Source organism: Dactylosporangium sp. NPDC051541 (assembly GCF_044454505.1).
Lineage (GTDB): Bacteria > Actinomycetota > Actinomycetes > Mycobacteriales > Micromonosporaceae > Dactylosporangium.
In genome coordinates, this window is sequence record NZ_JBITDU010000008.1 from 295,116 (window position 1) to 352,786 (window position 57,671).

Sequence of the window (57,671 nt, forward strand, 5' to 3'; positions counted from 1 at the left end):
TAAGGCGGGCCAGTCGCGCGGGCGGCTGGTCGCGGTGGCGGTGGCAACGCCAGCCCAGCCACGCGGGCGCGGGCAGGCCGGGCCAGCCGCGCGGGCGGTGGCCCCAAGCGGTGTGTCAGGTCATGGCGCTCCCTCCACGACGAAGTCGGCCATCATCGCCATGTCCTCGTGTTCCAGGTTGTGGCAGTGCAACATGAACGTGCCCGTGTAGTCGGTGAAGCGGACGGCGATTTCTACTGCTTCCGACGCGCGCAGGTCGACGGTGTCCTTCCAGCCGTGGTCGTACGGGCCCGGTTCGTTCGCGTTTCTCGAGATCACTTGGAAGTGGTTGAGGTGCAGGTGGATGGGGTGGTGGAAGTCGGTCACGAAGCGCCAGTGCTCGACCTCGCCCAGGCGCGGGCGGGCCAGGGCGCGTCCTGGGCGGTAGTCCAGGTCGTTGATCCGCCAGGTGCCGTCGCGGCCCTGGCCGAAGCGGAACGTGCGGCTGCGCTTCGGCGGTGGTAGGGGTTCTGCGGTGGTACTGAGCACTGGAGGTACCACCGACGGATCCTTGCTCTTGGGCCCTTTGACGTCGAATCGCATGACGTTGCCGTTGTCCCGGTCGATGAGGCGGACCTCGGCGCCGGGTTTGTAGCGCGCGAAGTCGACCACGACGTCGAACCGCTCGGCCGGAGCCAGCTCGAGGGTGTCGTGGACGATCGGCCTGGCGAGGAGGCCGCCGTCGCTGCCGATCTGGATGAAGGCGTTGCCGCCGGGTGGCTGCGGGTCGAGTTCGAGGCGGTATCGCCGCGCGTTGGACGCGTTGAGCAGCCGAAGCCGGTAGCGGGCCGGGTCGACCTCGTGCACCGGCCACGGTAGACCGTTGACGAGGATCACGTCGCCGAGGATGCCGTTCATGTACTCGGAGTCACCGCTCGGATACCGGAAGGAGCCGTCGGCCTCGAACGCGCGGTCGGTGATCATCAGTGGGAGCTCGCGGTCGCCGGTCGGCAGCGGGAGCGCGTCCTCCTCGTCGTCGCGCACGAGGTGGAAGCCGGCCAGCCCGCGGTACACCGCCGGACCGGTGAAGCCCATCCGATGGTCGTGGTACCAGAGGGTCGCGGCCCGCTGCTGCATCGGATATCGGTATGTGCGCGAGCCCACGGTCATGTCGCCGGTCATGGTGGCCATGTCGTGGTGCATCGCCCCGCCCGCGGCCCCGGCCTCGGGCATGATCAGGTCGATCGGGTAGCCGTCGCTGCCGGCCGGGGTGTGGCCGCCGTGCAGGTGCACGACGACGGGCTCGGGGAGCTGGTTGCGGTGTGTGACGGTGGCCGCCCGACCCGATCGCGTGACGACGGTCGGGCCTGGGAAGCTTCCGTTGTACGTCCACGCGCGCGTCGTCAGCCCGGGCAGGATGGAGAGCTCGGCCTCCCGCTGTGTGATCTCCTCGCCGGAGAGCACGGGGGGGATGGTGAGGCGCGCCTCGAACGGTCGCGGCAGCGGTGCCCGGCTGTGCAGGAGCTTGCCCGGCCGTTTCGGGGTGAGCAGCGACCAGCCGAGACCGGCCGCCCCGAGCGCCGCGGCACCGGCCCCGAGGACCGCGCGCCGCTTCACGCCGTCACCTCGATCGCCTCAGTGCCGCGCGGGATCGGCGTCTTCCACGCCCAGGTGGCCGCGTGGACGGTGCCGACGGCCATCAGCACGCCGATGGGCACGTGCAGCTCGAGCACCCGGAACACGCCGAGGATGCCCTGCGCGGCCAGGAGGAGCGGGACCAGCAGGCCCATGCGTGGCAGCGACGGCTCCCGTTCTCGGCGGCCGGGCAGGAAGATCACCACCGTCTGCACGAGAGCGATGACGACCATCGAGAAGCCGGTGATCATGTGCCAGCGCAGCACCGGGTAGTGGCCGCTGAGGAAGCTGCCGGCGAGGAGGACCTGAACGGCGGCAAGGAAGGCCAGTGCCGTCATGGTTCCCCGCAGCGCCATGTGGACCGTTCGTGGGTTCATGGTCGGCAATGGTGGTCGGCCGGGGAGATCAAGTCGTCAGACCTGGGTATAGATCTTGTACCACGCTGGGATGAAGGATCTGATACCACGCTGGGCCGACGCGCTCGGCGCCGCGAGGGAATACCGTCTTGGGCATGCGAGAGCGATGGCAGGATCTGGGGCTGGCGGCGGGGGCCGCGGTCGTGGCGGTGGGCGGGGCGCTCACTGCTCCGGACGGGCGCACCGGCCTCGACGCCCTCGGCATCGCGCTGCTGGTCGTGGCCGGTCTGGTGCTGGCCGGGCGGCGGCGGTTCCCGCGGCCGGTGCTGGCCGTCGCGGCCCTGAGCCTACTGGTGTATCTCGTGCTCGGTTACCCGGGCGTCGGGCCGGCGCTGCCCGTCCTCGTCGCGCTCTATACGACGGTCAGGCAGGGACACCAGCGGATGGCGAAGGCCACGATCGCCGCGATCCTGCTCATCGGCATCGTCGGCGACGCGATCAGCTCCGGCGCGCGGCCGGGCGACGTGTTTCAGCGCTGGTTCCTCATCATCGGCTGGATGGTCGCCTCGAGCGTGATGGCCGAGGTGACCCGGCAGCATCGGGCCTACCTGGAGCAGGTGGAGCGCCGGGCCGAGGACGCCGAACGGACCCGGGAGGAGACCGCGCGGCGCCGGGCGGCCGAGGAGCGGCTGCGCATCGCGCGGGAGCTGCACGACTCACTGACGCACAGCATCTCCATCATCAAGATTCAGGCCGGGGTGGCGGTACACCTCGCACGCAAACGAGACGAGCCCGTGCCCGACGCGCTGGTGGCGATCGAGCACGCGAGCGCCGACGCGATGCGGGAGCTGCGCAACACCCTCGAGGTCCTGCGAGCCGACGATCCGCTCGCCGAGGGCAACGGGCTGTGCCACCTCGACCGGCTGGCGGAGGGCGCACGGCGGGCCGGCCTGCCGGTGACCGTGCAGGTCGCGGGAGCGGAGCGGGAGCTGCCGGCCGAGGTCGACAGCACCGCGTACAGGATCGTGCAGGAGGCGCTGACCAACGCGGCCCGGCATGCGGGGGCGGCGACGGCGACGGTGTGCATCGAGTACGGGGCTGACGGCGTCACCGTGCGGATCGAGGACAACGGGAAGGGCGTCGGCGGCGATGCGGACGGCGGAGACAGCGGTGGGGCGGGGTCGGCGGTGCCGGTGCCCGGGGTGGGGCTGACCGGGATGCGGGAGCGAGTTGTGGCGCTGGGCGGGACGTTGCGTGCCGGGGCGCGTAGCGGTGGGGGGTTCGTCGTGGAGGCGCGGCTGCCGCTGGCCGGGGCTTCGGTGGTGGCGGCATGATCCGGGTGCTGCTCGTCGATGACCAGGCGTTGATCCGGGCCGGGTTCCGGGCGCTGCTGTCCGCTGAGGATGACATCGCGGTCGTGGCCGAGGGGGTGGACGGCGAGCAGGCGGTGGCGTTGGCTCGGGAGCATCTGCCGGACGTTGCGCTCGTCGATATTCAGATGCCCGGGGTGGACGGGATCGAGGCGGCCCGGCGGATCGCGGCGGATCCGGCGCTCGACGGGGTGCACGTGGTGATGCTGACGAACTATGGGCTGGACGAGTACGTGTATGCGGCGCTGCGGGCGGGGGCGGCCGGGTTCATGGTCAAGGACACCGAGCCGGCCGATCTGCTGCACGGGGTCCGGGTCGCGGCGCGGGGGGATGCGCTGCTGTCACCGGCGATCACTCGGCGGCTGATCGGCGAGTATGTGGCCCGGCCGCCGCGGGGGCCGCTGCACGGGGCCGTGAACAACCTGACGAACCGGGAACGGGAGGTCGTCGCTCTGGCCGCGCGGGGGCTGTCCAACGACGAGATCGCCGAGCGGATGGTGATCAGCCTGGCCACCGCGAAGACCCACATCAGCCGGGCGATGACGAAGCTGCACGCCCGGGACCGGGCCCAGCTGGTGGTGTTCGCGTACGAGTCGGGGCTCGTCACGGTGTGAGATCGGAGGGGCGAATGGAGTTCGTCGCTGTGGATGCCGCGGAGCTTGAGTACCGGGCTCGGACGATGCGTGGATGCGTTCCTCCTCAGCTGGTGTCTCGGCTGGTTGAGCTGGGGCATGTCGGGGTGGTGGAGGAGTTGGCGGGGCGGGGGGAGTGGTTTTGTGCGGTTGAGTGGGTGCGGGTGCTTGTCGGGCGGGGGCGGCGGGACGTGGCGGTGGAGGTGCTTGGGCCGTACGTCGGGGCTGGGTGGTGGACGGCTGTCGAGGAGCTGGCTCGGCTGCTTGAGGAGTGGGGGCTTGGTACTGACGCTGTTGCGTTGGTTCGGCCGCATGCGGAGGGTGGTGGGCGGCTGGCGTTGGCGTTCTTCGCCCGGTTGTTGGGGCGGTACGGGCAGGGGGCCGAAGCGTTCGAACTGTTGCGGCCGCACGTGTCGGACTGGTTCTTCGCGGATGCGTTGGTTGATGTCAGTTGGGGCGCTGGGCTGGAGGAAGAAGCTGCGTTGTTGTTGAGCGGCTGCATCGATGCGGTGGTGGGCCATGGGTCCTCATGCGGGTCCCGTCGTATCTTGCCGTCCAACGCTGTTCGGCTGTTGGCGGCCATCCGGGAGCGGCAAGGGCGGGTCGACGAGGCGGTTGAGCTGTTGCGGACCTGGGGCGGGGCGTCCGTCAACGGGCGGGATCAGCTGGCCGAGCTGCTGGTTCGGCAGGAGCGGATCGCGGAGCTGCACGAGTACGCGGCTACGGAGCATCACGGGCAGGCGGCGGAGTGTCTCGCGGAGTACCTCGAGCGGCTCGGGGACGTGGAGGGGGCCATCGCTGTGTACCGGCGGCCCGGGGACTCGAGTAGCCGGCGCGTCAACGGGCTCATGCGGCTGGCGCAGCTGCTGACGCGGCATGGGCGTGACGATGAAGCCGCGGAGGTGCTGCTCTCGCTGGCCGAGTCCGCTGGTGGGGAGCTGGACTGGAAGGTGGAGCTGTTGTGCCGCCACTACCTGGACCAAGGGCGGGCCCTGGACGGGCTGGCCTACCTCGACGACCTCAGAGGGCGCCGCGGTGGCGAGGAGTGGGACATCTTCCGGATGCGGCTGCCGCTCATGGTCGGGTGTGGGCGGCGCGAGGAGGCGATCGAGCTGGTGCGGGGGCATCCCGAACGTGATACCTCGTATGGGGCCGGTGCACTTGCGGAGCTGCTCGCCGGGGCTGGGCGCACCGACGAGGCCGTGGCCGTTCTCCAGCGGCAGGAGTCCGGGGTCGCGAGCACGCTGGCCGGGTATCTCATCGACCTCGGTCGCGTCGAGGACGCGATTGCCGTCCTGCGTGGCGAGGATCGGGCCGCCGGCTCGGTGGCTCCGGGGGTGCGATGAGCTTCGACGGGCAGGGCCGATCGGCCTCGGTTGTAGCGGCCGCCGGGGCGGGTCACGAAGTGGTCGAAGGCGGTCAGGCCGGGGGCGGTCAGGCGCATCACCCGGTTCGATGAGCTGCAACCCCACGGCCCTGAGACATGGCTGCACCCCCACGGCCCTGAGACGTGGCTGCAACCCCACGGCCCTGAGACGTGGCTGCAACCCCACGGCCCTGGGACTCGGCCGCGATCCCGCGGTGCTGTGCCTGGCGGCGATCCCGCGGTCCTGTGACCTGGCCGGAAACCTCGCGGCCCTGGGGCATGGCCGCAAGCGAGGGTCCTTGTGACCTGGCTGGAACCGCAAGAGGGCTGCGGCCTGGCTGCGGGGGCTGGTGGTGGCGGCGCGGGCGGGGTAGGGGTGCGGTGCGGGAGTTGGTGGGGGGCGGGGAGGACAATCGGGTTCGTGTGGATCGGGCTGTTGGGGGCGCTGGAGGTGCGGGCCGGGGACGGGTCGGCTGTTGAGGTCGGCGGGGCTCGGCTGCGGGTGTTGGTCACGTTGTTGGCGTTGGAGCCCGGGCGGGTGGTCAGCGCGGCTCGGCTGGTTGACGGGGTTTGGGGGGACAATCCGCCCGGTGGGGCCGGCAACGCGCTGCAGTCGCTCGTGTCGCGGCTTCGGCGGGTGCTACCCGACGGGGTGGTGCAGGGGCGGGCCGGTGGATACCTGCTCGATATCGGTCGGGAGTCGGTTGATCACCTGCGGTTCGAGGATCTTGTCACGCTCGGGCGGGCGGCCGGGGACGCGACGGCGGCGGCGGCGCTGTTTCGGGAGGCTGAGGGGTTGTGGCGGGGGGCGGCGCTCGCTGACGCCGGGGACGCCCTGTTCGCGCGGCCCTGGCGGGCCCGGCTCGACGAGCTGCGGCTCGCCGCCACCGAGGATCGGCTCGAGGCGGAGCTGCGCATCGGGGAGCGGGTCGTGGCCGAGCTCGAGGCCCTCGTCGCCGCGCATCCGTTGCGGGAGCGGCTCGTCGGGCTGCTCATGCGGGCCCTCGCCGACGGTGGGCGGGCGGCGGAGGCGCTCGCGGCGTTCGAGCGGTGCCGGGTCCGGCTCGCCGAGGAGCTCGGAGCTGATCCGTCCGCCGGTCTGATCGCTGTACACCTGCAGATTTTGCGTGGGGAGGCCGAGGTCGGACGGCCGGAACCGGCGGCGGGGAATTTGCGGGCCGCGCTGACCAGCTTCGTCGGGCGGGACGCCGACGTGGGGGCGGTGCGGCGGCTGGTCGGCTCGAATCGGCTGGTCACGCTGGTCGGGACCGGGGGTGCGGGGAAGACCCGGCTGTCGGTCGAGACCGGGCGGGCCGGGCTGGCCGAGCATCCCGACGGGGTCTGGCTGGTCGAGCTCGCGCCCGTCACCGGACCCGCCGATGTGATTCAGGCCGTGTGGGGGGCGCTCGGGCTGCGGGACCCGGCCGGGAAGCCGGGGCCGGGGCGGCGCTTCGACGCCGAGGACTCGCCGCGGCGGCTGGCGGCGGCGCTCGCGCAGCGGCGGATGCTGCTCATCCTCGACAACTGTGAGCATGTCATCGCGGCCGCGGCGGCGCTCGCCGAGCGGCTCCTCGGGGACTCGCCGCACCTGCGTGTGCTCGCCACCAGCCGGGAGCCGCTCGGGATCACCGGGGAGGTGCTGTTCCCGGTCGAGCCGCTCGGGGCCGGGGCGGCCGAGCAGCTGTTCCGGGACCGGGCGGCGGCGGTCCGGCCGGGGCTGGCCGTCGACGGGGACGCGGTCGCGCGGATCTGCCGGGCCCTCGACGGGCTGCCCCTCGCGATCGAGCTCGCCGCGGCCCGCTGCCGGTCGCTGCCCCCGGCGCACATCGCGGACCGGCTCGACGACCGGTTCCGGCTGCTGACCCGGGGCAGCCGCACCGCCCTGCCGCGGCACCAGACGCTGCGGGCCGTCGTCGACTGGAGCTGGGACCTGCTCGGCGAGGACGAACGGGTCATGCTGCGGCGGCTGGCGACGTTCCCCGGCGGGGCGACGGTGACCGCGGCGGCCGCCGTCTGCGACCCCGACGGGCGGCTCGGCGACACCGACGAGCTGCTCACCACCCTGGCCGAGAAGTCGCTGCTGATCGCCGGGGACGACCTGCGGTACCGGATGCTGGAGACGATCCGCGCCTACGGCCGTGAGCGGCTCGCCGAGCACGGCGAGGCCGACGAGCTGCGGCGGCGGCACGGGGCGTGGTTCCTGGCCCTGGCCCAGCGGCTCGAACCGGCCCTGCGCGGCCACGACCAGCTGGCGGCCCTGGCCGAGCTGGCCGCCGAGCACGACAACCTGCACGGTGCGTTGCGGCGGGCGATCACGGCCGGGGACAGTGACCTGGCGGTGCGGCTGGTGGCGGTCGTGGGCTGGTACTGGTGGCTCGGCGGGCACCGGGTCGAGGGCGCGGCGCTGGCCTCGGCCGCGCTGACCATGCCGGGGCCGGCCGACCCCGACGCCCGGGCGATGGCCTGTGGTGTCGCCGCGGTCAACGGGTTCGACGGGCTCGGTGACACCGAGATGCTCGACGGCTGGTTCGCGGAGGCCATGCAGTACCAAGGCGACCATCCGTTGTTCCGTCTTTTCCAGGCCGTCGCCGGGCTGTATCGCCAAGGTCCGGTCGGGGTGGTGCTGGACCGGATCACCGCATTGTCCGACGACCCGGACCCGTGGATCGCCGGGCTGGGCCGGCTGCTCGTCGGGCACGCGCTGCTCAACACCGGCGCCCACGCCGCCGAGTCACGGGCCGCGTTCGAGGCGTCGCTGGCCGCGTTCCAGAGCATCGGTGAGCGGTGGGGCATGTCGTTCGCGCTGGCCGCGCTGGCCGAGGCGAAGGCGCAGGACGGGCTGCACCGGGAGGCGATCGCACACTACGAGGAGGCGCTGACCTACCTGCGGGCGCTCGGGTCGACCGAGGACCGGCCGGTGACGGAGGTGCGCCTGGCGGTGCAGTACGACATCGTCGGCGACCCGGCCCGGGCCGACGCCACCTACGCCGAGGCCCGCCGGACCGCGCTGCGCTCGGGGGTGCCGGACAGCATCGCGTTCGTCGAGTACTCGTTCGCCTACCGGGCCCTGCGCTGCGGCCGCCTGGACGAGGCCCGCACCCGTTTCGCGCACGCCCTGGACATCGTCGGGCGCAACCGGGTCTCGCCGCAGATGCGCGGGCTGCTGCACAGCGGCCGCGCGGTCGTGCTCGCCTACGACGGTGAGCACGCCGCCGCCCGGGCCGCGATCCGCGAGGCCGTCAGCATGGGCCGCAGCGCGTTCGACGCGCCGATGATCGCGACCGTGGTGGTCGACGCGGCCGAGACGGCGCTCATCGCCGGTGACCCCGGGCGGGCGGCGGTGCTGCTGGCCGCGGCCGAGCAGCTGCGCGGCGGCGTCGACCGGACGTGGCCGTGGACCGCGAAGGTGTATGCGGCGACCCGGGCCGCGCTGACGCCGGGCGAGGTCGCGGCCGCCGTCGAGGAGGGCGGCCGCGCGACGATCGAGAACGTCCTGGACTATTTCCCCGCGGATCAGTGGTGAAAGAGCCGCACGCCGGTGCGGACGAGGGCGATGCCGTGCTCCCGGCAGGCCTGCTCCACCTCTGCGGAGCGGATGGAGCCGCCCGGTTCGGCGATGGAGCCGACCCCGTGCTCGGCGGCGCGGTCGACGTTGTCTCGGAACGGCAGGGCGCCGTCGGAGGCGAACGCCACCCCGGACAGCCGGCCCAGCCACCGGCGGCGCTCGTCGTCGCCCAGCTCGTTGTCGATGTATGCGAGCTGCCGGGCGATGCGGTCCTGCGGGCGCGTGCCCGCCGCGAACGGCAGCGACCGTACCGCCGGATGCCGCCGCAGCCACCACGTGCCGGCCTTGGCCCCGGCGAGCCGGGTGCAGTCCACCCGGGACTGCTGACCCGCGCCGATGCCGAGCGTCTGACCGTCCCGCACATAACAGACGGAGTTCGATTGGGTGTACCGCAGCACAGCCAGCCCCAGCAGCAGGTCATCGCGGGCCGCGGCCGGCAGGGCCACGCCGTCCACCGCCCGCAGGACCGCGGCGCTCAGCTCGACCGGGTCGCGCTCCTGGGTCAGCCGCAGGCCGAAGACCTCGCGGGTCTCCCACCGCGGCGGGACGAACGCCGCGTCGGCCTCCAGGACCAGGAACCGGCCCTGCTGCTTGCCGCTCAGGACGCCCACGGTGCCCGCCTCGTAGCCCGGCGCGACGATCCCGTCGCAGACCAGGCCGGTCAGCGCGGCCGCGAGCTCGGCGTCGACCGGCCGGGACACGGCCACGAAGTCGCCGTAGGAGGACTTCGGGTCGGCGTCCCGGGCTCGCAGGTACGCGCTGGTCAACGGGCCGACGTCGGACCCCCGCAGCCCGTACGGCCCGGCGGTGACGTCGTCCAGGCGCCCGCTGAGCGCCACCCCGGCCGGTGACACGTGCTTGAAGGACGCCGCCGCCGGGCGTCCGAGGAGCCGGTCGGCTTCCTGGACGAGCTGCCAGCCGTGCAGCGCGTCCAGCATGTTGATGTAGGACGGGCGGCCGTTGAGCACGGCGACCGGGGCCGGGCCGGTGATCGCCTCCGCCCGCGCCGCCTGCTGCGGGTTCATGCCGTAGCGCAGATCCACTCCGCGGTCTCCTCAACCTGATCGGGTGAATGCGGGCGCCCAGGCGGTCGACGCTGACACAGGAGTGTTCGCCGCTCCCCGGTGGTGACCCACCCGCGCCAGTCGCGACGGCCCGCATTCTATCGAACCCGTAAATGCGTTGAGCGCGGCCCGCGACTCGATGCACGCTGGCAAGCATGCGCCTGCTCCGGGACCTCTGGGCCACCTCGCCCCGCCGCACCGCGGTGGTGGGGCTGCTCATCGTGCTCGGCGCGGCCGGGCAGGCCCTCGCGTCCGCGGTCGGCGGGGCGGTCCTGATTCATCGATCATGGGTGATGTTCGCGGTGCTCGTGGCCGCGCTGGCCGCGTCGGTGCTCACGGACCTCGGGGTGTCGCTGATCATGGCCCGGCTCACCGCGGACTGGTGTGCCGACGTGCGGCGGCGGCTGTGCCGGGTCGCGTTCGGGCAGGACCTGCCGACGCTGGAGACGACGCCCGTCGGTGAGCTGCTGGACCGGATCGACTCGGACGTCTACCAGGTCGCCTCGGAGATGCGCAACGCCGGCGTCCGGATCATCCAGTCCGCGTCCTACACGGTGCTGTCGGTGGCGGCGACCCTGTTCGTCTGGTGGCCGGCCGGCGTCGCGATGATCGTCATCGCCGTCGCGCTGACCCTGGGCCTGCGCAAGCCGACCGCGAAGATCGCCGTCAGCCGGATGGCCGAGGAGGAGGCCTGGAGCGACGTCGCCGCGGTCATGGAGGAGAGCATCCACGGCCAGGACGACGTGCGCACGACCCTCGCCCGGCCCTACGTGCTGCGCCTCTACGCCCGCCGCGCCGCCGCCGTCCTCGAGCGCGGCCGCCGGGTCTGGCACCGCTCCGCCGCCGTCACCTCGATCGCGTCGGCGTTCGTGCGGCTCACCATCGCCGTCATCGTCCTCGGCGGCGTCTGGGCCCTCGCCACCGACCGCATCGACGTCGCCCGGCTCAGCGCCGTCTGGCTCCTCGCGCTCGGGTTCGGTGCGACCGTCGAGCACACCAGCCGGATGGTCCCGGACCTGCAGTACGCGCTCGGCGCCTGGGCCCGGGTCCAGCAGCTGCGCTCGGCCCAGCAGGAACCGCACGGCGGCGCGACGCCCACCCCCGGAGACCTCGAGGTCAGCCATTTGACGTTCCGGTACTCCGAGCAAGCGCGAAAACCGGCCCTGAGCGACGTGACCCTCACGTTCGCACGGGGCCGTTCCTATGCGCTCATCGGCCGGACCGGCTCCGGCAAATCCACCCTCGCGAAGGTCCTCACCAGGGCCGTGGACATCCCGCGCGGCACCGTGTCGCTCGGCGGCGTCGACCTGCTCGACCTCGACCTGGAGCACCTGCGCCGGTGGATCGCCGTGGTGCCGCAGCGGACCGAGATCCTGGCCGGCACCCTCGCCGAGAACATCGCGCTGTTCGACCCCAGCCTTATCCACGGCGTTGGAGCCGCAGTCGAGGAGCTGGGCCTGACCGCGTGGGTGGCGGACCTGCCCGACGGGCTCGAGACCCGCCTCGGCGACGGCGGGCACGTCCTGTCGGCCGGCCAGGAGCAGCTGGTCGCGTTCGCCCGGATCGTGGTCCGCGACCCGCAGGTCGTCATCCTCGACGAGGCCACCGCCCGGCTCGACCCGGTCACCGAGGCCCAGGTGCAGCGGGCCACCGACCGCATTCTCGCCGGCCGCATCGGCATCATCGTCGCCCACCGCCTGTCGTCGGTGCGGCAGTGCGACGAGGTCGTCGTCCTCGCCGACGGCGAGGTTGTGGAGGCGGGCCCGCTGGCGTCCTCGGCCCGGTTCGCCACGCTGCTGGCCGCGTCGACCTACGAGAAGGCCGCGGCGCCGCAGCTGACCGCGGCCCCGGTGAAGGCCCTGGTGACCAGCGCCGGGCTGAAGTCGGACCCGCCGCCGCTGCCGAGCGCCCCGAAGACCCGCACGCTGTGGAACATCTTCAAGCTCGCCACCAACGACTGGCGCTTCGGCCTGACCTCGGTCGTCATGTTCGGGGTGATGGTCCTGTTCGGCCTGGACGGTTCGGTCCTGCCGTGGCTGTGGGCCGACCTCGTCGACGGCGCCGGTGACCCGCTGGGGCCGGGCGTGTGGATCGCGGCCGCGCTGCTGCTCCCGGTGATGCTGCCGTACCTCACCGGCCGCTGGTATCCGGAGTGGTGGGTCCGCCAGCTCCTGCGGATCAGCCTGCGACTCGTGCACGGCCAGACCGGCGCCCGGCGGGTCAGCAAGCACACCCCGGCCGAGGTCGTCGCCCAGGGCGGCGACACCGAACGGGTCATCGTGCTCGCCGACAACCTGATCGACCAGTGGATCTGCCTGTGGGTCCTGGCCACGATGACGGTCGTGGCCGGTTCGTTCGTGCCGGCCGCCTTCATGGCCGCCACGATCGTGTTCTCGGGCCTGGCCGCGACGCTGTTCGGCCCGGTCCTGAAGCGCTCGGCGCAGCAGACGGTCGCGGCCCGGGCCGCGTTCGCCACCGCCCTGGTGTCGTCGCTGTCCGCCGCCCGGACCGTGAAGCTCGCCGGTGCCACCACCCCGGTCCTCGATCACCTGGCGGGGCTGGACCGGACCCGCAGCGACCGGGTCCGGCGGGAGATCGCGGTGCAGGTGTGGGCCCGCTCCACCCCGGCGCTCGCCAGCGGCCTGCTGCCGATCGGGGCGTGGGCCCTGCTGCTGACCGGCGACCTGTCCCCGGGCGCGACCCTCGTCGCCGTGTCGACGCTCGGCTCGGCCCGCTGGTTCGCCTGGACGACGGCGTCGCTGATCTCGCAGCTGCCCTCGGCCCGGGTGTGGACGCGGCGGACGATCGAGATGACGGGCAGCGCCGAGTACGCGGCGGCCGTCGCCGGTGTCGACCTCTCCGCCGGCACCGCCCCGGCCCCGGCCGCGGCGCCCCGCCATCCGCTGCGCCGCCTGGACCTCGACGGCTTCGCGGCAGTACACGAGGACGGCACGGTCGCGGTCCGGGACCTGGACCTGTCGGTCGAGCGCGGGCAGCTCGTGCTGGTCGTCGGCCCCGTCGGGTCGGGCAAGTCGTCGCTGCTGCGCGCCCTGGCCGGGATCGTGCACCACACCGGGAAGCTGCGGTGGAACGGCGAGCCGGTCACGGAGCCGGAGATGTTCCTGCGCCCGAACCAGATCGGCTACGTGGCCCAGCTGCCGCGGGTGCTGTCCGGGACGGTCGCCGACAACATCGCCCTCGGCCACGAGGTCGACGCCGACCACGCCGTGTCGACCGCGCAGCTGGAGCACGACCTGACCGCCGCCGGCGCCGGCCTGGGCCTGCTCATCGGGCACAAGGGCACCCGCCTGTCGGGCGGGCAGCTGCAGCGCCTGGCCCTGGCCCGGGCCCTGGCCCCGCGCACGGAACTGCTGATCGCCGACGACGTGTCCTCGGCGCTGGACGTGACGACGGAGCTGGCGCTGTGGCGGGCCCTGCGCGAACATGGCGTCACGGTCATCGGCTCCACCTCGAAGCGCGCCGCCCTGACCCAGGCCGACCGCGTGATCGTCCTGCAGGACGGCACCGCGGCCGCCCAGGGCACCTGGCGCGAGCTCGAACCCGATTGGGGGCACCTCGCCGGTTGACTCGCCCGACGGCTAATCCACCGGAATGCTGAACGTGCTCAAGAAGTGCTGCTCGCCGCGGTTCCAGGCGTCGAGTGCGTGGTCGGCGAAGGTCTGCATCGTGTCGCAGACCTCGTCGATGGGATCGAGCAGAGCCAGAGCCTCGGGCGCTTCCTTGCCCGCCAACACCCTAGTGTGCAAACCGTTCCGAGACAGGCGCAGCAGTTCGCGGGCGACGTCCTGCACAAGGTAGGGGCCGATCATTGCACTGAGGCCCTTGACAGCCACGTCGACGCAGGCGCGGTCGATCTCGGCCGCGGACAGACCGGACAGCAGGTCGTTGGCCGTCTTGCGGGCGTCGGGGTCGTAGGCAAGGCCAGCCCATAACGCCGCTCCAGCACCGAAGGACGGCCAAGGCGGTGCATCGGCTAGGCGCGTCTCGAGCGTGTGCCGAACACGGACGTGCGGCCAGACCTGGCTGAGGTGCAGTGCCCAGTCCGCGGACGTCGGGGACGTGCCGTCGCCGAAACCGCGCTCGACCGCGTGCCGGAACGAGACGGGCGGCGCAGCGACGTGGTCGCCCGCAACGACTCGATAGATCATCGGTAGGCTGGCCGCCCAATCGATCAAGTCTTCAACCCCGGCCCCTGGGTCGAGGGCGAAACCAAGAACGCCGCACCGGCTCGGATCGAAGCAGCGCCAGTACTGCATGCGCCGAGAAAGGGCGCCCGTCTGCTGCCTAGCCGCGATGGGCGAGTTGACGAATAGCGCCGCGACGACCGGGGACGCCCGGACCAGCAGACGCAGCTTCGTCATCAGGTCGTCGGTGTCGGTGTAGTCGAGGGAGGTTTGAGCGGACAGGATCAGACCCATGACCTCATCGGCATGAGCACCGTCACGGCCCAGTCCGCGAAAATATTCACGCATGATCCGGACCCGCGGCTTCGGGTTCCAGGCTATGCCGGCGGCCGAAACGAACGGTGTGATGCCTCCGGTGAACAACACCAGTCCGTGACTGGCCCCTACACATGCTGCCATCTCAAGACGGCGGTGAGCATTCGAGACCGCTGCCGCAACAGTCGGAAACGGTGGCGACGAATACTCGAGTGCCCCGCCTGTTTCCAACGTGAACGCGCCGCCGTCCCCCAGGCCGACCCCGACAAGATTGGCGCCATCCAGCAAGGGCTCGCCGTCGAAGTGACGAACGATATCCACGAGGAACGCGAGAGCCTGCGGGTAGGAGGCATTGTTTCGGGAGCCGCTGTGGATGAGGCCGACCTCAACCTCGAGCCCGACCGCTTCGTCGCGGCCGGGCGGCGCCTCGAAGGCCTGCCGCAGGTCGGGGCCAGGCGCCCCGGTATTGCCGCTCACTCGCAGGCCCGTTCGCCGATCTGCACGCTACCCCAGTCTCCGGAACGAGAGAATCCTTTGCAATATGCGTATCCTGCTGGCAATGCTACGCCCACCATAGGATCGCTCGACGAAAGACCTGAAATCTCGTCCGGGGGAACCACTGCAACTATCCGCGGAAACGGGGAACCGGCCGTGACATCTGATCTAGAGGGCGTCCGGCGGCAACTCGTCGAAGGGGACGCCCGCGCGCCGGAGCTCAGAGAGCAACTGCGTCATTTCGTTCTTGATCGCCCCTTCTTTGACCAGGTCGATCCAGCTTCCGGTGGTCAGCACGGCACTGCCCTTCGGCGAAGGCAGGGGTATGAAGGTGAAGGCCTCAACGGACTTTCCCGCGAGCTCGATCGTCACCGTGATCGGCTCGTATGCGCGGCTCTCCAAGCGGGTCAGTCGCTCCTTCTCCCACCACGACATTTCGTAGGCGACACCGTCAAACCAATCGTCGCTGTTTTTGTCCTTACTTTTGACAATTGTGGCCCGATCGGCCGGCCGTTCGATCATCGCGTTGATATTCCGGCTCCAGCGCCGCAGAATGGCCACGCCCTTGCACTCCGCGCCGGGCGCGTCCTGCGCCATCTTGCGTGGCGCCATATGCACGCCCCAACCAAAGTAGATATATGTGCGAGACAGATCTCTGACGGCCTGCCGCGTGAGCGGCTGCGAGCGGCCCGCCTGTTCGACGAGCATCTGAAACAGATCCATGGTCGACCTTGCGTCGCGCACGATGAAGCCCATCATGGCGCGACCCACGGTCCCCAACCTCTCCTGCTCGCGGCTCTCGAAGAGTAGGCTGATGAACGGGTTGCGGCCCCGCGGGTCGACAACGGCGATGTCGCTATGCCCGGTGTACTCGAAGTCGGCGACCATCCGGAAGTTGGGGTAGTCCTTCAGAAGTCGCGCGTAGCCCTCGGCCCAACCGGATGCAACCATGCTGCCGACTTGGATCCGCACGACCTCGATCTTGTTTTTCAGCGCCTCTTCTTCCGCTTTCTGAAGGGCGTGATAAACCGCCGAGCTCTGTTCTCGGTGAAATCCGCGGCCGACGCGATAGACCTTCTCCTTGGCGTTACGAATGCCCGAGGCCAAGGCCTCATAGTATTCCCGTTCGGCGGCCTCGTCGGTCAGGTCAAAATATTGTGCTTGTTGTCCGGTCAGGTATGGCGTGGGCACGATTGGGGCCGGTAACGCCGGCAGTGGCTCCGCCTGCGCCACCGGTGGCGCGGCGATCGGCGCATGCTTGCGCTTTCGGAGATCAATCCGGCCACCCCAGCGGAGTGTCGCCACCGCCAGCCCGATTAATCCGATGATCGCTCCAATGCCTTGCCATGCTGCATCACCCAGGACATGTCTGATCCACGACACGTGCTTGCACCCTGCCCGTCGACGGCTAACCCAGCGCGATCGAATGATCATTCCCTTGGATGATGCCATGGTAGTCGATCGATTCCCGGAACGTCATCGCCATCCGGCTGATATGCCACCGATCCGCCTGCACATCGACCTCAACCGAGTGCGATTACAACGGTGAAACGCGGTGTTGTCGCGGCCGGCCGCCCGATCGGTATCTTCGGCGCGTGGAAAGAGACACTGATGTCGGCCGAGAGCTGACGGCACTTGGGCCGGCGGACGACGAGCTGCTCGCCCGGCAGGCGGCGCTGCAGGCCGACGGGGCGGCGCTGCTGGCGGAGTTCGATTTTGCGGTATTCGGGGCGGTACTGCTCGCCGGGAGTTACGTGTCGGGGTTGATGGTTCACCCCGAGGTCGACGTCATGGTGCACGCCGGGCCCGGGTTCGAGCCCGGGCGGGTGCTGGAGTGGGTCGTCGCGCGGCCGGGGGTGCTCGGGGTCGACTACCGCGACGAGCGCGGTCCGCGGTCGCCGACCGGCACGCTGCGCGACGAGCGGTATCACGTGGAGGTCACCGTCGACTTCCACGGCCGGGCGTGGCGGCTCGATCTCACGCTGTGGCTGCACGACCCGCACGCCAACGTCACCGAATGGCATGAACGGCTGCGGGACCGGCTCACCGGCGCACAGCGGCTGGCCATCCTGCGGGTCAAGGACTGGTGGCACGGGCGGCGGGGGTACCAGGGCCAGCTGGTCTACAGCGCCGTGCTCGACGGCGGTGTGCGGACCGTCGCGGAGTTCGCGGACTGGCTGGCAGCCCGCGAACCGGCGTAGAGGGGCGGTGGTCTAGGGTGCCGGAGGTGCAGCCCATCCGCACGGACCGCCTCGTGCTCCGGGAGCCCCGGCTCGGCGACGCCGGGGACGTGTTCGTGTTCCGGGGCGATCCGCAGGTGCAGCGGTACAACGACGAGCCGCTGCGGACCCTCGCCGAGACCGAGGCGTTCATCGAGTATCTGCTCGCCGAGGCGGGCGCGGACCTGCGGCGGCACTTCGCGCTCGAGGCCGGCGGCAGCGTCATCGGGCTGATGGGCCTGCACAGCTGGCAGCCCCGGCACCAGCAGGCCGAGCTCGGATACGACCTCGCCAAAGAGCATTGGGGGCGGGGGTACGCCGCTGAGGCCGGACGCGCGATCCTGCGCTTCGGGTTCACGGCCATGCGGTTGCATCGCATTCACGCACGGACGATCGCCGACAACGCACGTTCAGTACACCTGCTGCGGTCGCTTGGATTCACGCTCGAGGGAACGTTGCGCGAATGTTCGCTCGAGGACGACGGCCGGTTCCATGACAGTGCCGTCTTCGGGCTGCTGCGCTCGGAGTGGGCGACAGCGGGCTGACAGGGGTTTGTCAGCGCCGCCGACCAGACTGCCGCCCATGGATGTCACTCGCATGGATGTCACGCGCTCCGCGGACGGCACGGCGATCAGTTACAGCAGTGCCGGTGAGGGCCCGGGCCTCGTCGTCGTGCCGGGCAACAACCGGCGGGCGCACCACTACACCGAGTTCGTCAAAGCGCTGCCACGGTACCGCACGCACGTCCTCGACCGCCGCGGCCGCGGCGCCAGCGGGCCGCAGGGTGCCGCGTACTCGATCGACCGCGAGGCCGAGGACATCATCGCGGTGGCGGCGGCGACCGGCGCGGAACTGGTGTTCGGGCACAGCTACGGCGGCCTCGGCGCGCTGCACGCGGCGCTGCGGCGGCGTTTCGCGAGCATTGCCGTCTACGAGCCCGGCGTCAGCCTCGGCGGCGGGTTTCCGCTCGGCTGGCTGCCCGAGTTCAACCGGCGGCTGGCGGCCGGGCGGCACCGCGCGGCGATGGCGCTGTTCACCAAGCGCACCGGGCTGGTGCCGGTCCCCGCGTCGACGCCGATGGCGGTCCACTACGGCTTGGCGTACCTGCTGCTGCGCGGCGCCGACGGCGCGGAGACGCAGGCGATGATGCCGACGACCCCGGCCGAGCTCGGCGAGATCGCACGGCTGGACTCCGACGGCTCCCGCTACGCCGCGATCGACACGCCGACCCTGGTGCTGGCCGGGGCCAAGACCGTCCCGTACATCCTGGAGGCGATGCCCCGGCTGGCCGCCATCATCCCGGGGGCCAGGTACGAGGCCCTGGCCGGCGTCGACCACAACGCGCCCGACCTCAACGGGCCGGCGGTGGTCGCCCGGCACGTCGACGCGTTCTTCACCCGGTGATGGCGGCGGTCGCGGCCCACACCGCGCGGCGGCGCTCCGGGGTGATGGCCGGGGCTTCGATGACCCGCAGGCCGGCCCCGTAGAAACCGCTCGGTCGCTCGGTGGCCGCGGCCAGCCGGGCCGGGGTCTCGGCGGTGCGGGCGGGGTCGCGGCCGGCGACCCGCTGCGCGAGGGTGGCGATCGCCCGGACCGGCGCCGGGAACCCGGTCGCGCGGCGGAACACGTCGGTGCGGGTCAGCCCCGGGTCGACGCAGTACGTGTTGATGCCGTCCGGTGCGAGCCGCTCGGCCAGCTCGAGGGCGAGCACGTCGTTGGCGAACTGGGTGCGCCCGGACACCCAGAGTCCCCGCCGTGTGCTGTTGCTCAGGTGCAGATCGTCGAGGTCGAGCGTGTCGGGGTAGCGCCCGGCCGCCGCCACGAGCACGATCCGCGGCGCATCCGAGCGCCGCAGCAGCGGGCGGAGCCGGTCGATGAGCAGGAACCGGGACAGATAGTTGAGGACCAGGGTCCGCTCGAGCCCTTCGGCGGTCGGCACCGGCACCGCCGACAGGCACCCGGCACAGCAGATCACCGCGTCGAGCACGTCGGTCCGCGCCGCGACCTCGCCGGCCAGCCGGGCGGTGTCGGCGAGCAGCGCGAGGTCGGCCGGCAGGAATTCGGCATCCGGCAGCCGGGCCAGGACTTCGAGGCCGCGGCCCCGGTCCCGCCCGGTGAACAGGACCCGATCGTCGCTGGCCCCGATCCGCAGCGCCACGGCCCGCCCGATCCCGCCGGTGCCCCCGGTGACAAGCACAGTTCTCATACGCCCAACCCTGCGCCGCGGGCACCGCCCCCCGCCTCGGTGCCCACCACCGAGTTAAGCGGTGACAGCACCAGCGGTCGACCCCACACCGGCGGCCGGAAATCGGAATAGACTGCTGTCCATGGCTTCAGGGAACGAAAAGCTCGCCCGGAGTGCCGACCGGATCAAGGAGCGGTACCTGGCCGCGGTCAACCGGAACGACCTGGCCGAAGCGCTGCGGATCGGGGTCGACGACCTGCTGCCGGTCTCCGAGGAGCTGGCCGGCCGCGACGCGCAGTTCCTCAACCCGCTGGGCATCACCCTGCGCAACCTCTCGGCGATCAGCCATCACCTGCGACGCCCGATCGCCCAGTTCCACTTCGCCCAGCGCTCGCTGCATGTCGCGGTCGAGGTCGAGCCGGCCGGACACGCGCTGCATCCCGGTCTGGAGGACGTCGCCGGTGTCACCGCGACGATCGCGACCGAGATCGCCGGCACGGGTGTGTCCCGGGTCGGCCCCGCCGATCGGGAGTTGCTGTTCCCGGCGGCGGCCATGATCCCGCGGTCGATGGAGATCATGATGCGGCTCGACTCGAAGCCGTGGGCGGCGCAGCTGCGCCTCGCCGCGACCGAACTCCGCAAGGCGGCATGGGCGCACGACGCGAAGATGGTCGACTGCGAGTCGCAGGCGATCGTGTGGCTGGCCCGCATCTCCCGCGACATCGGCGAGCCGGCCTTCGCCGTCGAGGAGATCCGCCGGGCCCTGCTGCTGTGGATCGACCAGCTCGGTTCGACCAGCCGCTACTGGTCGAGCGAGCTGGAGCAGACGTGGACGGTCGCCGTCGACGTCCTCGACTCCCTCGGCCACCGCCGGGCCGCCGCCGAGCTGCGCGCCGCGATCGACCAGGCCGCCGGCCGGCACGGCCGCGCCGACCTCACGGGACTCGCGAACGCCCTGGACCTCCGCCACCGCTACGAGGCCGCCGCCAACGCCCTGCGGCGGCGTTGACGTCCGTTGCGGTCAACGGGTTGAGCGGATCAGCGCGGCCCGGGTGTCCGTGCCGGTCTTGCGGAGCAGGGCGGCGACGTGGGTGTCGACCGTACGGGGGGACAGGAACAGCCGGTCGGCGATCTCGCGGTTGGTCAGGCCCTCGCGCAACTGGTGCAGCACGTCCATCTCCCGGCTGGTGACGCCGGCCGCGCGTAAGGCCGGCGGGACGATCGCGTCGCCGCGGCCCTTGCGGGTGGCCGCACCGGCCCGGCGGAGCAACCCTCGCCCGATGCGGGCTGCGGCGTCGTCCCCGACCCGCTCGGCCTCGGCCAGGTCGGCCCGCAGTCCGGGCACCGGGTCGCCCCAGCCGTCGCGGACCGCGGCCTCCAGCACGAGCAGCCGCAGCAGCCGTCCCCACCAGCCGAAGCAGGCGAGCGCGGCGTTCCCGGCGGCGTAGTGACGCACCGGATCGCCGGCCGTCACCGCCGCCGCGAACTCCAGCGCGGCCCGGTTCACGCCCCGGGCCGCGGCCAGCGGCGGGATCGGACCGGCGGCTCGGCCGGTGATCGCGTTGGCCAGAACCCACAGGCCCCACGTGGGTACCGGTGCCGTCTCGGCCCGCCCCCGCAAGATCTCGATGCTCTGCTCGGCCGCGGCCGCGCACCGGGCGACGTCGTGCTGGAGCAGCGCGGTGACCGCGTCGACCAGGGCCGGCCCGGCCCGCACCTCCGGCGGGGCCAGGGGCCGCGCGGCGGCCTGCGCGGCGAGAGCCCGGGCGGCGGCCGGGTCGCCACCGCCGGCCCGGGCCAGGGCGGCGATGAGCTCGGCCACGGCCTGCAGCGCCGGCAGTTCGAGGGCCGCCGCGAGCCCGGCCGCCCGCTCGGCCGCGGCCAGCCCGGCGGCCGGGCCGTCGACGAGGAGCCGGGCCTCGGCCCGCAGCACGTCGACCCACAGCACATGCGCCAGCTGACCGCCGTCCAACGCGGTCCGGCGCGCCTCGGCGAGGGCGGGGCTGTCGCCGCCGTCGTTGAGTTCGATGGTGCCGAGGCCGATGAGGGCGGCGACGCGGGGGACGAGCAGGCCGTCGTGCCCGGCGCGGCGGGCCGCCGCGCGGTAGGTCGCGGCCGCCTGATCCGGTGCGGTTCGGGCTTCGCACCGGGCCTTGGTGATCAGCGCGGGCACGGTGTCCCCGGCCCGCTCGGCCAGGTGGGCGGCGCGGCCGAGGTCACCGGAGCCGAAGGCGGCGTCGGCCAGGATCGCCAGGACGGCCGGGTCGGCGGGGTCCGCGGCGCGGTCGGCGTACCGCTCGGCGTCGGACCAGCGGCGCAGGGCCAGACACGCCTCGGCCAGGCGCAGGCACAGCCGGGTGTGCTCGTCACCGGTGGTGCGCTCGAGCGCGGCCGCGCCCAGCTGCACCGCCTCCGCCGCCCGGCCGCGGGTGACGAGCAGCTCGACCCGCTCGGCCGGTCCGGGTTCGGCGGCGGCCTCGGCCAGCAGCCGCGCGGCCAGCCGTTCCCGCTCGGGGCCGCCCCGCCGGCGCAGGACCGCCGCGGCCGCCTCGAGGGCCTGACGAGACTCCACGGTGCAAGGGTAGCGGCAGGGGCCGCAACACATTGACTGACCTCACTGGCGCTCGGATCGTGACGGCTATGAGCATCCGGCTTCTGACCGCACTCACCAGCGCGGTGACCCTCGCGTCAGCGCTCGCCGTCGGGCTGACCGCCCAACCGGCGAACGCGGCCGTCGACACGACCCGCACCCCGGGCCTGGCCGACTACACCGTCACCCTCACCAGCGACAGCACCGGCGCCACCTGGACCGGACACGAGAGCGTCACGTTCACCAACACGTCACCGGCCGCGCTGCCCGAGGTGTACCTGCGGCTGTGGGACAACTACCACGGCACCTGCCCGTCGAACACGCCGATCACGGTGTCGAACGTGACCGGCGGTACCGCGAGCGCCCTCACCGTCGGCTGCACCGCCCTGAAGATCACGCTGCCGGCGCCGCTCGCCCAGAACGCCACCGCGACCGTCGGCTTCGACCTCGGCATCGTGGTCCCCGCGGGCGCCGACCGGTTCGGGCGCGACGGGGCGTACAGCATGATCGGCAACGCCCTGCCCGTCCTCGCCGTCCGGGACGGTACCGGCTGGCATCTGTCGCCCTACACCGACAACGGCGAGTCGTTCTACAGCCTGATCAGCGACTTCGACGTCACCCTCGACCACCCGAGCACCCTGCAGGTCCCCGCGACCGGCACGTCGAGCGACACGCCCGGCGCGACCGGCCGCACCGTGACCCGGGCCGTGGCCGCCAACGTCCGCGACTTCGCGTGGGCCGCGGGGCCGTTCACGAAGACGACGGGTGTCTCACCGGGTGGTTACCGCGTCAACGTGTACCGCACGAGCGCCATCAGCAGCGCGAACGCCCAGACGATGCTGAACACGGCGACAGCCGCGCTGGACGCGCACTCGCAGCGCTTCGGGGCCTACCCGTACGGCGAGGCGGACGTGGTGCTGGACAACAACTTCTGGTTCGGGGGCATGGAGTACCCGGGCTTCGTCCTCGACGTGGTGTCGTCGACGGCGCTCGCCCACGAGCTGGCCCACCAGTGGTTCTACGGGATCGTCGGCGACGACGAGTACACCACGCCGTGGCTCGACGAGGCCTTCACCGACTACGCCACCGACCTGTACTTCGGCAAGACCGGCACGAACTGCTGGAACTCGGTCAGCTGGCAGTCCACGAACGAACGCCTCACCAGCTCGATGGCCTACTGGGACGCCCATTCGAGCCGCTACTCGACGGTCATCTACGGGTACGGCAAGTGCGCGCTGCACGACCTGCGACGCCTGCTGGGCACCACGGCCATGAGCACGCTGCTGTTCAACTACGCCCAGTCGCACTGGTACGGCGTCTCCACCGTCCCCGACTTCAAAGCGGCGGCCCAGACAGCCGCGGGCTCGACCTCACTCACGTCGTTCTGGACCACCCACCGCATCGACGGCTGACCGGCTACAGTGCAACGCGGAGGTGTAAGGGCGGCTGGTGCCCCCCGCAGTCTTCAACACTGTCGTGGCCCGGTATCCGGGCCAGGCGGGTTCGATTCCCGTCCACCTCCGCCAAGCGACGTTCGACGGAGGACTCCGCCCGCAGCGGACTCAGCTGGCATGGTGCTGGTCCTAGCGGGGCGGCTTCACGGTGTGGCGGCCGTCCGGGAGGCGGTGGGTGGCACCCTGCCGGTGCAGGAACTCCAGCAGTGGTACGGCCACGCGGCGGGTCGTGCCCAGGGCTTGCCTTGCCTCGCTCAAGGTGAACGGCTGCGAGAGGGCAGTTAGGCGTTCGGCTGCGATGGTGGGCGCGTCGGGGAGGAGCACGATGCCGTCCGTGATTCGCAGGAGCAGGCCTGCCTTCGCGGCTGCCCCCAGTTCCTTCGGGCCCAGGCCCAGCTCGGCCAGGCGGGCGCTCTCGGGGGCGGCGAACGGGTTCTTGGCCAGGTCGGCGCGGACGGTCTCGACGGCTTGGGCCACCGGTGCCGGGAGGCCTCCACCGCCAGATACGGGTCCACTGTGGAGTCTTACCAGCAGCGATCGGTCCGGCAGGCCCAGGCGTTGGCGGAGCACCTCGGCGGGTGGGGTGGGAGCCAGCGGGTTCAGTTTGGCGTACTCGGCGACCTCGCGGGGTAGGCGGGCGCGTAGTTCGGCCTCGTACGCCGGGTCCAGCAGCCAGCCGGAGCCGGGGGTTGAGAAGCCCATTCGGGTCAGGTCGTCCGCGTGTATGAGGCGGCGGCGGCCCAGTTCGGCGGGGAGGTCGTGAGTCCCGTCCATTGTGGACAGCTCGGCGGCGCGGGCGGATGCCGCTCCCCGGCGACTCAGGGGCGGTGGTGTGACATCCAGGACTGTCACGCCGCCTGGGACTCGGTGGCGGCCCGGGTCGCGCAGCAGGGCTCGGTCGCCCAGGTGGAGCGGTAGAGGGCGGGCCAGGCGTAGACGGGCGGTGTCCACGCCCAGCGGGCGGACCCGGGCCGGGACGGCGGCGGAACCCATGTGCAGGACCACGGTGGACGGGAGGTCGGCCACCGGGTCGCCGTGCACGCGGACGTCGACCAGCGACGTGAAGACGAAGCGGGCGGGTGTGACAAGTGCGTCGCCGCGGGTGATGGAGGTCCGCTCCACGCCCCGCAGGTTGACCGCCACGCGCGCCACGGCCTCCACTGTGGACACCGGGTGGCCCAGGGAGTGGAGGGCTCGTACCCGTACCCCCGAAGCATGCAGCTCCAAAGGGGAATCGGCGGTCAGCTTCCCCGCGCCCAGGGTGCCGGTCACGACGGTGCCGCTGCCGCGGATCGTGAAGGCGCGGTCCACCCACAGCCGGACCGGCGCGTCGAGGTCGGGGGGCGGCAGCGCGGCGCCGAGACGGTCGAGGGCGGCCCGCAGCTCGTCCAGGCCGGCGCCGGTGGCCGCGCTGACCGCGACCGTCTCGACCTGGCCCAGCGACGTCTTCGCCAGGTGGGTCAGCGCCTCGGCCGTGGACCTCGCGGGGTCGGCCAGGTCGGCGCGGCTGACGACGAGGAGCGCGTGGCGGACCCCGAGAGCGTCCAGGGCGGCGAGGTGCTCGGCCGACTGCGGTTTCCAGCCCTCGTCGGCCGCGACGACCAGCATCGCGGCGGGGACCGGGCCGACGCCGGCGAGCATGTTGGGGACGAAGCGCTCGTGGCCGGGCACGTCGACGAACGCGACGGTGGTGCCGGACGGGAGGGTCGTCCAGGCGTACCCGAGGTCGATCGTCATCCCCCGGCGCCGCTCCTCGGCCCACCGGTCGGGCTCCATCCCGGTCAAGGCCCGCACCAGCGTCGACTTGCCGTGATCGACGTGCCCGGCCGTAGCGACAACAAACATCACACAACCCCGGCTACGAACATCGCAGAATCGCCGCCGCCACGGTCTTGTCCGCCGCTTCGGGGACGCAGCGCAGGTCGAGCAGCAGCCGGTCGCGTTCGACGCGGCCCACGACGGCCGGCTCCGAAAGGCGCAACGATTCCGCCAGTACCGCCGGCAGCGCCAACGCCACCGACGCCAGCTCGACCTCGGGCGCCCCGCCCCCGCCGACGACCGCGACGGTGTCGACGATCTCACCGCCCACTTGCCGCTGCAGGGCCGTGATCCGCCGCCTGAGCGTGTCCCGATCCGCCCGCAGCGCCCGCCACGTCGGCGTCTCCGGCCCGAGCAGCGTCGCGGCGAACGCGGCCAGGGTCAGCTTGTCGACCCGCAGCGCCCGGGCGAGGGGGTGCCGCCGCAGCGCCTCGACGAGGTCGGCCCGCCCGAGCAGCAGCCCGGCCTGCGGGCCGCCGAGCAGCTTGTCCCCGCTGGCCGTCACCAGGTCGGCTCCGGCCCGCAGTATCGTCGCCGCGTCCGGCTCCTCCGGCAGCAGCGGGTCGGGCCGCAGGAGCCCGGACCCGATGTCGACAACCAGCGGCGCATCAAGCCCGGCCAATTCCCCGACCGGGACCGCCGAAACAAACCCCCGCTGGTAGAAGTTCGACGGGTGCACTTTGAGGATGAACCCCGTCGAAGGCCCGATCGCGGCCGCGTAGTCGGCGAGCGACGTCCGGTTGGTGGTGCCGACCTCCCGCAGCCGCGCCCCCGTCGACACCAGCAGGTCCGGCAGCCGAAACCCGTCGCCGATCTCGACCAGCTCACCCCGGCTGACGACGATCTCCCGCCCGGCCGCGAGCCCGGTGGCCGCCAGCACGAGCGCCGCCGCGCCGTTGTTCAGCAGGTGTACTCCCTCAGCCTCCGGGACCGCCCCCGCCAACGCCGCCAGGGCATCCCGCCCCCGCCGCGCCCGCCGCCCGGTCGCCAGATCCAGCTCGACGTCGGTGTATCCGGCCGCGGCCACGATCGCGTCGACCGCCGCCGCCGACAACGCCGCCCGCCCGAGGTTGGTGTGCAGCACGACCCCGGTCGCGTTGAGCACCACCCGCGCCCGCTCGAACCGCCGCGCGACGGCCTCGACGACGTCCGCGCCCGCCAGCTCCCCCCGCCGCACCCGCTCCAGCTCCTCGCGCGCGAAGTGCCGGGCCCGGTCCCGCGGGAAGCCGGCCAGCCGCGGGTCGTCGAGCACCGTATCGGTCCGGGGCACCGCCCGCCGGGGATCTGCAGCCACCCCTCCACGCTAACGCGCGAGGGCCGCGGCGGGTCCCCTACCCCACCGCGGCCCGGTCATGAGCGGCCTACCGGCAGCCGACCGCGCTGAGGTACACCTGCCAGTTGTGCCAGGGCCTCCTCTTGAGCGTGACGTCGAACCAGACGCCGCGGCCCGGGCAGCGGTCGTACTTCTTGTCGAGCACGTCGTGCAGGATCCACAGGAACCCGGCGATGGCGGCCAAGGCCACCGCGGCGACGAATCCCTGCGGCGTCCCGACTGCCCCGGTGAGCAGCAGTCCCGCCACGATGCCGGCGTACATTCCCGCCGCCCACCCGAGCGCCGAGATGCCCGCGACCACCACCGTGTCGGAGATGTAGCAGCGCATCACCAGTCGCCAAGTTGTGCGGAGGGGGACCTTGAAGGGTGAGCCCCGGCTCATCATCCGCTTGCGGCACGCCGCCTCGCCCGCGGTGTCGGTGCAGTTGACGGCATCGCCGTTGCAGTAGTCGTAGGCGCTCGCGCTGCCGCCGGGGACCGGATCGACGCTGAGGAACCGGCCCAGCCCGGGCGAGTAGAGCCGGGCCCCCATGAGGATGGTGTCCCCCAGGGCGTCACCGGAGCGCTGCTTGCCGCCCAGCCACCCGTACCGCCGGTCGGAGCCCGCGTTCTCCGGCGCCCCGAACTCGTCGTAGGAGTACACCTCCGGGCTCGTCAGGGCCGTGTCCACGGTCATCGCCACGTCGCCGTGCAGGTTCGTCAGCTGCAGGCGGACCCCGCCGGCCGCGGCCGTGGTCGCGATCAGGTTGCCGTCCGGGCCGGACACGTTGCGGGTGATCAAGATGTGTTCGACGTCGTCGACGGTCCAGCGCGGGTTGTCGGAGTCGTCGCCGTAGTGGTTGAGCCGGGAAGCCGCGTTGGCCCAGCCGCCACCGGTCAGGTTCGCGACGGTGTAGCCGCGATACCGGCGGCCGGGGTCGAGGGTCCACGTCTGCCTGGTCGTGTCGAGCACCTGGCTCGCGACCCGGTCGTTGGTGAAGTAGGTCCCGGTCAGACCGGTCGGCAGGACGGTGATCCGGCCGAACGCGTCGAAGCCGTATCCGGCGTCCGCGACCCGGTCGGCCGAGTCATAGGTGTAGGTCTGCGTGTCCTCCAGGTTGCCGGCCTTGCAGCCGCCGGAGCCGGGCGCGTAGGCCGTCCGCGACGTGCGGTTGGTGGCGGCGTCGTAACCGTAGCCGCGGACCGCGCAGGCGGTGCCGGTCAGCTGGCTGACGCCGGTGAGCCGGCCGGCGCTGTCGTAGCCGTAGGTCCGGGACCCGCCGGTGTAGGTCTGGTCGACCCACTGGCCGGCGCTGTTGGACGTCACGGTCTCGGCGTAGATCACGGTGCCGTCGCTGTCGCGCTTGTAGACCCGGCCGATCGGGTCGGCGTTGGCGTCGAGGGTGTCGGTGCGGGTGATGCCGCCCGGGTACCGCACCTCGGTGAGCTGCCCGCCCGGGGCGTACTTCGCGGTGAACGTCCCGGCGATCGAGTCGGTCATCGACGTCAGCAGGCCGCGCGGTTCGGCTGTGCCGTCGTAGGCATAGGTGGTCCAGCCGACGTTGTCGGAGATCTTGGTCGGCCGGCCGTAGCGGTCGTACTCGCGGGTCGTGACCCCGCCGTCGGCGTCGGTGTACTTGACGAGCCGGCCGAGCTGGTCGTATTCGCGGGTGACGACCGTGGTCCCGGCCGTGGTCCGCCACGGCAGCCCGGTGGCCGGGTCGTAGTCCAGGGTGGTCGCCGCCAGCGGGGCGGACCCGTCGTCGGCGGTGAGCGTCGATCCGGTGAGCAGGCCGGCGGTGGAGAAGACGGCGGTGGTCCGGCGGGTCTTGCCGGCCGAGGTCTCCGCCAGGCTGCTCGGCTGCAGATACCGGCTGTAGGCCTCGACGCGTTTCACCGGCAGGGTGGTGGTGGCGCGGGCCGGATCGTGGCCGGTGACCGCGCCGGCCGCCCGCATCAGGCAGGTCTGCCCGGCCCACTCCGGCCGGTTGCCGCAGGCCGCGTCGGTGTCGTTGGCGCCGGCCGTGTAGGCGAGGATGACCGTCGCCCGGGCGTCGGTGCCGTCGGAGCCCGGCCCCCACGCCCTGGTCACCCGGCCCGCGCTGTCGAAGGCCGTGTATTGGGTGCCGGCCTCGGTGGTCGTCGAGGTGGCCTTGCCCAGCACCCAGCCGGACACGCCGCCGCCGACCTCGGCGTAGCCGGTGCGGGTGACGTGTACGTCGGCATCGGGGTAGCCGGCGACCGCGCCGCCGACCCGCCTGGTGGTCTCCAGGTGATAGGTGTCCCCGTCCGGCCGGCCCTCGTCGTAGGCGAAGGTGGTGTGGGCCCGGCCGACGACCTTGGTCCCGGGCGGCAAGGTGGGCAGCGCGCCGGTCGGGTCGGTGAGGGGGTGTTCCAGGGCCAGTTTCGCCACCGGGCCGGTGGTGTCGAGCAGGTCGAGGCCGTCGGCGCTGTAGCGGCTGACGGTGGCCAGTTGGGCGGCGCGCTGGGCCGGGTCGGCCGGGAGGTTGAGGGCCGTGGCCCGGGCGGTCGCGTCGGGCCGGAGGCCCAGGGCGAGTTCGCGGTTCGTGGCCTCCAGGGTCCACACGACGTTGCCGTACTGGTCGTAGGCCTGGCTGTCGATGTGGCCGCCGGGGGTCGCGGTGTTGACCGTCTGGCCCGACGCGTTGAGGTAGGTGACGGTGACCAGGCCGTTGTCGCGGTCGATGGCGGTGGCGTCGGTGGGGAGGTCCTTCTGGCCCCAGGTGGCGATCGCGGCGGCGTTGAGGTCGTTGGGGCCGCCGGCGGACCTGGTCAGCGGCACCCGGTAGCCCATGGAGATCGCTGTTTCGCCGTCCAGCTGGCTCTTCGTGCCGGTCACGAGCGCCGCCCGGCGGACCTTCTGGAGCCGCCCGGGGTTGTCGTCGCCGGTGACGGCGGCGAAGTCGAACGACCACGGCTGCTGGCCCGGCACGCCGGCCTTGGTGACATGCCCGGCGCTGTCGTACTCGTACGTCGACTTCAGCACCGGGGAGCGCCGCGCGTCCCAGACCTCGCGCAGGCGGCCCTGGTTGTCGTAGGCGTAGCGGGCCACCTCGACCGCGGACTCGACGCCCGCGACCGGGTCCCAGGACCAGATCTTCACCGCCCGGACCTGGCTGTCGTAGTCACCGAACGCGGTCGCGGTGGCCGTCGTCTGGTGCGCGTAGTCGTATTCGAGGACCTGGCAGCCGCGGGCCGGGGTGTCGGCGCCGCAGTCGCCGATGCCCGGTTCGGTGGCGGTGACGACCCGGAAGATGCGGGTGTGGTCGTCCCGGTTGTCGTAGAGGTAGCGGATCGTGGAGTCGGCGTCCGCGGTCCGGGTGTCCGACACCTGGTACCACCCGCCGTTCCAGGTGAACCGGTCGACCGTACCGTCGATGTCCCGCAGTTCGAACACGTCGCCGGAGATCCGCACCAGCTCGAGGCTCTCGGCGCCCGGCTCCGGGAAGTAGGCCCCGGAGGTGCTGCGGCCGAACGTGAGGTAGTCGCCGCTGTTGGTGGTGACCTTGGCCAGGTCGGGGCTGGGGAACGTCAGCGATCGATACTCGCCGCCGGTCAGGCTGCCCTCCACGCCGCCGCTCCACTGGGGGCCGAACGGCGCCGCCAGCTCCTGCAGGGACACGTTGTCGAAGTAGACGGGCCGGCCCGACCCGATCGGCATGCCGTTGTAGAGGCGGAACGAGGCGTCGACGGCGTTGTCCGGCAGCGCCATGTCGACGGTGAGCTCCTGCCAGCCGTCGACCCAGCTCGCCTTGGCCGAGGCGACCTCGTGGTAGACGCCCGAGGTGTCCTTGTAGAGCCCGACGATCCGCTGGCCCCGGGCCGAGCTCGGGCTGAGGCCGGTCGTGGCCGGGACGTAGATCCAGGCGGTCGTCCGGTAGCGGTGCCCGGCCCGCATGTTCTGGCGCATGGCCTCGCCGTTGTCGTCGCCGAGCGCCGCGTAGGTGTCGTTGCCGGTCAGACCGAGCCCGGCGCCCTCGGGGGTGATCTGCAGCGCGTCGGTGCTGGAGCCCTGGCCGCGGTCGGTGACCCGGGTCAGCCGGGACGTGTTGGAGGAGAACGGCCGCGGCTCGTCCAGGGGCGTCCACTCGGACCCGACCACGCCCTCGGTGGGCCAGCCGGCGCCGTCGCTGATGTTGCCCAGCAGCAGCGAGTCGGCCATCTCGACCAGGTCGGCCGGCCCGTCACCGGTGTAGTCGCCGATGATGGTGTTGTCCCACTTGGCCTGCGTCCAGCCGGAGCCGATCCACCCGTTGGGGCTGCTCCAGCCGCTGCCGGTGCTGACGAACCCGCGCAGGTTGCCGCCGGTCATGTGGACCAGGTCGGCGCGGCCGTCACCGGTGTAGTCGCCCAGCCGGACGTCGGTCCACATCGCCTGCGTCCAGCCGGAGCCGACCTGGACCTTCGTCGGCCAGCCGGAGCCGTTGCTGACGTAGCCCCACAGCATGCCGTTCTCCATCTCGACCAGGTCGGCCCGGCCGCCGCCGGTGTAGTCGCCGATCTTGACGTTGTCCCACTTCGCCTGGGTCCAGCCCTGCCCGATCGTCCCGACGGGCTGGTTCCAGCCGGCGCCGTTGCCGACGTAGCCGTAGAGGAAGCCGTTCTCCATGTACACCAGGTCGGCCTGACCGTCGCCGGTGTAGTCGCCGAGCCGGACGTTGTCCCACATCGCCTGGGTCCAGCCGGAGCCGACCTGCTCCTTCTCGGCCCAGCCGGTGCCGGTGGACTCGTAGCCGTAGAGGGTGCCGCCGTCCATCTCGACCAGGTCGGCCGCCCCGTCGCCGGTGTAGTCGCCCAGGCGGACGTTGTGCCACTTGCCGGTCGCCGCCACCGGGTTGCCGGTGACCTGCTGCTGGTTGCCGGTGAGGCGCTCGCCCTGCGGGGTCCAGCCGCCGCTGGGGTCGCGGGAGTTGGAGGTGCGGGTGACTTTCAGCCCGAACACGTCGACGTCGGTCGGCGCGAGCGAGTAGTCGCCGGTCAGGAGGTTGACAGAGCCAGGGCCGGCATCGGTACCGCTCGCGCCGTCTCCGTTCGGATCCACGGTGACGGTGATCCACTGTGTGGCGTAGCCGGGCTGGCCGGTCGCGTCCGGGTAGAGCGTGGCCCGGACCTGGGCCACGCCCCCGACGGTGCCGAGCGTGTCGACGGCGTCCCAGATGGCGTTGCCGCCGAGGTCGGAGAGGCGCACCGGGCTGGCCGTGACCGCCGACCCGTTGGCCTTGTGCAGGTTGGCGAGCGGGATGTCGTACTCCGTGCTCCCGGGCCCGCGCCGATACTGGAACGCCGCCCGGGTGTAGGTGCTGTCACCGGTGACGGCGAGCTTGGTGCGCTTGATGACGTTCGCGCCCGGCTCGGGCAGCGTCAGCCCGGCCCGGCCCACGTTGAACGCGTAGTTGCCGGCGTCGGACAGCTGCCCGGCCCGGTCCTTGGCCTGGACCGTCAGCGTCCGCCGGCCGTCCGCGGAGGGTGTGACCGGCACGGTGACCGGGCCGCCGGCGGTGACGGTGGTCGCCGCGGTGTCGGTGTCGAGCTGGTAGGTGAAGGCGACGACGTCGGTGTCGGCCGGCGCCGGCGTGAACGTGAACTGGCCGGCCTGCCCGTATCCGCCGTGCCCCCACGAGCTGTCGGTGGCGATCGACGGGTACACCGTCGCGGACACCAGCGGCACGCCCGGCTTCACCGTGTCGACGGTGAACTCGCACCAGGCCGAGTCGCCGGAGGCGTGCACGCCGTCGGTGGCCCGGACCCGCCACGCGTAGTTGCCGCCGTTGACGAACGCCCCGGCCGGGACCGTCACTCCCGGCACCGTGCTGGTCGCCACGCCGGTCAGGGTCTGGGTGCCGATGAGCGGGCCGCCGTCGGCGTAGCCCCATTCGAAGGTGACGTCGGTGGCGCCGGAGTCGGCGTCGGAGACGGTCGCCGTCAGCTTCGGGGTCGTCGAGGTGATCCACGGCCGGTCGGCGCCGCTGACGCAGCCCGACGTCGCCGGAGCGGTCGTGAGGTCGGCGATCTGCGGTGCGGCGTCGAAGTCGACGGTGATGTACGGGACCTGGGCCGCGCTCGCCGCCTGCAGCGAACGGACCTGCTTGAACCCGTTGGCGGCGGTCTCGTCGCCGGCGCGCAGGCCCATGTAGGCGACGGAGGCCCGGTCGTCGGCGGCGCGCTGCACGAAGGAGCGGACGTCGGCGGTGATCCAGCCGTCGTCGCAGCCGGAGCTGAAGCCCTTGGTCTGCGCCGAGGTGCCCTCGAGGGTGAGCATCGCCGGCCGGTTGGCCCAGGTGATCGGGTTGACGTAGGGCGCGGCGGTGTAGACGTTCCACTGGGCGGCGCTGCACGAGGCCGAGTACCAGTTCCACAGGTGCAGCGTCGAGGAGCGCACGTAGGCCCCGCTGAACTGCCCGGTCGGCCACTGCATGAACGCCTGCGCGACGTAGCCGTTGGCCTTGCCGAACTCGAGCTCGTTGGAGCCGGACCGGTCGATGGTGTTGTCGTCGCTGCGCACGAACGTGTCGCCGGACGGGCCGATGTCGACCACCGGGTCGATCGTGACCGGGAACCTGCGCCCGGGATCGTTGAGCCAGCCCTGGTCGGCGTCGAGCGCGAGCTGGGTGCCATCGGCCCGCGGCCGCATCGTGACCGGCTTCCCGGTGGCCGCGCCGCCCGCGTCCCACATCGTGGGGGTGGGGACCCGGCCGACAGTACCCCCGGAAGCGTTTTGGATTTTGAGAGAACCCTTGTCGTCGACCAGTTTGAGGCCCTTGCCGCGCAGCGGCAGCGTCACCGATGCGACGCGGGCCGCGGCCGCCCGGTCCTTGGCCACGAACGACTGCTCGAAGCCGGTCCGGGTCGCGGTCAGCACCAGGTCGACGCCGGGCCGGACCTCGGGGTAGGTGGCCGTGTCGCCGTTGAGCGCCGGCGCCGGCAGCGCCCCCGTCCACATCATGCTCAGCACGTCGCCGCCGGCGTCGACACTCGCCAGCGCGTGCTCGCCGGCATCCGACTTCCCGGCCAGCTTCAGGCCGCGCGGGTGCCCCACCGGTGCCACCGAACCGTCCGGCTGCGCACGGAGGGTCAGGTCGACCGGCTTCCAGACCTGGCCGCTGCGGTATCGCACGGGCCCGGCGTAGACCTCGCTGGAGTATCCGCCCTCAGGCAGCGCCCACAGCTGGGCCGTCTCCGAACGCGCACCGGACACGCCGACCTTCTTGTGGCACAGCCGCGCGGTGACGGACGCGGACACCATGTCGGCCCGCTCGTCCGGGCAGGTCGCGAGCGGCTTCACCGGCGCCGCCTGGGCCGTCCGCGCGGTGAGCGCCTGGATCAGGGTGACGGTCAGGACCAGCGGCAGCAACCACGCCAACGCACGAACCCATCGCATGCTCACTCCCCGTGGTCGATGGACTTGGCGTGGAGACTGCCGGGCCGGGAGTCCCGCCGTCGAGGGACACGAGTCCCGACTTCGCGCCCGAATCGAGGGTCATCGACCATTGAATTCGTATACGAAAATGGCGAGAGTGGACGCATGCGGGCACTGCGGCACCCACTCCTGCGTCCGGCGGCCATGCCCGGGCTGGGAGCGGTGATCCTCACGGTGGCCCTCACCGCCGGGACGATCGCGGTGATCTACGCCTCGCACCGGTCCGAGGCCCCCGCCGACGCCGCCGGCCGCTACGCCTATCTGCTGCTCGCGCCGCCCGTCGCGTTCGCCGGCGGCCTGATCGCCGCGCTCCGGCCCGGCAACGTCATCGGCGTGCTGATGACCATCGATGGTCTGGGGATCGCCGCCGACGAGTTCGTCACCGCCGTCTTCCGCGTCGGGCGGGAGTCGGGCCGGTCGACCGGCTTGGGCACCTGGTGGCTGGGCAACTGGCTGTGGACGGTCCCGATCGCGGTCCTGGTGCTGGTGATCCTGTTGTTCCCCACCGGACGGCTGCCCGGCCCGCGCTGGTGGCCGGTCGCGGGCGTGACCATCGGCTGGAGCTGCGGCCTGGTCCTGCTGGCCGCGCTCGGCGCCGGCCGCTACACCGGCCGGCCGCGGTTCCCCGGCGGGGCCGAGCCCGGCGACGTCGGGCCGACCCTGCACACCATCGTGCACTGGTGGTGGCTGCTCTTCCCGGCCGTGCTGGCGCTGGTCGCCGCCGCCTCCGTGGTGCGCTACCGCCGGGCCGCCGGCGAGGAGCGGGCCCAGCTGCGCTGGCTGGCCGCGGCGGCCGTGTGCAACGCCCTGCTGTGGACGCTCCCGCCGGTGCACGAGGTCGGCAGCTGGGCCCGGGCCGGCGCCAACCTGGCCCTGTGGCTGGTGCCGGCCGCGATCGCCGTGGCCGTGCTGCGCTACCGCCTCTACGACATCGACCGCATCATCAACCGGGCCGTCGTGTACGGCTCGCTCAGCATCGGCATCGGCGTGCTCTACGCGCTGCTGATGACCGCGTCCGCGGCGCTCGTCGACCCGCGCTCGTCGCTGGCCGCGGCCACCGTCGCCTCGGTCGCGGTGGCGGCGCTGTTCGCACCGCTGCGCGACCGGCTCCAGCGGGCCGTGGACCGGCTGCTGTACGGCCGCCGCAACGAACCCGGGCACGTCCTGTCCCAGCTGGGCCGGCGCCTCGAGTCGGCCCTGCCGCAGGAGGAGGTGCTGCCGGCCATCGTCGACACCGTCGCACAGGCCCTCCGCCTGCCGTACGCGGCGATCGAGCTGCGCCGCGACGGCGGCTACGAGCCCGTGTGCGTGCGCGGCACCCCGGCCGGCGCACCCGTCGAGTTCGACCTCTCCTACCAGGGCGACATCCTCGGCCGCCTGATCCTCGGCCCCCGCGCCCAGGGCGAGGTGTTCCCGCCCGCGGAGCTGGAGCTGATGCGCGACTTGGCCCGCCACGCCGGGGTCGCCGTGCACGCCGTCCACCTCACCGGCGACCTCCAGCGCTCCCGGGAACGCCTGGTCACCGCCCGCGAGGAGGAGCGCCTCCGGCTGCGCCGCGACCTGCACGACGGCCTCGGCGCCGCCCTCGCCGGCATCGCGTTCCGCCTCGACGCCACCGCCATCGTCATGCGCACCGACCCGGCCGACGCCGCCGAGCTGCTCAAGCAGGTCCGCGCCGACCTCGCCGGCGCCCTGAGCGAGATCCGCCAGCTGGTCGACGGCCTGCGCCCGCCCGAACTCGACGCGCTGGGCCTGGTCGAGGCGGTCCGCAGCAACGCGATGCGGCTGAGCGACATCTTCGAAGTACACGTGCCGGAGCCGCTGCCGCCACTGCCGGCCGCCGTGGAGGTCGCCGCCTACCGGATCGCGGCCGAGGCCGTGACGAACGTCCTGCGCCACTCCGGCGCCACCAGGTGCACGGTGACCCTGCGCCCGGGTGCCGGTCTGGAGCTCGACATCGAGGACGACGGCCGGGGCATCGCCACCACCCGGCCCGGCTTCGGCCTGCGCTCGATGCGCGAGCGGGCGGCCGAGCTGGGCGGCGAGTGCCGCATCGAACCCCGCGACCCGGGCCCCGGCACGCGCATCTCGGTCCGCCTGCCCCTGCCCGTCCCGGTCGGTGCCGCCGGATGACCCCGATCCGCGTCCTCGTCGCCGACGACCACCCGGTGTTCCGCGACGGCCTGTGCACACTGCTGCGCCTCTACGACGAGATGCGGGTCATCGCCACCGCCTCGACCGGCGAGGAGGCCGTCCGGCTGGCCGTCTCGGAGCGCCCCGACGTGGTCCTGATGGACCTGCGGATGCCCGGCCGCGGCGGCGTGGAAGCAACGAGACGCATCCACGCGTCGGCCCCGGAAGTGAACGTGGTGGTACTGACCATGGTCGACGACGACGAGACGATCTTCTCCGCCATCCGCGCCGGCGCCCGCGGCTACCTGCACAAGGAGTCCTCGGCCGACGACGTCCGCCGAGCCGTCCGAGCCGCCGCCAACGGCGACGCCATCTTCGGCGCCCGCATCGCCCACCGCCTGGTCGAGTACTTCACCGCCGCCACCCCGCCGACCGTCCCCCCGCTCTTCCCGGAGCTCACCACCGGCGAGCGGGCGATGCTGGAACTGATGGCCGCCGGCCTGAGCAACGCGGAGATCGCCCGGCGGCTGAACCTGAGCCCGAAGACGGTCCGCAATCGCGCCTCGGCGATCGTCGGCAAACTCCGCCTGCGCGACCGCGCGGAGGCGATCGCCCGCGCCCGCGACGCCGGGCTGGGCCAGCCGCACTGAGCCTTCAGGGCGCCGGAGCCGTCCAGGCCCGGGATGCTGTACCCGCCGGGTGACGAGGGAGCGGACGGCTGGGAACCGTCACAAGTTGACAACTGGGCTCCATCCCCCGGTAGGTGCGGTACGGTATCGCGCGTACCACTCCTGATCACCTCCGGTGAGGGATGGGCTCTGCCGTTGCCGCGCGCATTTGCGTCGAAGCCGCTCCTGGTCGCGGGCGTGTCCGTGGCCGTGGTCGTCGGGCTGGGCGGCTCCGGGCTGCTGTCGCCGTGGTGGTCGCAGTTCGTCGACGATCTCGGGCAGTTCGGGGCCGGGCTCGCCGCGACCCTCGCGTGCTGGATCACGGCGCCGCGGCGGGCGGGGGCGCAGCGGCGGTGGCGGCTCTGGATGGGCGCGGCCGCGTTCGGGTGGACGATCGGGCAGTGCATCTGGAGTTGGTACCAGCTGTTCGCCGACGACGCCCTGCCGTCCCCGTCCGCGGCTGACGCCGGCTACCTGACCCTGCCGGTCTTCGCGCTCCCGGCGGTGATCTCCCTCGCGGCCGCGCGGCCGGCCGTGGAGGGGCCCCGGCGCCGGCCCGGGCAGCTGGTCATGGTGCTCGACGGGCTGATCGTGGTCGGGGCGCTGTTCGTGCTCACGTGGGCCACGACGCTCGGCTCGGTCGTGCACGCGGGCGCGCCGAACGGGTTCGCGTTCCTCGTCGCCATCGCCTACCCGGTGACGGACCTTGTGCTGACCGTCATCGTCATCCTGCTCGTGGCCGGGTCCGCGGCCGAGAACCGGGCGCAGCTGACGATCCTCGGCGGCGGGCTGCTGTCCCTGTCGTTGTCGGACAGCATCTTCGCGTACCTCGTGTCGAAGGGGGCCAGCAGCATGCCCCCGCTGGCCGACGCCGGGTTCACGGCCGGCATGGCCCTGGTCGCCGTGGCCGCGCTGGCACCGCTCCCGCGCGCCGGCGAACCCCGGGCCGCCGTTGCGGTGCGGCGGGGGCGGTGGGTGCACCTCATGCTGCCGTACGTGCCCGTCGCCGGCACCGGTGTGCTGCTCATCGTCCAGCTGATCCGGGGCATCCGGATGGACGGCGTCGAGATCGCCGTCGAGACCGCGGTGATCTCCCTGCTGATCATCCGGCAGGCGGTGACGCTCATCGAGAACGCGGTACTGCTGGACCGCCTCTCCGACAGCCGGGCCCGCCTCACCCATCAGGCGTTCCACGACGCGCTCACCGGCCTGTCCAACCGGGTCCTCTTCCACGACCGGCTCGAGCACGCGCTGGCCCTGCACCACCGCGACGGCCACCAGGTCGCCGTGCTCTTCTGCGACCTCGACGACTTCAAGGCCGTCAACGACCGCTACGGCCACCACGCCGGTGACCGGCTGCTGCGCCAGGTCGCGGGCCGGCTGCGGGACTCGGTCCGCGACACCGACACGGTCGCGCGGGTCGGCGGCGACGAGTTCGCGATCCTCCTCGAGGGCGGCGGCGACCCCGGCGAGCCGGCCGAGCGGATCATGGCCGCCATCGCCCGGCCGTTCGACCTCGACGGTGCCGCGGACGCGTCGGACGTGCGGGTCGGTGTCAGCATCGGCCTGGTGCAGGCCGGCGAGCACGGGCCGGCCGGGACCGCGGACGCGCTGCTGCGCCGGGCCGACGCCGCCATGTACGCGGGGAAGCGGCGCGGCAAGGGGACGCTGGTGCGATACCGGATCGACCTGCCGGACGGGACGGGGAGCTCCGATCTGGCCGCCGCCCTCGCGGCCACCCTGCGTGACGGGGCCGGGCTCGACGTGCACTACCAGCCGATCGTCGAGCTTGCCGACGGTACCGTCGCCGCCGTCGAGGCCCTCGCCCGCTGGACCCACCCGACCCTCGGCCCGATCGCCGCCGACGTGTTCGTCGCGACCGCCGAGGAGCTGGGCCTGATCCGGCTCGTCGACGACTTCGTGCTCGACCGGGCCTGCCGGGACGCGGCCGCCTTCCGCGGCCCGTGGGCCGGGATCGCCGTGCACGTCAACACCTCCGCCGCCCGCCTGGGCCGGCCCGAGCACGAGGAGACGGTCCGCGACGCCGTCCACCGCCACGGCCTCGCACCGCACCGCCTGGTCCTGGAGCTGACCGAGCACGTGCCGCTGCCCGACGTGGCCGCCGCCGCCTGGTCCGTGCACCGCCTGCGCCGCTTCGGGGTCCGCTTCGCCCTGGACGACTTCGGCACCGGCTACAACGCCCTGGCCTACCTGCACGCCCTGCCCGCCGACGAGGTGAAACTGGACCGCAGCTTCACCGCCGCCGACGGGCGCAGCGAGGCCATCTGCCGCTCGATCGTGCAGATCTGCGCCGGCATGGGCGTCACCGTCGTCGCCGAGGGCATCGAGACCGACGAGCAGGCGGCGGCGATGGCCGCGCTCGGCTGCCGCTACGGCCAGGGCCACCGGTACGGCGCGTCCGGCCCCCTGGCCAAGGTCGCGCCGCCCGGCGTCCTGGACCCGGCTACCCCGCCGCGGCGAGACGCTCCATCTCACGCATGACCGCCTCGGCCGTGTCCGGGGCGAGCTGTTCGGCGTCGAGGTACACGCTCAGTCGCAGCGTCCCCGGCACGTCATCGACGTGCACGAACAGCGGCTCGAACGACGGCGCGTCCTGAGCCGTCACCCACCGCAACGCCGACTCACCCGGCTCGATCGGATCGTCCCGTGACGGCCCGCGCCGGTCGTTGAAATAACAACCCAGCTCCATTCGTACCCCACGCTCGGCCTCGATCCGGGCGACGAGCCGCTCCATGCCGGTGTGGTGGAAGTACGCGTACTTGTAGGCCGCCGTCGTCACCCGCCGCGCGTTGTGCAACACGCCGGCGAAGTCGGAGCCGGCCCCGGGCACGCTCAGCAGGCCGGCCTGGGCGAGCGTGCACACCACGTCGGCGAGCCCGGGCCGGAACCGGTTGCTCACCATCGGCCGGATGACGACGGGATCGGCGCCGGTCACGGCGTTGAGGGCACCGGCGAAAGCGGCCAGGAGCACCGTGGAACTGTCGAGTCCGGTGGCGGCCGCCCATTTCCGGGCCGCGATTCCCAGATTCGGCGAGGTGTACTCCCCGTGCCAGTACCGCGGCCGCGCGACCTCGGCCGGCCTGGGAAACCGCTCTGGTGAGACGGTCCGCAGAATGTTCTCCCAGTATCGCTGCGCGGCCGCGTTGTGCCGCCGGCCGGCCGGAGACGCCTGCCAGTGCGCCTGCGCGAGCGGCTGCAACCCATCCACGGGCGTCTCCGTGCGCGCGGCGACCTCCCGCAGCATCGTCATAGCGCCGGCCGCGTCGGTCACGAAATGGGAGATGAGCACCACCATGTGCGTGAGCGTGTCCCGCTGGGTGACGACGGCCATGCTGATGGGCCATTCGGTGCTGAAGTCGAGCTGCCGCGCCCGCCACTCGTCGGCCAGCCGCTCGGCAACGGTCTGCGGATTCGCCTCGCCGGCGTCGACGATCCGCAGATCGATTGTTCCGCATCGGTACAGCACCTGCGTCGGCGTCCCCGAGGCGTCGAACCGCAGCCGGGTCCGCATCGGCTCGTACCGGGTCATCAGATACCGCAGCTCGGCCGCGATCTCGTCCAGGGAAGTTCCCGGGGCGAGCGGTTTCACGCCACCTAACGGAAGCCACGTGCCCTGCTTGACGATCGCGGACCAGTTCTCCAGCTGGCCCCACGACAACGGCCCCTCGCCCGCACTCTCGGCCTCGAACCCGACGCTGACTCGATCCGGCGCAGCAGACATCCCGCCGGCCCTCCCATCCTCGTTAGACGGCAGTGCACGGCCTCCCGGTCCGGCCTGCGGCAGCGCATGGCGGGGCCGGGGCGGCCTGCGGAACGTGGCGGGTCGCGGCAGGACGCATCGGCGTTCGTCGTCGAAGCGTACGGACGTCGATCCCCGTTGACCATGCGCCGGACGTACGATTGCGGCCCCTAGTTGATCTTCGACCAGCTGTCGTAGTCGTGGACGGCGATACCCTGATACGTGGCGTACGTCCGCGCGCCCGCGTCGATCGCCGCGAGCTGCTGCCGCAGCGCGGACTGGGAGCGGCCGGCGAACGTGCAGTAGGAGCACTCGGCCGACGGCTGCGTCTCCGCCGCGAGCCGGATCGGCGTGCGGCTGCGCTGGGCCCGGGTCAGCAGGTCGGCGCCGACGGCGAGGACGGCGGCGCCACTGTCCCGATACGACATGACGGTGACCGCGCTGACCCGCTGCATGACCGCCTCGGCCAGGTTCTGCGACCCGGCCTTGATCGTGGCGAGCCAGAACGGGATGTCGGCCTCGAGCGGCTCCGGCCCCGCCTTGCGCACGGCGTCGAGCATGCCCAGGAAGCTCGCGGCGATACGCTGCTGGTCCGGCCCCCAGTTCGGCAGCAGGTACGGCTCGACGTCCAGGTGCACCCCGTCGAACAGCCGCAACGCGCTGACCCGCTGCCGCCACGCGACGGCGTCCTGCGGATGCACGGCCCAGGTCGGGTCCCCGCCGAGCGCCGACAACCGGATGCCGGCCGCTTTCGTGCGGGCCCGCAGCTCCTTGAGCCGACTCGTGTCGGCGGTCGACGGCAGCCACGGTACCGCCGCGAAGATCTCTTTGATGTTTTGCTTGTCGGCCCAGCTCACGACGGCCGCCGGACTCGCCGGCGACCACAGCCACATGGCCCGCTCCGCACTCCGCTTCGGCACCGGGTCGACGGCCGCACCGGCCGCCCCGGCCGGCACCAGCGCCGCCGCCGCCGACATCGCCGCCACCATCATCACAAATGTACGTGTCACGCCCACGTTCCGGAGCATGCCCGCCTCTGGTTGCACCGGGGGTGCGGCGGTGCTGTAGAAAGGAAAGCCGTGCCAGACCGCCGCACCACCGACGCCCAGGCCGCCCTCGACCAGGCCACCGGCCCCACCCCCCGGGACCTGGCCCAAGCCCTGGCCACCCACCGCGGCGGCAACACGGCCGGCTTATGGACCACCCCACCGCCCGCTACGCCCACACCACCGGCACCGGTCCAGTTCGACGCGGACACGGAGGCGGTGCTGGCGCGGGCGGCGGCGCTGCACGCGGACCACGTCGGCACGGAACACCTCCTGGCCGCCCTCGTCCACTCCACCCACCCCGACGTGGTCACGTGGCTGGCCGAGCAGGGCGCCACCGCCGAGGCCGTCGACCAGCTGCTCGCCAACCTCAACGGCGGCCTGGGCGTCGAGTCCCTCCCGGGCGAGCCGCTCGTGTCCGGCGCGCCGGCCGGCAAGAAGCCGCGGTCCCTGTCACCGGCCTGGACCATCGCCATCACCGTCGTCGTAGTGATCGTCGTCTTCGTCCTGTGCGTGTGGGGCCCGTAGGCGCCGCGTCTTTGCCCCCGGCGGTGAGAGCGGCCGCAGCCAGGCGGCGCAGGATGTTGATCAACGCGCGACGTTCCGCCGAACCGGCCGCACCGGAAGGCGCCGAGATCGATGTGGAGGCGGCGACAGAGGCGGCGCGGCAGTGGCGGCGCCGGTCCCTGGTCCCCGGTCGGTGAAGGTCACCGTCCGAGGTGGACCGTCGCGATCGAGATGCCTGACAGTCTCGCCGGGGCTCGGGTTGCGGCCAGCCCCCATCGCGGCGGACTCCGGATACAGCGAAGGCGGCCCATTCCGGGCCGCCTCGACAAACGTTGCTCGCCTACCGTGAAGTCATCTCAGCAAAACTCCGCCAGGTAGCGGTGTTCGAAGTGGGTCAGGATGAGCGCGGCGTTGACGAATTCGGTGACTCCGGTGGGGCTGGTTATCGATGGTGAGTGGTTTGCCGTTTCGGTTGCGATGCGGCCCAGTACAGGGCGCCGAGTACGTCGTGTTCGCGGGCGACGCTCAGGTCGTGGCGGTGTCCGGGTGAGACCGGTGCGGGCCCAGCCGTCGGCGGCGACCCGGCGCAGCGCGTCGTGCAGGTCCGGGGCGGTGGCGGCCAGGACTACGGTGACCTCGTCGCGGTGTGGTAGTCAGTGGCCCGGGACACCCCGTACCCGGCGGCGGGCAGGGTGAGGTGTTCCCGTTCGCCGGACCAGACCAGGCCCGACAGGGCGTGGTACCAGCAGGTCAAGGCCCTGGTTCCGGTGCGGGTGCCGCGGGCACGCCGATCAGCGCGGAGAAAACCGGCGGCGTGACGGACCAGTTCCCGTGGGACGTCGAGCATGGCACGGTAGGCAAGCACGTGGAATCCTCACCGTAGAGCGGATGTCTTGTGGTGAGCACTGCCTACCGAGGACTCCACGCGCCTGACCCTTACTGTCCAGACAGGACAGCAATGTGCGTGTCGCCCCAAACGATGTATGTACGCTGCTGAGATCAGCTCACTGAGGTGTTCGCCACCACCGTATGACAACCACCAACCGAAATCATTCCCCCGCCGAAGGCGCCACGAATAGCGCCCACCGAAACATGACCACAACGGACCGAGCACCGACAGACGAACCGCAACCAACAAACCGCGGTCAAACTACGGTCCGGACCACGCTACCCGGTAGTTCCCATCGGCCGAGCCCACAACGCGGTGCCCCTCCAACCGGCACCTGGTGAACCTGGCCACCCACGAGCGCGACACCCGGCGAACAACCGGACGCGCCGACCGCGACGGGCCATGATGCACCGGGCCGGTCCGCTCACCAAATTCCGGCTCAGCGGCGCCGGCGTCCGCAATAACAGCGGCATCAAGCGTCGGGGTCGCCGTGGGCTCTTCGACCTGCTCCTGCGGCTCGACGGCCTCCGACCCGACGGCTTCCGATCCGATGGCCTCCGGCTCGACGGCCTGCTCCGGCGACCCGACGGCCTGCGGCTCGACGGCCTGCGGCTCGACGGCCTGCGGCTCGACGGCCTGCGGCTCGACGGCCTGCGCAAGCCGGGCCGCCCGGGCCTGGAGCCACTCCTCCTTGGTCACCGGCACATTGTCGCCATAGATCCGGCGGAGCTTGGCGGCGTGGCGTTGTTCAAGTCCCTAGTCGCGTTGTTTCCGATGCACACGGCGAAACGCTTCCACCATCGGGCTGTATTTCCGCGACCGGGTCCGATCACGCATCGTCGCCGTTTCGCTTTTGCCGAATAGGCTCATCTGCCCCCGCATGAATCCATTATCGCAAACCCGGAGATCACCCGCACTACCCATTTTCTTCACGTGATCGCAACGAAGAATGGCCCTTCCCCAGGGTCGGCACGGGCATCGCGGCCGTATCGGGCGGTGCTGGAGTTGGGCGTGGGCGTGGAGCCATCGACAGGCCGGTTCTTGCGACGGAATCGGTCGAACGAGACGGCTCGACCCGGCGACGGCCGCCCCCTCGCCGGCCACCGGCGGACGCTACGCCACACCACCGCCAGGCCCCCGCGCACCCGGCGACATCGTCACCGTTGCGCTCCGTCTGACCCACTTCGAATACCGATACCCACCGCAATCTTGCGGTGGGTATCGCTTGTGATTCGCATCATCAGCACAGCGCGTATTTTGGCGCAGAGCCGAATTTGGCCGGCGCCTACCGTCAACGACGTCCAACCGGACATCAATCAGACGGAAGAAGACCATGTCCATCAAGCGTCAATTGCTGACCCTGGCTGCCTCCACCGCGGCCGCCGGAGCCGTCCTCGCCGGGCCGGCGACCCCCGCCCATGCCGGCACCGTCCGGACGGTCAACTCGTCCGCGACGATCTGCGTCAATGACCCTGGCCTGAGCCTGTCCCGGTGCTTCAGCTATGGCTGGAGCGAGCAGCTGGCCCCCGGTCAATTCAACGAACACGACCTGCCGACGCCCAAGGTCGGCCGGTATGACGGCAAGTTCACCGTCCGGGTGGGCGTGAGCGACAAGCCGCTCGGCTACGGCCAGGCCTACGCCACGGCGACGGGACGGCGTCTGACGCTGAGCACCAGCTCCAGCAGCCAGACGGTCAACACCAAGGTTACCGGCAACAGCAAGTTCGCGATCTACTTCGTGCCCGGCTCCGGCAGCTTCACCGACTCCGCGCAGGACGACCTCAACCTGGGCGCCCCATACCCGGGCAGCATGACCCTGACCTACAACGGCACCGCCTTCTGAACGAAGACGGTGCCCTGAAGTAAGTCCAGAAACATGTGCGAGAGCCCCGCTCATCTGCTCTGCCGAATCGCAGAGAGACCGGGCGGGGCTTCTGCGATTCTGGAGAAAACCCATGCTCGTCGCCGCGGGTGCCCCGGCTCGTCACCCAGTGCCGCCGTGGTGCGGACCTGCTGCCAGTGACGGTTTCACCGGCTGTCCGCTCCCCCGTCACCCCGGCGGGTATAGCGTCCCGTGTCATGCGCGCCGAGGGCTGGTACCAGGATCCGTTCGAGTCGCACGAGGCCCGCTGGTTCTCCGCCGGCCGCCCCACCAACCTCGTCCGCGACCAGGGCGTCGACTCCTACGACGCCCCGCCCGCGCCGGAGTGGACCGGCCCGCTCACCCCGGTCGACACCCCGACGCCGGTCAACGGCGAGGACCTGAAGCGCGCCGACGAACCCGTCCGCGAGCGCGGCGTCCCGGGCCTGGACGGCTCCGGCGCCATGGGCATCGGCTTCAACTGAACGGCGGAGATTCGCCGCGGGCAGCGGGAGCCCGCGGATGCCTGGCGGCGGATCGAGCAGCTGTTCGCCGACGTGCTTCAGAACGTCTTCGCGGCCTCGACGGCGTCCGCGTGGGCGCGGGCGCGGCGGGGTTCGGCGTCGGCGACGGCCAGGTTGGGGCGGAACTCGACGGTCGTGATGTCGGTGATGCCGGCCCAGCGGAGCCAGCCGTCGAAGTACGGGGCCTGGAAGTCGGCGCCGAATGACGGTGCGCGGCCCTCGCCGTACACCGCGCTGGTGTACAGCACCGCGGCCTTGCGGCCGGTCACCAGGCCCGTGTAGCCCAGTTCGCCGTCGAAGCCGAAGACGGTCCCGGGCTGGCTGACAACATCGATGAACTGCTTCAGTTTGTACGGTACGGAAGCGTTCCACATCGGGACGGAGAACAGATACTTGTCGGCCGCCGCGAAGCGGTCGAACACGGACCGGGCGGCCTGCCACGCCTCGGCGCCGGGGCCGGTCGGCGTGCGGCCCGCGAAGACGTCCATCTTGGCCGCGGCCGCGGGCGGGCCGAACTCGGGCAGCGTGCCGTCCCAGAGGTCCCATTCCGCGATGTCGTCCTCGGGGTGCAGTTCGCGGTACACCTCCAGGAAGGTGTTGGCCAGGGCGAGCGACTCGGACTGCCGTCCGCGCGGTGAGGCGGCGATGTGCAGCAGGGTGGCCATGGTGAGCTCCTCCGGTCTCCAGAAACGTGCGTGCGCACGCACTTACAAGCTAGCCAAGTGCGTGCGCGCGCACAAGAGTTGGTACCGTGTGACCATGGACTCCACGGCCGCCTGGGCCGCCCTGCTGCGGGTACACGCGGCGCTCATGCCCGTCCTCGACCAGGAGCTGCAGGCCGCGCACGGGCTGCCCCTCACCTGGTACGACGTGCTGCTCGAGCTCAACGCCGCCCCCGCCCGCCGGCTCACCATGTCCGCCCTCGGCGCCGCCGCCGTCGTCAGCCGCAGCCGGGTCAGCCGCGTCGTCGACGAACTCGTCCGGGCCGGCCTGGTCGAGCGGGTCGCCAACCCCGACGACAAACGCTCGGCGTTCGCGAAACTCACCCCCGCCGGCCGGGCCCGCCTCAAGGCCGCCGCCCCCACCTACCTGGCCGGTATCGAACGCCACTTCACCGGCCGGATGACCCGCGCCGAGGCCCAGACCGTGGCCACGGTCCTGGGCAAAGTCCTGCACGCCCACGACGCATCGACCATCATTCCCATGGGACCGACCCGGTAACGGGTTCGTGCGCGGGCGCCCGGCACGGTAGGGTCCAGCGGGTGATGCGCGTGCTGCCGCCCCTGCTGGTCATCGGCGGCCCGGCGGGCTCCGGCAAGAGCAGCATCGCCGCCGCGGTGGGCCGACTGGCCGCCGCCCCCGTCGTGGACCTCGGCGACAGCGCCCAGGACGACCCGCACAGCGTCGACCTCCCGGCCCTGCAGCTGCGCCTCGACGAACACGAGGAAGCCCCGCTGGTCGTCGTCGAGGGCGTGTTCGCCCTGGCCCTGCCCCCGATCCGCTGGGCCGCCAAGTGGACCGTCTACGTCGACACCCCACTGGACCTGAGCCTGGCCCGCCGCGCCCTGGACCACACCGACCCGCACACGGTGCTGCGCGCATACCTCGACGGCGGCCGCGAGGCCCACATCCGCACCGTGGTCACCGGCCGCCAACTTGCCGACCTGGTGGTCGACGGCTCCGCCCACCTCCCCGAGGTAGCCGGCAAAATCCACCGCTTCCTCACCCGCGCCTGAGCCGAGCGGGGGCCTCAGGCTCGCTGCCGGCGTGCGGGCCCGGTGCGGGTCGCGGTGAGGACGGCGACGACGGCCAGGAGCAGCAGGGCGGCGGCGAGAGCGGCGGCCGGTGGGCCCAGCGGTGGGCGGCCGTGCAGGTTGGGTGGGGCCGCGGCCGCCCACGCGGCCACGGTGGCCGGGACGGAGACGATGCCGGCCGACAGGACGAGCAGGAGCGCGGCGAAGGGCTCCACGAGCCTCGCCCGGCGGGCCGACAGGCCCTGGCGGCGCAGGGCCCGCAGGTCGTCGGACGGGCCTTCGACGGTACCGCTGAGCAGGGCCGCGGCCGCGAGGACGACGGCGAGCACGCCGGCTACGAGGTAGAAGCGCAGGCCCAGCGCGGAGCCTTCGCCGGCCAGGGCGGCCCGGGCGTCGGCGACGGTGCGGCGGGCGTCGATCGTCACGCCGTGGGCGGCGATCGCGTCGAGGACCGGCTGAGGCGTGCCGGCGGCCAGCCAGACCTCGGCGCCGGCGGCCGCGCTGTCGATGGAGAGGCGGTCGGCCGACTCGAGATCGACCAGCAGGCCGTCGGTGCCCAGGCGGGGCAGGCGGGGCACGGTGGCGACGACCTTCGCGGGCAGCTGGCGCTGGCGGTCGAAGACGGTGAGCAGGCCGGTCGGGGGCAGCGGGCCGGTCGACACCACCGGCAGGACGGCCGGGCCGCCGTCGGGGCGCAGGACCCCGGCGCCGGCTTCCGGGCCGGGTGGGAGCTTCATCGCCACGTCCGGGCCCTGCGGGGTGAGGGTGGCGCCGGGCGGGGACTGCCAGGCGGTCGTCGGCGCGTTGTGGAGGGTCAGTTCGAGGGCGGGGCCGGCGTAGGGGGCGAGCCGGAACCCGAGCTGGATCAGGCGGCAGCCGTCGGCGCAGGGCATCGCGCCGCTGTAGGTGTGCCGGCCCGCCTTCACCGCGCCGAACTCGACCGTGGCGTTGGGGCGGCCGTTGAGCGGGGCGACGACGGCGGAGAAGCCGTCATCCGTCCGGTCCAGGAACGTGACGGTGATGTCGAGGCTGAGGGTGGTACCGGTGACCGTCGCCGGGTTCGCCAGCGGTGCCGGCTGCAGCTGCGTGGCCCAGCCGCCGTTGCCGGTGACGCCCAGGCGCGGCGCGTCGACGGCCAGGCCGCCCGGGATCGGCACCACCGCCATCGCGTAGCGGCCGTCGGGGTCGGCCGCGTGCACCGCGTCCAGGAGAGCGTGCCGGGTCGTCGCGCCTACTGACAGTACCGTCGAAGCGCCCATGGCTTGTTGCGCCTGATCCGCACGCCGCTGATCGGCCTGCGTCACCGCCGCGGCCGCGAAGGCCAGGGAGGACAGGGCGACCACGAGCACCGCGAGGAGCCGGGCGGCGGACGGGCGGCGGGCCAGGGACAGGCCGGCGAGGGCACCGGTGAGCCGGCCCCGGCGCAGCGCCACCGCACCCAGCCGGGCGGCCAGCACGGGGGCGACGACCGCGGTCAGCAGCGCGATCGCCAGCAGCACGAGCGCGGGCGCGACCCCGGCCACTCCCCCGCTGCCGCCCCGGAGCTGGAACGTGGCCGCGGCCGCGGCGACCGCGGCGAAGACAGCGATCCGCGCGCCCCACCGTCCACTTCGGACATCGATCCGGCGCAGCAGCGCGGCGACCGGGCCGGAGACCGTCCGGACCCCGACGACCAGACCCGCGAGGACGGCGCCGACCACGGCGACGGCCGCGTAGAGCAGCGCGCCGGGCGTCGTCCAGCCGCCGACCGCGGTGAACCCGGCGAGGGCGCCGAGCAGCATCGGCACGAGCGTCTCGCCGGTCGCCAGCCACCAGCGGCCGGTGCGGGCCACGCCGCGCAGGGCGATGATGCCGTGCTCGAAGCGGCGGGCCCGGGTGGCCGCGGCGACGGCCAGGATGATGACGGCCCAGGCGAGGACCAGGACGGGGGCGACGGCGAACGGTACGGTCGCGCGCACGTCGGCCCGCCGCTCGTCGATGCGGTCCAGCAGCGCGCCGAGGTCGGTGGTGAGGCGGGCCCCGCTGTTGTTGCGCCGGTCGGAGTCCTCCACCCAGGCCCGCAGCGCGTCCAGGTGCTCGACGCTGATCGCGCCCGGCAGCGGGTAGGCGTCGTACGTCTGCAGCTCGGAGGTGCGGCTGAACGTCGCGAGGGTGCGCCGGTCGACGTAGTACGCGGGGCCGTCGGCATCGGTGAGCGCGCCGCCGGAGCCCCAGTAGGGCTCGGTGCCGTCGCGGGCGCGGACGATACCGACGACGGTGATCGGGGTGGCCGGGCCGGAGGAGAGGTACCGGTTGCTGATCGCGTCGAACAGCGAGCCCGTCAGCCCGACCGCGTCGCCCGGCTTCACCTTCAGCCGGTCGGCCGCGCCCACGCTGAGGACGGCGTCGCCCGTGCCCATCAGGCACCGGCCGGCGACGAGGACGACGTGCTCGCACAGGCTCTCGCGGTAGACGACCCGGCTGAGCTGGTCCGCGTCGACGATCGGGGTCGCCTCCGACTGCGCGACGAACTGCGCCCGGAACACCGACGTGTAGCCGGGCGCGTCGACCCAGCCCGAGCCGAGCCGCTCGAACGTGGTCGGGATCCGGCCGTCGGTGCCGGCCTCCACCCCGCCGCTGACCTGGACGTTGCGCTCCTTGGTGGTGGCCTGGGCGACGGCCGTGTCGACGATCTGGCGGTCGGTGCGGGCCACGTAGACGGGCGCGGCCACGGCGGCCACGGTCGCCAGGGCGGTCAGCAGGGCCACGGTCAGGGCGCGGCCGAGGCGGGACCGCAGCATGCCGAGGATGAGGGCGGTCATGAGCGGCCCTTGTCAAACGGCGTTCGCTTGATGGTCGCGGTCCTCATGAGCGGCTCTTGTCGAACGGCGTTCGCTTGATGGTCGCGGTCCTCATGAGCGGCTCTTGTCGAACGGCGTTCGCTTGATGGTCGCGGTCCTCATGAGCGGCTCTTGTCGAACGGCGTTCGCTTGATGGTCGCGGTCCTCATGAGCGGCTCTTCTTGATGATCGCGGTGGTCAGGACGGCCAGGGCGGCGAGGCCCGCCACGAGCGCGGCCAGCGGCTGGATCGCGGGCGGCAGGACGGGCCACGGGTCGGTGAAGGCGCGCACGGGCGGCGGGTTGAGGGCTCGGAGCAGTACCGCCGCCGAAACGCCGATCACCACCGACACGAGCACCGGAATCAGCCCGGCCCAGCGCTCGACCCGCCGGACGATCCGCTGCGGGACACCCTGGCGGCGCAGCGAGCGCAGCTCGGCGTCGCGGTCGCGGCGGTCGACGGCGGCCACGACAAACGCGGCCACGGCGGCCAGCAGCAGCACGATCCCGGCCCCGGCCAGGTCGCCGAGCGCGAGCACGGCCGGGGTGAGCCGGCCCGCCCGGTCGGTGGCCGCGGCCACGGTGTCGCTGCCGGTGATGTCGAGCCCGGCCGAGCGCAGCCGGGCGATGACGCCGTCGCCGGCCGCCTTGGCCAGCCAGACCTCGGGGCGCTCGGCGGACGGCACGGCGCCGACGGCCACGGCCCGGATCCGCCCGGCGTACTCCAGGTCGACGACGACGCCGGTCCCGCCGCCGCGCGGGATCAACGGCACGTTCGTCGCGTCGACGGGTATCGTCGCGCCGAACATCTGGACCGCCGGCTGGTCGTGCTTGTCGTTGGCCGCGGCGTCCCCGGCCGCGAGGGCGGGCAGCGGGACGGGGGCGTCCACGACGTACACCCGGCTGTCGATGGGTCGTTGGACGCGCGGCTCGACGTCGGCCAGGCGCATGGTCCCGCCGCTCTGCCGGATCTGGACGCCGGCGCTCGCCTGGGCCACCGTGGTGCGCCAGCGGGCCGGGTCGGCGAAGGCGGCCGCGGAGACGACGACCTGGCCACCCGCGCTGAGCTCCTGCAGCTCGACGGCGCCGGGGTCGGCCTCGACCGCCTCGACGCGGCACCCGTTGGCGCAGCCCGGGACGGTGGCCTGCCAGCCGGGCCCGAACTCGGCGACGAGCTGCTCGCCGGTCCCCTCAACGGCGAGCAGGACGCGGATCCGGTCGCCGGTCGCCTTCAGCTCGAGGCTCGTGCCCGTGAACCGCAGCGGCTCCGGTGCGGGCGGGTGCAGGGCGGCGCCGTCGACCCCGGCCACGGCCCGCAGCCGCGGGGCGTCGACGGCGACGACGTCCCCGGTGACGACGACCGCCATCGCCTCCCGGCCGCCGGGGTCGGCCGCGCGGACCGCGGCGAGCAGCCGCTCCCGGCCGACCGGCGCGACCCGCAGGACCCGCTCGGCGCCGACCTCGACCCCGGCCCGCTCGGCCCGGGCCGTGGTGCCGCCGCGCCAGTCCTGGGCGGCGAGCGCGAGGACGCAGGTGGCGGCGGCGAGGACGGGGATGATCCGATACGCGGTGCGGCGGCGCCCGAGCGTCAGGCCGGTCAGGGCGGCGGTGAGCCGGCCGGCGGCGAGCGCGTGGCGGCCGTAGAACCCGGCCGCGGTCAGCAGCAGCCGGGTGCCGAGCACGCCGAGCCCGGCCGCGATCAGCAGCGGCGCGACCTGGGCCAGGCCGAAGCCGGTGTCACGGCGCACGTCGGCGGCGGGGGCGGCGACGATCTGGAACAGCGCGGCCGCGGCCAGCCCGAGCGCACACACCTCGGCGGTCGCGGCGGCGAGTGGCCGGCGGGGCCGCACGTCGCGCATGAGCTCGCCGACGCCGCCGCGGGTGGCGCTCCAGTCGGCCGCGACGACGATGACCGCCCCGGCCGCGAACAGCCGCGGTGACCAGGCCGCGCCGATCGCCAGTGGCACCAGGCTCTGCAGGGCGGTCGCGGTCCGGATGCGCCAGCGGGGCAGGCCGCGGATCGCCAGGCGGGCGGCGTCGCCCCGGCGCTCCTGCGCGGCGTAGGCGGCGGCGACGGCGATCGCCAGCCCGCCGAAGAGCAGGATCTGCGCCTCGGCGAGCCCGATCCCGCGCTGCACGGCCCGCCGGTCGGTCCGCAGCGCGTCGGCGAGCGCGGGCGCGCCCGAGGTCACCTCGAACCGCGCCCCCCGCAGCCGGTCGAGGCCGGCCTTGAGCTCGGCCGCGTCGTCGAACGCCGCCGGCTCGAGCAGGGCGTCGAACGTGACGGTCACGGTGGCCTTGGCCGACGTCACCGTGGGGGTGGTCGTGTAGGCCGCGGCACCGCCCTGTCCGGCCCAGAACCAGCCGGCCGGGTCTGCGGGCGAATAAATGCCGACAACCTGCAGCGGTACCGCAACCGCCGTCAAACCGGACTCGTGCACGACCTGCCCGCCGACCGTCACGCCGAGCAGCCGGGCGAGCTCCTCGGGGAGCACGACCTCGCCGTCGGCCTGGACGCACCGCCCCTGCTTCAAGGTCACGTTGCCGCAGAGCTTCTCGACGGTGCGCAGCTCGGCCGCGGTCCTCCGGCTACCCGCACCGTCGACCAGGTCGCCGGGCAGCCGCAGGCCGCCGGCCTTGTCGTCGACCGGGGCGTCGACCAGGTTGGCCATGCGGCGCAGGACGTCTTCGGGGCGGTCGGGGGCGGCGGCGGTGCCGCGGACGCTGAGCGTGCGCTCGGGGACCGTGGCGGCGGCGATGCGGGCCTGTGCGGCACGATCCCCGGCGACATCGGCGGCCCGGGCCGCGACGGCCGCCGCGACCGCGGTGAGCAGGGCGAGGGCCAGCATCACCAGTGCCTGCACCCGCCGGGCCCGCAGCGCCCCCAACACCAAGCCCACCACGCGGATGACCTTAGCGGGAGTTCCAGGTCAGGACGGGCCTGCTTTCAGCTCAAGATCGCCACGAGAAAGTCCGAGTCCGGGGTGAACGGCCGTAAATCCCAGGTCGCGAGCAGGACGTCGGTCTTGAGTTGCGCTTTGGTCACGTCGGCGAGGAACTCCTCGAAGGTGTAGCCGCGCCCGGCCCCGAACCCGACCACCAGCCGCCCGCCGTCCTTGAGGTGACGCTTGAGGTTGCCGAGGATCTGGACTCTCGTCGCGGGCGCGACAAAAGCCATGACGTTCCCAGCACAGACGATCGCGTCGAAATCCGCCGGATCCAGGTCGAGGTCGACGAGGTCACCGACCAGCCAGGCCGGCCCCGGGTAGTCCTTGCGCGCCGCCAGCACCAGCTCCGGGTCCAGGTCGACCCCGACCACCTCGTGCCCGGCCGCGGCCAGGGCCGCACCCACCCGCCCGGTGCCGGCGCCGGCGTCGAGGACGCGCGCGTTGCGGGGCACCATCGCGTCGACGAGCCGCGCCTCCCCGGCCAGGTCCTCCCCCGCCGCCGCCAGCTTCCGGAACCGCTCGATGTACCAGCCCGTGTGCCCCGGCTCCTCGGCCTTGCGCCGCAGCCAGCCGTTCTCCTGCGAAAGTTCCACGTCGTCAAACCTTAAGCAGGCCCGGCCCCGGACGATGAGCCGGGTGCCGAAGGGAGCCGTTTGCATGCGGGCAGAACTCGACGGCGGGCCAGTCACCGCCGATGCCCTCCTGGGCATCGTGTGGCAGGTGTGGACCGCCTACCTCGGCGGCACCCCGCCGGCCGAGCCGCTACCGGCAGCGGCGTACGTCGAGCCGTTCGACGTCACCGCCGCGGTCTCGATAGCGGGCGCCTGGAACGGCCACGTCGTCCTGCGCTGCCGCGTGGACGGCGCCGCCGCCATAGCCGCCGCGATGCTCGAGATGCCGACCGGCAGCGTCAGACTGGAAGACATCGTCGACGGCGCCGGCGAGCTGATGAACATCATCGCCGGCAACGTGAAAAGCCTCCTCCCCCAGCCGTCGGTGGTCGCACTGCCACAGGTGGTGCTGGGCGAGGCGGACGTGGTGTGGCCGGGCAGCACCGCCGCGTGCGAACTGCGCACCGGCTTCGCCGAGTGGGCCGTGCTGCTGTCGGTCATGCAGGTCGAAGCCGGAGGAACACCATGACGCTGACCGACATCGACCGCCTCCGCGCGGTCGCCCGCTACGACCTGGACGACCCGGACCTGCGCCAAGCCCTGGACGCCATAAGCGCCGAAACCGCCCGCCGCCTGGGCGGCTCGATCACAGCCGTGAACATCCTCCTGGACCGAGCCGTCCTGACGATGTCAAGTCACGGCGCCGAGGGCACGATGACCGCCGAGGTGGGCGGCGCCCCCGCCGAGTGGTCCTTCTGCAGCCGGGTGGTGACGGAAGGCCGCCCCCAGGTGGTCCAGGACACGGCAACGGACGAGGGCGAAGACGTGGACGGCCGCCCGCTGGCCGCAGCCGGCATCCACTCCTACGCCGGCGTCCCGATATCCACCGAAGACGGCCACACCATCGGCACCCACTGCGCACTACACCCGCTACGGGCCCGCTTCGACGCCTCCACCATCGCCGTCCTGGAATCCGCCGCCGACCGCATCCTGCACGAGCTGGACCAGCATTGTGTTTCCTAGAAGCGGCGGGGGAGGCTTCGCCTCCACCCACACCCCCTCCCGATCCACACCACGGGCGCCAGGCCACAAGGGGTGACCTCAGCCCGGACGAGGCCTGTCGCTCGACGCAGGCCCGTCGGCGATAGGTCGGCCCCGGCGGTTCGTTCAGTTGTACCAGCGTGTCAACCGGAGGTCGCGCGCGAGGTGGGGAGATTGACGCAGGGGAGTCGCTCGATGCAACTCCACGGCCGCTGCTAAGGAGACCACTCCGCCGTACGATGGATGCGTGACCTCGTTTGACGGTGGTGACCGCCGCTGGCGCGCTCCGAGGCGGAGGGGAGCGCCGACGGATCTCGACGGCTGTCGCTGTTGATTGGGCACGCGCTGTTGACGCAAGCGTACGGCCATCGCCGAGCCGCAGCTACGAAGCGTAACGATCTTCGGTCCGACCGCCGCGCGGAATCTGCGGCATGAGCCGAAGCGTGATCAATCGTTGTGATTGACGTCCGTCCGTACGGTTGGGACGTGGACGACCGGCTGCTGGTGCACCGTATGCGCGCGCTGATCGCTGTGTTCGTGTGCGGCGTTGCGATGTTCCAAATCTACGTGGTTGACGCTTCGGACCGTGTGGTGGTGGCGCGCACCGACTGGGTGCTGGCGCTGGTCGTGGCGACATACGCGGCCGCCGTCCTGGCGACCGCGGCAGCGGCGTACACCTTCTTTCAGCGTCGGCCGGAGCGCGCGAGGCTTTGGTCCAACACCGCGACTGCCTTCGCGGTCGTCGTGATCCTCGGATTCAGCTCCGGCTGGTTCCTCGGCCTCGCGGTCGATCATCCACTATGAGCGGGCGAGGGGAAGGCTCTTGCCGCCCGTCGACCGTGACCGACGCCCCGACCAGCCAGATGGGATGCCATCCGTCTGAGTCCGGAAACTAAATCTGCGGTCAGGTCGCGTGTGCTTTGGCTGAAGGCGGGTGAGGGCCGTGTCGGCGCGTGCTCGTACCGCCGCACGAGCGCTTCCGCTCAGCGGCCCGGCCGAGGGAAGGTCCAGGTCGCGACGACCGCGCAGGCCACCGCCAGCGGCAACTCGGCGAAAGCCGCCATCAGCACCGCCAGCGTGAAGTCCGGACCCGGGGCAGCCGTCATGGTGTCGAACCAGGCGTCGACCACCAGCAGGGCCGAGGTCGCGGCGGAGGTCAAGCAGGCCCGGCAGTCGCCGCGGCTGAGAAGCAGCCCGGTGCAGAGCAACCCGAGCGCCTCGAAGCTGTCCAGACCCGTCCACGTCCAGGCCCAGTGCAACGCCTGAGCAGTGGCCGGGAGGCTGTTGTGCAGCAACACCAGCCAGGGAATCATCGCCAGCCCGAGCACGATGAGGACCGTGGCCGCGCGGCGCAGCAGCAGGGGGAACGTCGAAGCGGCCGCGGTCTTCGGAAGGATCCGCGGGACACCGGAGCCCGGACCGGCGTCCACGCGCACCAGGCGGAGCGAAAGCATGCCGGTCCGCTGGGTGCTCGCCTTCGACACCTGACTCCCTCCCGCGCCCGCCTCTCAGGCACGACCTCAGCCTGTCGCCCGCGCGTACCCGAGGCAGTAGCGCTCCCATCCGGCTTCACGGTGGTGCTGGGTATACCCCGCATCCAGGCGACACAGCGAAGAGATCCCGCCCGCCCCCACCAGAACCGGCCGGCGCGCACGATCGGCGGCTACTTATTTCATTGGATCTACGACTCCAGCAGCGCCCGATGCCATGGACACGGCAGGTATCTACACAGTTATGACCTGGTCAGCGCCGGGCCAGTCGTCGCCGACGAGCGTCGCGGTCAGGCGTCCGTCCAGTAAGGCAACACCGACGTCCGCGCCGCTCGCCGCGGGCTCAGCGAAGGCCGCGGGAGCTGTGTTGTCGAGGAGGAAGACGAAGTGCAGGGCGAACGGCGCAATCTCCTCGTGCGGGATGCCATCGGCGTCGAGCTGCAGGTTGGCCTTCCACGCTGCAATGCACAGCACTGAGATGAACAGGCCGAAGAAGTCCGTCGAAAGCAGCGCGTCAGCATGATCGATCAAGACAGCAAGATCCCTGGATGCGGCGCCGTGGCCGTGCCAGTCGTGCAGGCAGTCGATGAGCGCATCCCAGTTGCGGCCAAAATACGAGGGGAAGGACAGCGCGCCGGCGAAGGCGGCGAACAACGAAGCCGGCTCGAGCATCTCGAAACCCGTGAGCGCCACCACGCCTCCACCCCGTCGATGCAACGCGGCCACCTCAGCGCCAACCCACGGGTCGTCTGCACGCGTCACGATCACCCACGGCGACCGGTAGCTGTTCAGACTCGGGCTGCTCATGGCAATGATCCTCGCAAGAACGAACCCACCGGAGCCTCACAACCGCCAAAACACACGTCGCACGACCGGCGGCAGATCCGGTAACCCGATGAGCACCAGGAGTGGCAGCGATACCGGGCAATCTGGGAGAGCCCGGGCCACCCGAACGCCGCGGCGGTACGCGCAGGGCTCGCCGGCACAGCGAAAGCGTGGTGACCTCCGCCGTCAGGCCGGCCAGCCGACGATGCTGCAGAAAGTCGTGCAGACTGGCGCGGAGCTCGTCGTCGCTCATGGCGAGGTACATCAGCGGGCAGTCCTGCGGGCCGGTCGTGCTCAGCTGGCACAGCCGGCAGGACTCGGGCGGGCGCAGCGGGCCGCGCCCTTCGGGCGAGGCGTGCTCTCGGTCATGGCGCCTCCAGCCGCTTCCGACTCCAGGGTGTGCCTCGGGTCGCGGCGGCGTGCAGGGTCCGAAGACTTGCCGACGGGCGGTGTTCGGCCCCCTGATCCGGGGGTGGGCGGGTGCGATTCTGGCATGCTTGTTTCTACGTGGACCTCCACGGTGGCCTCGTTACAGCGGCCGGGTCCGGAACCGCGGCGCATCGGTGCCCGTCTACTGCGGTATGGAGTTTGATGAGGACTGGCGACCGCGTGGCACCGTGTTCGGTGGGCTGACGCTGTCACTCGGTGTGTACCTGCTGGCGTTGGCCGGATTCCTGGCCGCGGCGAGGATCGCCCCGCCCCACCATCCACAGGACCGGGCGGGCATCTTCGCGTTCGCGGGCATTGCGGGGTCGATCGGGGTCGCCGTCGTGCGGGGGCTCGCCGGTCGCCGTGACTCGGCGTTCGGTGCGGCGGTCGGCACGCTGGTGTGGCCGCTCGTGGGTGCCATCGGGATCG

Annotated in this window: 43 protein-coding genes, 1 tRNA gene and 1 riboswitch (1 of these 45 only partly in view); of the genes, 24 read left to right on the plus strand and 20 right to left on the minus strand. The window is 72.4% G+C overall.

The features are described 5' to 3' along the window. Nucleotides 1–120 precede the first annotated feature (120 nt). Together ACIA8L_RS33145 and ACIA8L_RS33150 are read right to left on the minus strand one after the other, a co-directional pair. On the minus strand, nucleotides 121–1,596 hold the full coding sequence (locus tag ACIA8L_RS33145; RefSeq protein ID WP_395910581.1) for a multicopper oxidase family protein: 1,476 nt from the start codon (nucleotides 1,594–1,596) through the stop codon (nucleotides 121–123). After that, nucleotides 1,593–1,991, minus strand: a complete 399-nt coding sequence (locus ACIA8L_RS33150; RefSeq protein ID WP_395910583.1) for a hypothetical protein — start codon at nucleotides 1,989–1,991, stop codon at nucleotides 1,593–1,595. The genes ACIA8L_RS33145 and ACIA8L_RS33150 overlap by 4 nt, the downstream gene beginning before the upstream one ends. 134 nt (nucleotides 1,992–2,125) lie before the next feature. Between ACIA8L_RS33150 and ACIA8L_RS33155 the strand changes: the two genes are divergently transcribed. The 4 genes from ACIA8L_RS33155 to ACIA8L_RS33170 all read left to right on the plus strand — a co-directional run bounded on the left by ACIA8L_RS33155 (nucleotide 2,126) and on the right by ACIA8L_RS33170 (nucleotide 8,861). Further along, entirely contained in the window at nucleotides 2,126–3,304 is a 1,179-nt protein-coding gene (locus ACIA8L_RS33155) for a sensor histidine kinase (protein ID WP_395910585.1), read from the plus strand. Next, complete coding sequence (locus ACIA8L_RS33160) at nucleotides 3,301–3,954, plus strand: response regulator (protein WP_395910587.1); 654 nt, start codon at nucleotides 3,301–3,303, stop codon at nucleotides 3,952–3,954. Before ACIA8L_RS33155 ends, ACIA8L_RS33160 begins: the two co-directional genes overlap by 4 nt. Before the next feature lie 590 nt (nucleotides 3,955–4,544). Continuing rightward, nucleotides 4,545–5,318, plus strand: a complete 774-nt coding sequence (locus ACIA8L_RS33165; protein ID WP_395910589.1) for a tetratricopeptide repeat protein — start codon at nucleotides 4,545–4,547, stop codon at nucleotides 5,316–5,318. A gap of 441 nt (nucleotides 5,319–5,759) precedes the next feature. Next, nucleotides 5,760–8,861 carry a BTAD domain-containing putative transcriptional regulator gene (locus ACIA8L_RS33170; protein WP_395910591.1) on the plus strand — a complete coding sequence of 1,034 codons (3,102 nt, stop codon included), beginning with the start codon at nucleotides 5,760–5,762 and terminating at the stop codon, nucleotides 8,859–8,861. Here the strand turns inward: ACIA8L_RS33170 and ACIA8L_RS33175 are convergent. Next, the gene (locus ACIA8L_RS33175; protein ID WP_395910593.1) at nucleotides 8,852–9,946 is read right to left on the minus strand and encodes a phosphoribosylaminoimidazolecarboxamide formyltransferase; all 1,095 of its coding nucleotides are present in this window, start codon (nucleotides 9,944–9,946) and stop codon (nucleotides 8,852–8,854) included. The two genes, ACIA8L_RS33170 and ACIA8L_RS33175, sit on opposite strands and share 10 nt — an antisense overlap. Before the next feature lie 30 nt (nucleotides 9,947–9,976). Next, a riboswitch (ZMP/ZTP riboswitch) is annotated at nucleotides 9,977–10,062 on the minus strand. 60 nt (nucleotides 10,063–10,122) lie between these two features. Here ACIA8L_RS33175 and ACIA8L_RS33180 point away from each other — a divergent pair. After that, nucleotides 10,123–13,554 carry an ATP-binding cassette domain-containing protein gene (locus ACIA8L_RS33180; protein WP_395910595.1) on the plus strand — a complete coding sequence of 1,144 codons (3,432 nt, stop codon included), beginning with the start codon at nucleotides 10,123–10,125 and terminating at the stop codon, nucleotides 13,552–13,554. A 12-nt stretch (nucleotides 13,555–13,566) separates the two neighbouring features. On the opposite strand, the gene ACIA8L_RS33185 is transcribed toward ACIA8L_RS33180, so the two are convergent. Together ACIA8L_RS33185 and ACIA8L_RS33190 are read right to left on the minus strand one after the other, a co-directional pair. Continuing rightward, on the minus strand, nucleotides 13,567–14,904 hold the full coding sequence (locus tag ACIA8L_RS33185) for a glutamate-cysteine ligase family protein (RefSeq protein ID WP_395910597.1): 1,338 nt from the start codon (nucleotides 14,902–14,904) through the stop codon (nucleotides 13,567–13,569). Between the two features lie 186 nt (nucleotides 14,905–15,090). Further along, nucleotides 15,091–16,305, minus strand: coding sequence for a hypothetical protein (locus ACIA8L_RS33190; protein ID WP_395910599.1), 1,215 nt, complete (start codon nucleotides 16,303–16,305; stop codon nucleotides 15,091–15,093). 212 nt (nucleotides 16,306–16,517) lie between these two features. Here ACIA8L_RS33190 and ACIA8L_RS33195 point away from each other — a divergent pair, with 212 nt between their 5' ends. The 3 genes from ACIA8L_RS33195 to ACIA8L_RS33205 are packed head-to-tail and all read left to right on the plus strand — an operon-like array spanning nucleotide 16,518 to nucleotide 18,545. Further along, the gene (locus tag ACIA8L_RS33195; protein WP_395910601.1) at nucleotides 16,518–17,123 is read left to right on the plus strand and encodes a hypothetical protein; all 606 of its coding nucleotides are present in this window, start codon (nucleotides 16,518–16,520) and stop codon (nucleotides 17,121–17,123) included. A 26-nt stretch (nucleotides 17,124–17,149) separates the two neighbouring features. Next, nucleotides 17,150–17,686 carry a GNAT family N-acetyltransferase gene (locus ACIA8L_RS33200; RefSeq protein ID WP_395910602.1) on the plus strand — a complete coding sequence of 179 codons (537 nt, stop codon included), beginning with the start codon at nucleotides 17,150–17,152 and terminating at the stop codon, nucleotides 17,684–17,686. 37 nt (nucleotides 17,687–17,723) lie between these two features. Continuing rightward, nucleotides 17,724–18,545: an alpha/beta fold hydrolase gene (locus tag ACIA8L_RS33205; RefSeq protein WP_395910604.1), complete on the plus strand. Its 822-nt coding sequence runs from the start codon at nucleotides 17,724–17,726 to the stop codon at nucleotides 18,543–18,545. Here the strand turns inward: ACIA8L_RS33205 and ACIA8L_RS33210 are convergent. Continuing rightward, a complete protein-coding gene (locus ACIA8L_RS33210) occupies nucleotides 18,535–19,347 on the minus strand; it encodes an SDR family NAD(P)-dependent oxidoreductase (protein ID WP_395910606.1) in 813 nt (270 codons plus the stop codon). The two genes, ACIA8L_RS33205 and ACIA8L_RS33210, sit on opposite strands and share 11 nt — an antisense overlap. 121 nt (nucleotides 19,348–19,468) lie before the next feature. On the opposite strand from ACIA8L_RS33210, the gene ACIA8L_RS33215 reads away from it, so the two are divergent. Then, entirely contained in the window at nucleotides 19,469–20,335 is an 867-nt protein-coding gene (locus tag ACIA8L_RS33215) for a hypothetical protein (protein ID WP_395910608.1), read from the plus strand. A 12-nt stretch (nucleotides 20,336–20,347) separates the two neighbouring features. Here ACIA8L_RS33215 and ACIA8L_RS33220 read toward each other — a convergent pair whose 3' ends face one another. Beyond that, a complete protein-coding gene (locus ACIA8L_RS33220; RefSeq protein ID WP_395910610.1) occupies nucleotides 20,348–21,898 on the minus strand; it encodes a LuxR C-terminal-related transcriptional regulator in 1,551 nt (516 codons plus the stop codon). A 68-nt stretch (nucleotides 21,899–21,966) separates the two neighbouring features. Here ACIA8L_RS33220 and ACIA8L_RS33225 point away from each other — a divergent pair, with 68 nt between their 5' ends. Further along, nucleotides 21,967–23,328, plus strand: coding sequence for a M1 family metallopeptidase (locus tag ACIA8L_RS33225; RefSeq protein ID WP_395910612.1), 1,362 nt, complete (start codon nucleotides 21,967–21,969; stop codon nucleotides 23,326–23,328). An 18-nt stretch (nucleotides 23,329–23,346) separates the two neighbouring features. After that, nucleotides 23,347–23,442: transfer RNA gene (locus ACIA8L_RS33230), tRNA-Sec, on the plus strand. 57 nt (nucleotides 23,443–23,499) lie between these two features. Here ACIA8L_RS33230 and selB read toward each other — a convergent pair. From selB to ACIA8L_RS33245, 3 genes are all read right to left on the minus strand, one after another. After that, a complete protein-coding gene (gene selB / locus ACIA8L_RS33235) occupies nucleotides 23,500–25,215 on the minus strand; it encodes a selenocysteine-specific translation elongation factor (protein WP_395910613.1) in 1,716 nt (571 codons plus the stop codon). A gap of 13 nt (nucleotides 25,216–25,228) precedes the next feature. Next, nucleotides 25,229–26,482, minus strand: a complete 1,254-nt coding sequence (selA, locus tag ACIA8L_RS33240) for an L-seryl-tRNA(Sec) selenium transferase (RefSeq protein ID WP_395910615.1) — start codon at nucleotides 26,480–26,482, stop codon at nucleotides 25,229–25,231. A gap of 67 nt (nucleotides 26,483–26,549) precedes the next feature. Further along, the gene (locus ACIA8L_RS33245) at nucleotides 26,550–33,899 is read right to left on the minus strand and encodes a DNRLRE domain-containing protein (protein WP_395910617.1); all 7,350 of its coding nucleotides are present in this window, start codon (nucleotides 33,897–33,899) and stop codon (nucleotides 26,550–26,552) included. A gap of 144 nt (nucleotides 33,900–34,043) precedes the next feature. Here ACIA8L_RS33245 and ACIA8L_RS33250 point away from each other — a divergent pair, with 144 nt between their 5' ends. From ACIA8L_RS33250 to ACIA8L_RS33260, 3 genes are all read left to right on the plus strand, one after another. After that, nucleotides 34,044–36,071, plus strand: a complete 2,028-nt coding sequence (locus tag ACIA8L_RS33250) for a sensor histidine kinase (RefSeq protein WP_395910619.1) — start codon at nucleotides 34,044–34,046, stop codon at nucleotides 36,069–36,071. After that, on the plus strand, nucleotides 36,068–36,721 hold the full coding sequence (locus tag ACIA8L_RS33255; RefSeq protein ID WP_395910621.1) for a response regulator: 654 nt from the start codon (nucleotides 36,068–36,070) through the stop codon (nucleotides 36,719–36,721). The genes ACIA8L_RS33250 and ACIA8L_RS33255 overlap by 4 nt, the downstream gene beginning before the upstream one ends. A gap of 174 nt (nucleotides 36,722–36,895) precedes the next feature. After that, complete coding sequence (locus tag ACIA8L_RS33260; RefSeq protein ID WP_395910622.1) at nucleotides 36,896–39,241, plus strand: putative bifunctional diguanylate cyclase/phosphodiesterase; 2,346 nt, start codon at nucleotides 36,896–36,898, stop codon at nucleotides 39,239–39,241. On the opposite strand, the gene ACIA8L_RS33265 is transcribed toward ACIA8L_RS33260, so the two are convergent. Together ACIA8L_RS33265 and ACIA8L_RS33270 are read right to left on the minus strand one after the other, a co-directional pair. Then, nucleotides 39,204–40,481, minus strand: a complete 1,278-nt coding sequence (locus tag ACIA8L_RS33265; protein ID WP_395910624.1) for a condensation domain-containing protein — start codon at nucleotides 40,479–40,481, stop codon at nucleotides 39,204–39,206. The genes ACIA8L_RS33260 and ACIA8L_RS33265 overlap by 38 nt on opposite strands. Before the next feature lie 188 nt (nucleotides 40,482–40,669). Continuing rightward, nucleotides 40,670–41,515 carry a hypothetical protein gene (locus tag ACIA8L_RS33270; protein ID WP_395910626.1) on the minus strand — a complete coding sequence of 282 codons (846 nt, stop codon included), beginning with the start codon at nucleotides 41,513–41,515 and terminating at the stop codon, nucleotides 40,670–40,672. Nucleotides 41,516–41,578: 63 nt separating this feature from the next. Between ACIA8L_RS33270 and ACIA8L_RS33275 the strand changes: the two genes are divergently transcribed. Then, nucleotides 41,579–42,073, plus strand: coding sequence for a hypothetical protein (locus tag ACIA8L_RS33275; protein WP_395910627.1), 495 nt, complete (start codon nucleotides 41,579–41,581; stop codon nucleotides 42,071–42,073). A 604-nt stretch (nucleotides 42,074–42,677) separates the two neighbouring features. On the opposite strand, the gene ACIA8L_RS33280 is transcribed toward ACIA8L_RS33275, so the two are convergent. Further along, on the minus strand, nucleotides 42,678–42,917 hold the full coding sequence (locus ACIA8L_RS33280; RefSeq protein WP_395910629.1) for a hypothetical protein: 240 nt from the start codon (nucleotides 42,915–42,917) through the stop codon (nucleotides 42,678–42,680). 426 nt (nucleotides 42,918–43,343) lie between these two features. Here ACIA8L_RS33280 and ACIA8L_RS33285 point away from each other — a divergent pair, with 426 nt between their 5' ends. The 3 genes from ACIA8L_RS33285 (at nucleotide 43,344) to ACIA8L_RS33295 (ending at nucleotide 45,287) form a co-directional block, all read left to right on the plus strand. Then, a complete protein-coding gene (locus ACIA8L_RS33285) occupies nucleotides 43,344–43,805 on the plus strand; it encodes a hypothetical protein (protein WP_395910631.1) in 462 nt (153 codons plus the stop codon). A 469-nt stretch (nucleotides 43,806–44,274) separates the two neighbouring features. Then, a complete protein-coding gene (locus ACIA8L_RS33290) occupies nucleotides 44,275–44,784 on the plus strand; it encodes a hypothetical protein (RefSeq protein ID WP_395910632.1) in 510 nt (169 codons plus the stop codon). Nucleotides 44,785–45,020: 236 nt separating this feature from the next. Continuing rightward, nucleotides 45,021–45,287, plus strand: coding sequence for a hypothetical protein (locus tag ACIA8L_RS33295; RefSeq protein WP_395910633.1), 267 nt, complete (start codon nucleotides 45,021–45,023; stop codon nucleotides 45,285–45,287). 77 nt (nucleotides 45,288–45,364) lie between these two features. Here ACIA8L_RS33295 and ACIA8L_RS33300 read toward each other — a convergent pair whose 3' ends face one another. Beyond that, a complete protein-coding gene (locus ACIA8L_RS33300) occupies nucleotides 45,365–45,991 on the minus strand; it encodes an FMN-dependent NADH-azoreductase (protein ID WP_395910634.1) in 627 nt (208 codons plus the stop codon). Nucleotides 45,992–46,085: 94 nt separating this feature from the next. Between ACIA8L_RS33300 and ACIA8L_RS33305 the strand changes: the two genes are divergently transcribed. Both ACIA8L_RS33305 and ACIA8L_RS33310 read left to right on the plus strand, forming a co-directional pair. Beyond that, on the plus strand, nucleotides 46,086–46,547 hold the full coding sequence (locus tag ACIA8L_RS33305; RefSeq protein WP_395910636.1) for a MarR family winged helix-turn-helix transcriptional regulator: 462 nt from the start codon (nucleotides 46,086–46,088) through the stop codon (nucleotides 46,545–46,547). Nucleotides 46,548–46,588: 41 nt separating this feature from the next. Next, entirely contained in the window at nucleotides 46,589–47,062 is a 474-nt protein-coding gene (locus tag ACIA8L_RS33310; RefSeq protein ID WP_395910637.1) for a hypothetical protein, read from the plus strand. A 14-nt stretch (nucleotides 47,063–47,076) separates the two neighbouring features. Here the strand turns inward: ACIA8L_RS33310 and ACIA8L_RS33315 are convergent, their stop codons facing one another. The 3 genes from ACIA8L_RS33315 to ACIA8L_RS33325 all read right to left on the minus strand — a co-directional run bounded on the left by ACIA8L_RS33315 (nucleotide 47,077) and on the right by ACIA8L_RS33325 (nucleotide 53,439). After that, a complete protein-coding gene (locus tag ACIA8L_RS33315) occupies nucleotides 47,077–49,881 on the minus strand; it encodes a hypothetical protein (protein ID WP_395910639.1) in 2,805 nt (934 codons plus the stop codon). 184 nt (nucleotides 49,882–50,065) lie between these two features. Then, nucleotides 50,066–52,801, minus strand: coding sequence for a hypothetical protein (locus ACIA8L_RS33320; protein WP_395910641.1), 2,736 nt, complete (start codon nucleotides 52,799–52,801; stop codon nucleotides 50,066–50,068). Between the two features lie 44 nt (nucleotides 52,802–52,845). Beyond that, a complete protein-coding gene (locus tag ACIA8L_RS33325) occupies nucleotides 52,846–53,439 on the minus strand; it encodes a class I SAM-dependent methyltransferase (RefSeq protein ID WP_395910642.1) in 594 nt (197 codons plus the stop codon). Nucleotides 53,440–53,503: 64 nt separating this feature from the next. Here ACIA8L_RS33325 and ACIA8L_RS33330 point away from each other — a divergent pair, with 64 nt between their 5' ends. The 3 genes from ACIA8L_RS33330 (at nucleotide 53,504) to ACIA8L_RS33340 (ending at nucleotide 55,302) form a co-directional block, all read left to right on the plus strand. Then, on the plus strand, nucleotides 53,504–53,986 hold the full coding sequence (locus ACIA8L_RS33330; protein ID WP_395910644.1) for a chemotaxis protein CheX: 483 nt from the start codon (nucleotides 53,504–53,506) through the stop codon (nucleotides 53,984–53,986). Further along, nucleotides 53,983–54,480, plus strand: coding sequence for a GAF domain-containing protein (locus ACIA8L_RS33335; protein ID WP_395910646.1), 498 nt, complete (start codon nucleotides 53,983–53,985; stop codon nucleotides 54,478–54,480). The genes ACIA8L_RS33330 and ACIA8L_RS33335 overlap by 4 nt, the downstream gene beginning before the upstream one ends. Nucleotides 54,481–54,984: 504 nt before the next feature. Continuing rightward, entirely contained in the window at nucleotides 54,985–55,302 is a 318-nt protein-coding gene (locus tag ACIA8L_RS33340; RefSeq protein WP_395910648.1) for a hypothetical protein, read from the plus strand. 179 nt (nucleotides 55,303–55,481) lie between these two features. Here ACIA8L_RS33340 and ACIA8L_RS33345 read toward each other — a convergent pair whose 3' ends face one another. The 3 genes from ACIA8L_RS33345 to ACIA8L_RS33355 all read right to left on the minus strand — a co-directional run bounded on the left by ACIA8L_RS33345 (nucleotide 55,482) and on the right by ACIA8L_RS33355 (nucleotide 57,300). After that, the gene (locus ACIA8L_RS33345) at nucleotides 55,482–55,982 is read right to left on the minus strand and encodes a hypothetical protein (RefSeq protein WP_395910649.1); all 501 of its coding nucleotides are present in this window, start codon (nucleotides 55,980–55,982) and stop codon (nucleotides 55,482–55,484) included. A gap of 240 nt (nucleotides 55,983–56,222) precedes the next feature. Further along, nucleotides 56,223–56,795 (minus strand): barstar family protein, encoded by a 573-nt coding sequence (locus ACIA8L_RS33350; RefSeq protein WP_395910650.1) that lies wholly within the window; start codon nucleotides 56,793–56,795, stop codon nucleotides 56,223–56,225. Beyond that, entirely contained in the window at nucleotides 56,716–57,300 is a 585-nt protein-coding gene (locus ACIA8L_RS33355; RefSeq protein WP_395910941.1) for a DUF6767 domain-containing protein, read from the minus strand. The genes ACIA8L_RS33350 and ACIA8L_RS33355 overlap by 80 nt, the downstream gene beginning before the upstream one ends. A gap of 94 nt (nucleotides 57,301–57,394) precedes the next feature. Here ACIA8L_RS33355 and ACIA8L_RS33360 point away from each other — a divergent pair, with 94 nt between their 5' ends. Next, nucleotides 57,395–57,671: the 5' portion of a hypothetical protein gene (locus tag ACIA8L_RS33360; protein ID WP_395910653.1), read on the plus strand. Its footprint extends 44 nt past the window's final position; the window shows 277 of its 321 coding nt (coding positions 1–277); the start codon lies at nucleotides 57,395–57,397; its stop codon lies off the right edge, out of view.

What these genes read in the sequence shown, in the direction of transcription:
- ACIA8L_RS33150 (WP_395910583.1), bottom strand. Translation starts at nt 1,991, where the DNA reads ATGAACCCACGAACGGTCCACATGGCGCTGCGGGGAACCATGACGGCA.
- ACIA8L_RS33155 (WP_395910585.1), top strand. Translation starts at nt 2,126, where the DNA reads ATGCGAGAGCGATGGCAGGATCTGGGGCTGGCGGCGGGGGCCGCGGTC.
- ACIA8L_RS33160 (WP_395910587.1), top strand. Translation starts at nt 3,301, where the DNA reads ATGATCCGGGTGCTGCTCGTCGATGACCAGGCGTTGATCCGGGCCGGG.
- ACIA8L_RS33180 (WP_395910595.1), top strand. Translation starts at nt 10,123, where the DNA reads ATGCGCCTGCTCCGGGACCTCTGGGCCACCTCGCCCCGCCGCACCGCG.
- ACIA8L_RS33205 (WP_395910604.1), top strand. Translation starts at nt 17,724, where the DNA reads ATGGATGTCACTCGCATGGATGTCACGCGCTCCGCGGACGGCACGGCG.
- ACIA8L_RS33210 (WP_395910606.1), bottom strand. Translation starts at nt 19,347, where the DNA reads ATGAGAACTGTGCTTGTCACCGGGGGCACCGGCGGGATCGGGCGGGCC.
- ACIA8L_RS33215 (WP_395910608.1), top strand. Translation starts at nt 19,469, where the DNA reads ATGGCTTCAGGGAACGAAAAGCTCGCCCGGAGTGCCGACCGGATCAAG.
- ACIA8L_RS33225 (WP_395910612.1), top strand. Translation starts at nt 21,967, where the DNA reads ATGAGCATCCGGCTTCTGACCGCACTCACCAGCGCGGTGACCCTCGCG.
- selB (WP_395910613.1), bottom strand. Translation starts at nt 25,215, where the DNA reads ATGTTTGTTGTCGCTACGGCCGGGCACGTCGATCACGGCAAGTCGACG.
- ACIA8L_RS33245 (WP_395910617.1), bottom strand. Translation starts at nt 33,899, where the DNA reads ATGCGATGGGTTCGTGCGTTGGCGTGGTTGCTGCCGCTGGTCCTGACC.
- ACIA8L_RS33250 (WP_395910619.1), top strand. Translation starts at nt 34,044, where the DNA reads ATGCGGGCACTGCGGCACCCACTCCTGCGTCCGGCGGCCATGCCCGGG.
- ACIA8L_RS33255 (WP_395910621.1), top strand. Translation starts at nt 36,068, where the DNA reads ATGACCCCGATCCGCGTCCTCGTCGCCGACGACCACCCGGTGTTCCGC.
- ACIA8L_RS33265 (WP_395910624.1), bottom strand. Translation starts at nt 40,481, where the DNA reads ATGTCTGCTGCGCCGGATCGAGTCAGCGTCGGGTTCGAGGCCGAGAGT.
- ACIA8L_RS33285 (WP_395910631.1), top strand. Translation starts at nt 43,344, where the DNA reads ATGATGCACCGGGCCGGTCCGCTCACCAAATTCCGGCTCAGCGGCGCC.
- ACIA8L_RS33290 (WP_395910632.1), top strand. Translation starts at nt 44,275, where the DNA reads ATGTCCATCAAGCGTCAATTGCTGACCCTGGCTGCCTCCACCGCGGCC.
- ACIA8L_RS33295 (WP_395910633.1), top strand. Translation starts at nt 45,021, where the DNA reads ATGCGCGCCGAGGGCTGGTACCAGGATCCGTTCGAGTCGCACGAGGCC.
- ACIA8L_RS33300 (WP_395910634.1), bottom strand. Translation starts at nt 45,991, where the DNA reads ATGGCCACCCTGCTGCACATCGCCGCCTCACCGCGCGGACGGCAGTCC.
- ACIA8L_RS33305 (WP_395910636.1), top strand. Translation starts at nt 46,086, where the DNA reads ATGGACTCCACGGCCGCCTGGGCCGCCCTGCTGCGGGTACACGCGGCG.
- ACIA8L_RS33315 (WP_395910639.1), bottom strand. Translation starts at nt 49,881, where the DNA reads ATGACCGCCCTCATCCTCGGCATGCTGCGGTCCCGCCTCGGCCGCGCC.
- ACIA8L_RS33330 (WP_395910644.1), top strand. Translation starts at nt 53,504, where the DNA reads ATGCGGGCAGAACTCGACGGCGGGCCAGTCACCGCCGATGCCCTCCTG.
- ACIA8L_RS33335 (WP_395910646.1), top strand. Translation starts at nt 53,983, where the DNA reads ATGACGCTGACCGACATCGACCGCCTCCGCGCGGTCGCCCGCTACGAC.
- ACIA8L_RS33350 (WP_395910650.1), bottom strand. Translation starts at nt 56,795, where the DNA reads ATGAGCAGCCCGAGTCTGAACAGCTACCGGTCGCCGTGGGTGATCGTG.